Source organism: Acinetobacter shaoyimingii, assembly GCF_011578045.1.
GTDB lineage: Bacteria > Pseudomonadota > Gammaproteobacteria > Pseudomonadales > Moraxellaceae > Acinetobacter > Acinetobacter shaoyimingii.
Genome location: NZ_CP049801.1, coordinates 288,358 through 346,028 on the forward strand (window position 1 = coordinate 288,358; position 57,671 = coordinate 346,028).

The 57,671-nt window shown below is 38.5% G+C and carries 52 protein-coding genes and 3 tRNA genes (2 of these 55 only partly in view); 28 read left to right on the forward strand and 27 right to left on the reverse strand.

Annotated features, from left to right (window positions below):
• From G8E00_RS01325 to G8E00_RS01335, 3 genes are all read right to left on the reverse strand, one after another.
• Positions 1-608 carry the 5' portion of a DMT family transporter gene (locus tag G8E00_RS01325; protein ID WP_166008762.1) on the reverse strand. 280 nt of this gene lie to the left of the window's left edge, so 608 of the gene's 888 nt are visible here — the first part of the coding sequence; the start codon lies at positions 606-608; its stop codon lies off the left edge, out of view.
• Positions 609-689: 81 nt separating this feature from the next.
• Positions 690-1,421: a 1-(5-phosphoribosyl)-5-[(5-phosphoribosylamino)methylideneamino]imidazole-4-carboxamide isomerase gene (gene hisA, locus G8E00_RS01330; RefSeq protein WP_166008761.1), complete on the reverse strand. Its 732-nt coding sequence runs from the start codon at positions 1,419-1,421 to the stop codon at positions 690-692.
• Between the two features lie 67 nt (positions 1,422-1,488).
• The gene (locus tag G8E00_RS01335; RefSeq protein ID WP_166221488.1) at positions 1,489-2,163 is read right to left on the reverse strand and encodes a 3'-5' exonuclease; all 675 of its coding nucleotides are present in this window, start codon (positions 2,161-2,163) and stop codon (positions 1,489-1,491) included.
• A 97-nt stretch (positions 2,164-2,260) separates the two neighbouring features.
• On the opposite strand from G8E00_RS01335, the gene G8E00_RS01340 reads away from it, so the two are divergent.
• A complete protein-coding gene (locus G8E00_RS01340; protein ID WP_166008759.1) occupies positions 2,261-2,653 on the forward strand; it encodes a helix-turn-helix domain-containing protein in 393 nt (130 codons plus the stop codon).
• A gap of 61 nt (positions 2,654-2,714) precedes the next feature.
• Positions 2,715-3,251 carry a hypothetical protein gene (locus tag G8E00_RS01345; protein ID WP_227591382.1) on the forward strand — a complete coding sequence of 179 codons (537 nt, stop codon included), beginning with the start codon at positions 2,715-2,717 and terminating at the stop codon, positions 3,249-3,251.
• Positions 3,252-3,426: 175 nt separating this feature from the next.
• On the opposite strand, the gene G8E00_RS01350 is transcribed toward G8E00_RS01345, so the two are convergent.
• The 3 genes from G8E00_RS01350 to hisB form a co-directional block, all read right to left on the reverse strand.
• On the reverse strand, positions 3,427-3,954 hold the full coding sequence (locus G8E00_RS01350; RefSeq protein WP_166221492.1) for a DUF805 domain-containing protein: 528 nt from the start codon (positions 3,952-3,954) through the stop codon (positions 3,427-3,429).
• A gap of 176 nt (positions 3,955-4,130) precedes the next feature.
• A complete protein-coding gene (gene hisH / locus G8E00_RS01355) occupies positions 4,131-4,748 on the reverse strand; it encodes an imidazole glycerol phosphate synthase subunit HisH (protein WP_166221494.1) in 618 nt (205 codons plus the stop codon).
• Positions 4,748-5,341, reverse strand: a complete 594-nt coding sequence (hisB, locus tag G8E00_RS01360; RefSeq protein WP_166008755.1) for an imidazoleglycerol-phosphate dehydratase HisB — start codon at positions 5,339-5,341, stop codon at positions 4,748-4,750. Before hisB ends, hisH begins: the two co-directional genes overlap by 1 nt.
• Before the next feature lie 94 nt (positions 5,342-5,435).
• On the opposite strand from hisB, the gene G8E00_RS01365 reads away from it, so the two are divergent.
• From G8E00_RS01365 to G8E00_RS01380, 4 genes are all read left to right on the forward strand, one after another.
• Positions 5,436-5,813 carry a GNAT family N-acetyltransferase gene (locus G8E00_RS01365; protein ID WP_166008754.1) on the forward strand — a complete coding sequence of 126 codons (378 nt, stop codon included), beginning with the start codon at positions 5,436-5,438 and terminating at the stop codon, positions 5,811-5,813.
• Positions 5,814-6,011: 198 nt separating this feature from the next.
• A tRNA-Phe gene (locus G8E00_RS01370) sits at positions 6,012-6,087 on the forward strand.
• Positions 6,088-6,222: 135 nt separating this feature from the next.
• Positions 6,223-6,298, forward strand: a tRNA-Phe gene (locus G8E00_RS01375).
• A 163-nt stretch (positions 6,299-6,461) separates the two neighbouring features.
• A complete protein-coding gene (locus G8E00_RS01380; protein ID WP_166221496.1) occupies positions 6,462-7,262 on the forward strand; it encodes a class I SAM-dependent methyltransferase in 801 nt (266 codons plus the stop codon).
• A 58-nt stretch (positions 7,263-7,320) separates the two neighbouring features.
• Here G8E00_RS01380 and G8E00_RS01385 read toward each other — a convergent pair whose 3' ends face one another.
• Positions 7,321-7,740, reverse strand: coding sequence for a GNAT family acetyltransferase (locus G8E00_RS01385; RefSeq protein ID WP_166221498.1), 420 nt, complete (start codon positions 7,738-7,740; stop codon positions 7,321-7,323).
• A gap of 221 nt (positions 7,741-7,961) precedes the next feature.
• Between G8E00_RS01385 and G8E00_RS01390 the strand changes: the two genes are divergently transcribed.
• Entirely contained in the window at positions 7,962-9,620 is a 1,659-nt protein-coding gene (locus G8E00_RS01390; protein WP_166221500.1) for a GMC family oxidoreductase, read from the forward strand.
• A gap of 96 nt (positions 9,621-9,716) precedes the next feature.
• Here the strand turns inward: G8E00_RS01390 and G8E00_RS01395 are convergent, their stop codons facing one another.
• The 3 genes from G8E00_RS01395 to ompR form a co-directional block, all read right to left on the reverse strand.
• Positions 9,717-11,228: an acetyl-CoA hydrolase/transferase family protein gene (locus G8E00_RS01395; RefSeq protein ID WP_166221502.1), complete on the reverse strand. Its 1,512-nt coding sequence runs from the start codon at positions 11,226-11,228 to the stop codon at positions 9,717-9,719.
• A 196-nt stretch (positions 11,229-11,424) separates the two neighbouring features.
• The gene (locus G8E00_RS01400) at positions 11,425-12,885 is read right to left on the reverse strand and encodes an ATP-binding protein (RefSeq protein ID WP_166008749.1); all 1,461 of its coding nucleotides are present in this window, start codon (positions 12,883-12,885) and stop codon (positions 11,425-11,427) included.
• Between the two features lie 268 nt (positions 12,886-13,153).
• On the reverse strand, positions 13,154-13,918 hold the full coding sequence (gene ompR, locus G8E00_RS01405; RefSeq protein WP_166008748.1) for an osmolarity response regulator transcription factor OmpR: 765 nt from the start codon (positions 13,916-13,918) through the stop codon (positions 13,154-13,156).
• 521 nt (positions 13,919-14,439) lie between these two features.
• Between ompR and G8E00_RS01410 the strand changes: the two genes are divergently transcribed.
• Complete coding sequence (locus tag G8E00_RS01410; protein WP_166221504.1) at positions 14,440-16,815, forward strand: Tex family protein; 2,376 nt, start codon at positions 14,440-14,442, stop codon at positions 16,813-16,815.
• A 45-nt stretch (positions 16,816-16,860) separates the two neighbouring features.
• Here G8E00_RS01410 and G8E00_RS01415 read toward each other — a convergent pair whose 3' ends face one another.
• From G8E00_RS01415 to G8E00_RS01430, 4 genes are read right to left on the reverse strand one after another with little or no spacing between them, the layout of a single operon-like run.
• On the reverse strand, positions 16,861-17,916 hold the full coding sequence (locus G8E00_RS01415) for an RES domain-containing protein (protein ID WP_166221506.1): 1,056 nt from the start codon (positions 17,914-17,916) through the stop codon (positions 16,861-16,863).
• A complete protein-coding gene (locus tag G8E00_RS01420; RefSeq protein ID WP_166221508.1) occupies positions 17,913-18,830 on the reverse strand; it encodes a sce7725 family protein in 918 nt (305 codons plus the stop codon). Before G8E00_RS01420 ends, G8E00_RS01415 begins: the two co-directional genes overlap by 4 nt.
• A complete protein-coding gene (locus G8E00_RS01425; RefSeq protein ID WP_227591383.1) occupies positions 18,796-19,680 on the reverse strand; it encodes a sce7726 family protein in 885 nt (294 codons plus the stop codon). The genes G8E00_RS01420 and G8E00_RS01425 overlap by 35 nt, the downstream gene beginning before the upstream one ends.
• Positions 19,681-19,739: 59 nt before the next feature.
• Positions 19,740-20,054, reverse strand: coding sequence for a hypothetical protein (locus G8E00_RS01430; protein ID WP_166008746.1), 315 nt, complete (start codon positions 20,052-20,054; stop codon positions 19,740-19,742).
• Positions 20,055-20,393: 339 nt separating this feature from the next.
• Here G8E00_RS01430 and G8E00_RS01435 point away from each other — a divergent pair, with 339 nt between their 5' ends.
• Positions 20,394-22,577 carry a SulP family inorganic anion transporter gene (locus G8E00_RS01435; protein WP_166221510.1) on the forward strand — a complete coding sequence of 728 codons (2,184 nt, stop codon included), beginning with the start codon at positions 20,394-20,396 and terminating at the stop codon, positions 22,575-22,577.
• A 75-nt stretch (positions 22,578-22,652) separates the two neighbouring features.
• On the opposite strand, the gene G8E00_RS01440 is transcribed toward G8E00_RS01435, so the two are convergent.
• Both G8E00_RS01440 and G8E00_RS01445 read right to left on the reverse strand, forming a co-directional pair.
• Positions 22,653-23,024, reverse strand: coding sequence for a hypothetical protein (locus tag G8E00_RS01440; RefSeq protein ID WP_166221512.1), 372 nt, complete (start codon positions 23,022-23,024; stop codon positions 22,653-22,655).
• Positions 23,025-23,205: 181 nt separating this feature from the next.
• Positions 23,206-23,961, reverse strand: coding sequence for an SDR family oxidoreductase (locus tag G8E00_RS01445; RefSeq protein ID WP_166221514.1), 756 nt, complete (start codon positions 23,959-23,961; stop codon positions 23,206-23,208).
• A 201-nt stretch (positions 23,962-24,162) separates the two neighbouring features.
• Here G8E00_RS01445 and G8E00_RS01450 point away from each other — a divergent pair, with 201 nt between their 5' ends.
• Positions 24,163-25,086 (forward strand): LysR family transcriptional regulator, encoded by a 924-nt coding sequence (locus G8E00_RS01450; protein WP_166008742.1) that lies wholly within the window; start codon positions 24,163-24,165, stop codon positions 25,084-25,086.
• Here G8E00_RS01450 and G8E00_RS01455 read toward each other — a convergent pair whose 3' ends face one another.
• Both G8E00_RS01455 and G8E00_RS01460 read right to left on the reverse strand, forming a co-directional pair.
• On the reverse strand, positions 25,087-25,974 hold the full coding sequence (locus G8E00_RS01455) for an SDR family NAD(P)-dependent oxidoreductase (RefSeq protein ID WP_166008741.1): 888 nt from the start codon (positions 25,972-25,974) through the stop codon (positions 25,087-25,089). It lies immediately after the preceding gene.
• Between the two features lie 272 nt (positions 25,975-26,246).
• Positions 26,247-27,524, reverse strand: coding sequence for an O-acetylhomoserine aminocarboxypropyltransferase/cysteine synthase family protein (locus tag G8E00_RS01460; RefSeq protein ID WP_166008740.1), 1,278 nt, complete (start codon positions 27,522-27,524; stop codon positions 26,247-26,249).
• 287 nt (positions 27,525-27,811) lie between these two features.
• On the opposite strand from G8E00_RS01460, the gene ettA reads away from it, so the two are divergent.
• Positions 27,812-29,473 carry an energy-dependent translational throttle protein EttA gene (gene ettA, locus G8E00_RS01465; protein WP_166008739.1) on the forward strand — a complete coding sequence of 554 codons (1,662 nt, stop codon included), beginning with the start codon at positions 27,812-27,814 and terminating at the stop codon, positions 29,471-29,473.
• Between the two features lie 122 nt (positions 29,474-29,595).
• Here ettA and G8E00_RS01470 read toward each other — a convergent pair whose 3' ends face one another.
• Positions 29,596-29,982 (reverse strand): tetratricopeptide repeat protein, encoded by a 387-nt coding sequence (locus G8E00_RS01470; protein WP_166221517.1) that lies wholly within the window; start codon positions 29,980-29,982, stop codon positions 29,596-29,598.
• Positions 29,983-30,202: 220 nt separating this feature from the next.
• On the opposite strand from G8E00_RS01470, the gene G8E00_RS01475 reads away from it, so the two are divergent.
• Entirely contained in the window at positions 30,203-31,153 is a 951-nt protein-coding gene (locus G8E00_RS01475) for a cation diffusion facilitator family transporter (RefSeq protein ID WP_166221519.1), read from the forward strand.
• 38 nt (positions 31,154-31,191) lie between these two features.
• Here the strand turns inward: G8E00_RS01475 and G8E00_RS01480 are convergent, their stop codons facing one another.
• From G8E00_RS01480 to G8E00_RS01495, 4 genes are all read right to left on the reverse strand, one after another.
• Positions 31,192-31,533, reverse strand: coding sequence for a zinc-ribbon domain-containing protein (locus G8E00_RS01480; protein WP_166008736.1), 342 nt, complete (start codon positions 31,531-31,533; stop codon positions 31,192-31,194).
• A 227-nt stretch (positions 31,534-31,760) separates the two neighbouring features.
• Positions 31,761-31,836, reverse strand: a tRNA-Glu gene (locus tag G8E00_RS01485).
• Positions 31,837-31,929: 93 nt separating this feature from the next.
• Complete coding sequence (gene gltX, locus G8E00_RS01490; RefSeq protein WP_166008735.1) at positions 31,930-33,438, reverse strand: glutamate--tRNA ligase; 1,509 nt, start codon at positions 33,436-33,438, stop codon at positions 31,930-31,932.
• 211 nt (positions 33,439-33,649) lie between these two features.
• The gene (locus G8E00_RS01495; RefSeq protein WP_166008734.1) at positions 33,650-33,970 is read right to left on the reverse strand and encodes a DUF4179 domain-containing protein; all 321 of its coding nucleotides are present in this window, start codon (positions 33,968-33,970) and stop codon (positions 33,650-33,652) included.
• Positions 33,971-34,360: 390 nt separating this feature from the next.
• On the opposite strand from G8E00_RS01495, the gene G8E00_RS01500 reads away from it, so the two are divergent.
• Complete coding sequence (locus tag G8E00_RS01500) at positions 34,361-35,371, forward strand: sulfate ABC transporter substrate-binding protein (protein ID WP_166008733.1); 1,011 nt, start codon at positions 34,361-34,363, stop codon at positions 35,369-35,371.
• A gap of 54 nt (positions 35,372-35,425) precedes the next feature.
• On the opposite strand, the gene G8E00_RS01505 is transcribed toward G8E00_RS01500, so the two are convergent.
• Complete coding sequence (locus G8E00_RS01505) at positions 35,426-37,330, reverse strand: acyltransferase family protein (RefSeq protein WP_166221521.1); 1,905 nt, start codon at positions 37,328-37,330, stop codon at positions 35,426-35,428.
• Between the two features lie 311 nt (positions 37,331-37,641).
• Between G8E00_RS01505 and G8E00_RS01510 the strand changes: the two genes are divergently transcribed.
• On the forward strand, positions 37,642-38,661 hold the full coding sequence (locus G8E00_RS01510) for a sulfate ABC transporter substrate-binding protein (protein WP_166008731.1): 1,020 nt from the start codon (positions 37,642-37,644) through the stop codon (positions 38,659-38,661).
• Between the two features lie 114 nt (positions 38,662-38,775).
• On the opposite strand, the gene G8E00_RS01515 is transcribed toward G8E00_RS01510, so the two are convergent.
• Both G8E00_RS01515 and G8E00_RS01520 read right to left on the reverse strand, forming a co-directional pair.
• Positions 38,776-39,555 carry a hypothetical protein gene (locus G8E00_RS01515; protein ID WP_166221523.1) on the reverse strand — a complete coding sequence of 260 codons (780 nt, stop codon included), beginning with the start codon at positions 39,553-39,555 and terminating at the stop codon, positions 38,776-38,778.
• 216 nt (positions 39,556-39,771) lie between these two features.
• Complete coding sequence (locus tag G8E00_RS01520; RefSeq protein WP_166221525.1) at positions 39,772-40,035, reverse strand: hypothetical protein; 264 nt, start codon at positions 40,033-40,035, stop codon at positions 39,772-39,774.
• Positions 40,036-40,424: 389 nt separating this feature from the next.
• Here G8E00_RS01520 and rsmH point away from each other — a divergent pair, with 389 nt between their 5' ends.
• The 7 genes from rsmH (at position 40,425) to G8E00_RS01555 (ending at position 48,450) form a co-directional block, all read left to right on the forward strand.
• Complete coding sequence (rsmH, locus tag G8E00_RS01525; protein WP_166221527.1) at positions 40,425-41,351, forward strand: 16S rRNA (cytosine(1402)-N(4))-methyltransferase RsmH; 927 nt, start codon at positions 40,425-40,427, stop codon at positions 41,349-41,351.
• A complete protein-coding gene (gene ftsL, locus G8E00_RS01530) occupies positions 41,348-41,683 on the forward strand; it encodes a cell division protein FtsL (protein WP_166008727.1) in 336 nt (111 codons plus the stop codon). The genes rsmH and ftsL overlap by 4 nt, the downstream gene beginning before the upstream one ends.
• A 10-nt stretch (positions 41,684-41,693) precedes the next feature.
• The gene (gene ftsI / locus G8E00_RS01535; protein ID WP_166008726.1) at positions 41,694-43,520 is read left to right on the forward strand and encodes a penicillin-binding protein PBP3; all 1,827 of its coding nucleotides are present in this window, start codon (positions 41,694-41,696) and stop codon (positions 43,518-43,520) included.
• Positions 43,521-43,530: 10 nt separating this feature from the next.
• Positions 43,531-45,027, forward strand: a complete 1,497-nt coding sequence (locus G8E00_RS01540; protein WP_166221529.1) for a UDP-N-acetylmuramoyl-L-alanyl-D-glutamate--2,6-diaminopimelate ligase — start codon at positions 43,531-43,533, stop codon at positions 45,025-45,027.
• A gap of 10 nt (positions 45,028-45,037) precedes the next feature.
• Complete coding sequence (locus G8E00_RS01545; protein ID WP_166221531.1) at positions 45,038-46,447, forward strand: UDP-N-acetylmuramoyl-tripeptide--D-alanyl-D-alanine ligase; 1,410 nt, start codon at positions 45,038-45,040, stop codon at positions 46,445-46,447.
• Entirely contained in the window at positions 46,448-47,566 is a 1,119-nt protein-coding gene (gene mraY / locus G8E00_RS01550; RefSeq protein ID WP_166008723.1) for a phospho-N-acetylmuramoyl-pentapeptide-transferase, read from the forward strand.
• A gap of 71 nt (positions 47,567-47,637) precedes the next feature.
• Positions 47,638-48,450: a putative RNA methyltransferase gene (locus tag G8E00_RS01555; protein WP_166008722.1), complete on the forward strand. Its 813-nt coding sequence runs from the start codon at positions 47,638-47,640 to the stop codon at positions 48,448-48,450.
• Positions 48,451-48,502: 52 nt separating this feature from the next.
• Here G8E00_RS01555 and ponA read toward each other — a convergent pair whose 3' ends face one another.
• Positions 48,503-51,037: a penicillin-binding protein PBP1a gene (ponA, locus tag G8E00_RS01560; protein WP_166008721.1), complete on the reverse strand. Its 2,535-nt coding sequence runs from the start codon at positions 51,035-51,037 to the stop codon at positions 48,503-48,505.
• Positions 51,038-51,196: 159 nt separating this feature from the next.
• On the opposite strand from ponA, the gene G8E00_RS01565 reads away from it, so the two are divergent.
• The 7 genes from G8E00_RS01565 to aroB form a co-directional block, all read left to right on the forward strand.
• Positions 51,197-52,255, forward strand: a complete 1,059-nt coding sequence (locus tag G8E00_RS01565) for a pilus assembly protein PilM (protein ID WP_166008720.1) — start codon at positions 51,197-51,199, stop codon at positions 52,253-52,255.
• Positions 52,255-52,893 (forward strand): PilN domain-containing protein, encoded by a 639-nt coding sequence (locus G8E00_RS01570; protein ID WP_166221533.1) that lies wholly within the window; start codon positions 52,255-52,257, stop codon positions 52,891-52,893. Before G8E00_RS01565 ends, G8E00_RS01570 begins: the two co-directional genes overlap by 1 nt.
• Positions 52,890-53,618: a type IV pilus inner membrane component PilO gene (gene pilO, locus G8E00_RS01575; protein ID WP_166221535.1), complete on the forward strand. Its 729-nt coding sequence runs from the start codon at positions 52,890-52,892 to the stop codon at positions 53,616-53,618. Before G8E00_RS01570 ends, pilO begins: the two co-directional genes overlap by 4 nt.
• On the forward strand, positions 53,618-54,145 hold the full coding sequence (locus tag G8E00_RS01580; protein ID WP_166221537.1) for a pilus assembly protein PilP: 528 nt from the start codon (positions 53,618-53,620) through the stop codon (positions 54,143-54,145). Before pilO ends, G8E00_RS01580 begins: the two co-directional genes overlap by 1 nt.
• A gap of 20 nt (positions 54,146-54,165) precedes the next feature.
• Positions 54,166-56,331: a type IV pilus secretin PilQ gene (pilQ, locus tag G8E00_RS01585; RefSeq protein WP_166221539.1), complete on the forward strand. Its 2,166-nt coding sequence runs from the start codon at positions 54,166-54,168 to the stop codon at positions 56,329-56,331.
• A gap of 36 nt (positions 56,332-56,367) precedes the next feature.
• Positions 56,368-56,910, forward strand: coding sequence for a shikimate kinase AroK (gene aroK / locus G8E00_RS01590; protein ID WP_166221541.1), 543 nt, complete (start codon positions 56,368-56,370; stop codon positions 56,908-56,910).
• 74 nt (positions 56,911-56,984) lie between these two features.
• Positions 56,985-57,671: the 5' portion of a 3-dehydroquinate synthase gene (aroB, locus tag G8E00_RS01595; RefSeq protein WP_166221543.1), read on the forward strand. 396 nt of this gene lie beyond the right edge of the window; 687 of the gene's 1,083 nt are visible here — the first part of the coding sequence; it begins with the start codon at positions 56,985-56,987; its stop codon lies off the right edge, out of view.

Sequence of the window (57,671 nt, forward strand, 5' to 3'; positions counted from 1 at the left end):
ATGAATGGCGCAATGATGAAACAAAGTAAAGATGCAAAAATGAGTTGGAGCACTGTGACACGTCGAACATTCACCCGTCCAGCAAAGTAGCTAATCAGGATAATTTCCAAAGCAATGGTGATTGAACCGAGTATCGTAATGATCTGCCCAAACTCTAAATGTATGGCTCCAAAACCATTACCTGTTAGAAAGACAAGACCGACAAATGCAAGTAATGCACCTAACCATGTCATGACATGTGGTTTTTTTCGAAAAAGTAAAAATAATAAAATGGGGACCAATGGGACATAAAGGGCGGTTAAAAAAGCGGATTCACTGCTGGTAATGGTTTTTAAACCTATAGTTTGTGTTCCATAGCCCAGTGCGATGACGGTGCCAATACAGAACCCTGCCCAAACTTCTTTTAAGTTAAATTTTTTCAGATATTTCCATGAAATTAAACTGACCGCTATAGCCGCTGCTGCAAATCGAAAAGCGACGAATAAAATAGGGCTTGAGAAATTTAGACCATATTGAACTGTTAAAAAACTACCACCCCAAATGATGGTAATGAGGATAAGTGCGAATTGGGGTAATTTTGAGGTAGAACTATCTGGTGTTGTATTCATTTGGTGTGGAAGATCATCAATCTATTGAAGAAAACAAAAAAAGAGGTCCGAAGACCTCTTTAGGCTTTTAAATCATTACGATTAAAACGCTTGATCATCCCAAAGTGCTTGAGCTTCACGAAGGTTTAATGTGCCTTCATAGATGGCACGACCAGTAATTGCACCTAAAATACCTGGTTGACCTTTTAAGTTGCGCACGTCATCAAGGTTGGTCACACCACCTGAAGCAATCACAGGAAGACCTGAATAAGTCGCTAAATTCACGGTTTGTTCAATGTTTACACCTTGCATCATGCCATCACGTGCAATATCGGTATAAACGATGCTTGAAACACCAGCATCTGCAAAACGTTTTGCCAAATCTGTTGCTTTGACATCAGTGACATTTGCCCAGCCATCTGTTGCAACCATGCCATTCATTGCATCAATACCCACAATGATATGACCAGCAAATTTACGACAAGCTTCTTCAACAAACTCAGGCTCTTTGACTGCTTTAGTGCCAATAATGACAAAGGAAACACCAGCATCTAGATAATGTTCGATGGTTTCCAATGAGCGAATACCACCGCCAATTTGAATTGGAAGTTCAGGTTGTGCTTTTGCAATGGCTTCAACCACAGGCTTATGAATTGGCGTACCTGCGAAAGCGCCATTGAGATCGACCAAATGTAAGCGACGCGCGCCTTCATTTACCCAATGCTGTGCTGTTGCGACTGGGTCGTCAGAAAATACGGTATCGTCTTCCATACGGCCTTGTTTTAAACGAACACATTTGCCATCTTTCAGGTCAATTGCAGGGATGATCAGCATGCTTTCGCTCCTTGCCTAATCTCATTGAATTTGTTGTATGCAATCTTAGCAAAATATTGGCAAATAACTAAGCACCATATTGGGATTTTACAGGATTTGCTGAGATTCCCAGTTCCAAGGCAAGGGTTGAAATATTTTTGGGTATCAATCCTAAGCCCAGTAATTCTTGAAAGATTAATACAGGTGCATATGCATCAGCAGCTGCATAATGGATTTGTTCAGGACTCAATTTCTTCTTCGACCAATTTGACGTGCTTATTTTTTTGTTTTTATGAAAGTCGACTTTAAACAGTAAAGCCATCGCATTGCGGACGCCAATTTGATGCTCAACGCCAAATGATTTAAATGCCTTGGCTAGATCAACAACGCCACTGAGTTCTAGTCCTTTTTTACGAAATAAATGGGCATCATTTTTAAGTCCAAAGCCTACTTTGAGTTGTTTTGGATTGGCTAAAATTGGCGCTAAAAATTGTAGTATTTCAGGGCTGACTTGAAATAAGTAGGCTTTATCAAGGGTCGCAAGTTGTATTAAGTGCGGACCTGTCGAAATTTCACCTTTAGTAAATGTGGGTTTCGATTCTGTGTCGAAGCCAAATAACACGGCATGTTTAAATTCGTCGGTCAAATTTTGACATTGTTCTATGCTTTTAATCAGGATAATGTTTTCAGGCGGTAAACTTTGAAATGTTGGATATCTCACATGATTTTCTATCGTGGGTTGTCTAGATTTTGAAGGATCCACAAGTCAGCTTTCATACAAAAATAAGAGTTAATGTTATATCAATAAATGATGAGATGATGGTAGTTTTAATTCAATGCGCAAATTTTGGGAGAAATGAATGAGTCAAGATGATGATTTACTCAGTGAAGGGGCAAAAAGGATCAAGCAAATTCTAAAGGATAAAAATATCAAACCAACAGATATTGTAAATGCGCTTGGTGTATCCAAAGATACCGTTTCTAAATGGGTGCAAGGTTCTGCGACGCCTAATGCACAGAGTTTGGTCGACTTGGCACGTCTTTTAGGTGTCACTGAAAGATGGATAGCTGAAAGTAAAGATCCTAAAAAAACAGAGCCTGTGAAGTCTGAAAAAGAAGATGTTTCTCTGAAAGATGCTAGTCCAGATCAACTCATTGCTGAACTAAAGGCTCGTTACGCGGCATTGAATTTAAAAGCTGAAATCAAAGTGACTGTTGAGCCTATAGAGGGTGGGTTTGTGCTTAAAGAATAATTAATCATCAGGATTTAAAATGCCAATTATCATACGTGCTGTAGAGTTTGTTATTTATTCATTGACCTATTTAGCTTACACGGCTGCATTTTTATGCTTTATTACCTCAAGTCTGGGGCAACTTATATATGCCTATGTCAAACGAGAATTTCCAGGCTTAAGCCCGCAAGAGAGTGAGAAGTTGGTATCTGATATAGAGCTGAGTCAAGTCAGTTTTGATAAGGTTAAAATCGTTCTAGATTTTTTGGAAAGCGCAGTGCCTAGTAATATCTGGATGATCTTTTTTTTATTGTTTGCATTTTTAATATTTTTTTTCTTGACCATAATTTTTAAAAATAAAAAATTGGGGCGCTATGATCCCAGAGTTTTTATCATTATGGCATTTGGCTCGATTGCATCGGGTGTCAGCTCTCTGGTTTTATTGATTAATTCATTACTGATTGTGGCGTATCTCTACATAAAGTGGTGCACTGTAATTGATCTGCCGATATTGGATTATATGCTGATATCGATGATTTTCGCATATACACTTCTGGCTTATGGTGTACTCAATATCGAAAAGCAATTGTCTTATGATTTTACGAAAAATTTAAAATAAAGTGGGATTGTCGACATTTCACGGATGGTTGCGACAACAAACGATACAAGGCATGTCTTGCGCATTTGAGTGATTCTAAAAAAGCGAAACCTCATATGTTACTCATCATAAATGAATAAAAAAGCCCATCATTAAGATGAGCTTTAGAAGCACATATTCAAACGATGCAATTAGGTTATTCTTTAATCGTTGTCGATTGAGAGTTTAGAATATAACTTTGATAAGACGGGATAAGCATGGCAGCAATAACACCGAACACAACAAGAAGAATATAAATCCACCCCAAGACTTTTTCCCAACCACGTGTTACACGGCGAGGTCCAAATTGATTTGCAGCGGCATCACCTTTAGCAAATAAAAGATAGAGTGCAAAAAATAAATTGACCAAGGGTACGAGAATAAGTAAAGACAACCAACCTGAGTGGTTGCGGTCGTGTAAGCGGCGTATGATGAATACAAAATTGAAATAAATAATTAATAAGTAGACTGCAACAAAAATGATCACCGCAGGAATAGGATAGCTAGAAACATCTTCGAGTCTGAAATTGTCAGCTTGAAAACTGTCACTAAAGAAGCTCATGAGTGAGCCTAAAATGATGGCACCAATAATGCTACTTAAAAACATCCATGCCAAATAAGACAGGCGACCAAAGCGTCCTGAAGGACTGAATGCATTGTCTTGGGATAAATTAGATTGATTCATTGTTATATAGACCTCATTAAGGGCTGAGTTTATGGTTTTGAATTATTTATTTGGGCGATACTATCAATTTAATGAAATTTAATATAGCGCTATAGCGTTGTTATTCGTTCCCATTTGTCGCAATAAAAAACCCACCGAAGTGGGTTTTGATTTATATAAGGTTGAAATATATAAATTTAAATATCCCATTCCACGAAGTTTTTCAGCAGCTGTAAACCAGCCGTATGACTTTTTTCTGGATGGAATTGGGTCGCAAATAAGTTTTCTTTATGAATTGCGGTGCAGAAATCAAGTCCATAATTACAGGTTGCAGCAACGAGATCATCTTGTTTCGGCTCTACATAGAAACTATGTACAAAGTAGAAACGTGCATCTTGTTCAATGTCTTTCCACATCGGATGACTTGAATCTGCTTGATGAACCTGATTCCAACCCATGTGTGGAACTTTTAAACCTTCTACATCTGGGAAGCGTTTCACCACACCGTCAAAAATACCCAGTGCATCTGCACCGCCATTTTCTTCAGAATGTTGCATGAGTGCTTGCATACCGACACAAATTGCAAGTACAGGTTTGTTGAAGACTGCACGACGCACGACTTCATCAATACCAGCTTCATGCATTCCTTGCATACAATCACGCATTGCGCCTACGCCAGGGAATACAATTTTATCTGCTTGAGCAATGAGTTTGGGGGCATTGGTCACATCAACAGTAGCTCCGACATGCTCTAAAGCTTTGGCTGCTGAGTGTAGATTTCCCATGCCATAGTCAAGAAGGGCAATACGTGTCATTACAAACTACCTTTAGTTGAAGCAATGGTTCCCGCTGCACGTGGGTCAAGTTCACATGCCATACGTAGTGCACGTGCGAATGCTTTAAATGTACACTCAATTTGGTGGTGGCTATTTTTGCCTTTGAGATTATCAATGTGTAATGTCATCAACGCATGATTGACAAAACCTTGGAAAAACTCAGAGAACAAATCGACGTCAAAAGTCCCAATACGCGCACGGGTAAATGGAATATCCATAAATAAACCTGGACGACCAGAAATATCGACCACGACACGTGACAATGCTTCGTCTAATGGTGCATAAAAATGACCGTAGCGTCGAATTCCTTTCTTGTCACCCAAGGCTTGTGCAAAAGCTTGTCCAAGCGTGATACCGCAGTCTTCTACAGTGTGGTGATCATCGATCTCTAAATCGCCATCACAATGAATATCGATATCAAATAAGCCATGACGCTTGATTTGATCAATCATATGATCTAAAAATGGAACACCAGTATTGAGGGTGCCTTGCCCCGTACCATCAAGATTCACACGAACTCGAATTTTGGTTTCGTTGGTGTTTCTTACCACTTCACTGATACGTTGCGTCATAGACACGTTCCTCAAAAACGTTAAAAATGATGAATGTAAATATTTCGCTGTGACGAAAGTGACAGCATATTAGATTGCTCAGGAGGGTTAATCAATGCCTATTACCGTACATGCTATAACTTCCTTGGAAAATGATGAAGTTCGCGAACAGCTTGAGCGTTTGTATGACACCAGTCCAGAATTTGGCGATGGCGAAGATGCCATGACACAACTTGAGCAGAATCTTCACCAGTATACAATACTTTACACCGCAGAATTTAATACAAAAATAATAGGTGCGATCTGGTGTACGGGTCAAGGTGATCGCAAGACCTTAGAATATGTGGTGGTGCATCCTGCTAACCGAGGGCGTGGCGTTGCAGAGCGTTTGGTGGAGGAAGTTTGTCGTATGGAGGAAGCGCACGGTGTTAAAGAATTTGAACCTGGCTGTGGTGCGATTCACCGTTGTTTAACGGCTATTGAAAAAATTTAAGCACATTCAGACGCATTTCACCTGTTTTGAATGTATTTAAAGTAAGTGCTGAGTGGTGATATTGAGTGTGTATCAAGTTCAATGTTGCTTAAATACACATCAAAAAAACTAGATTTGCTGTAAAAGTAGGCACTTGCTAGTTTTTAATGAAAAAGGCTCTTGACGCGCTTGTGTTGAAATTGTTTAATACGCGACATCGGCGTGATAGCTCAGTAGGTAGAGCAACGGATTGAAAATCCGTGTGTCCCCAGTTCGATCCTGGGTCTCGCCACCATATTCAAAATCTGATTTAAGATTTCAATCTCTGATCCCATCAGAGATTTTTTTTGCTTGAAATTTACCCAAACAAATAAAAAAGTCATGATTTTTATTGACTATTGAACACAGTTACGGCTTAATACACCGCATCGGCGTGATAGCTCAGTAGGTAGAGCAACGGATTGAAAATCCGTGTGTCCCCAGTTCGATCCTGGGTCTCGCCACCATATTTAAAAAACCCCAAACTTTAAGTTTGGGGTTTTTTTATGCCAAATGATCTAATAAGTCTTTGAAAAGCATGGTCATGCATATTTTGTCCTACACGATCTTTTCTGAAAATACTGAAAACAGTGTAAAGTGAAGTCATATAACAACTATAAGAATAGAGCAATGAAGGACTTATTCTCAGAGCAGAGCCATATTTATCAACAGGCAAGACCGAGTTATCCGCATGCTGTGATTGCAGAAATACTCAAACATGTACCACACAAACAATTTGCGTGGGATTGTGGAGCAGGTTTAGGTCAATTTACGCAATTATTATCTCCTTATTTTGAACAGATCGTTGCCACAGATTTAAGTGCCCAACAGCTAAAACAAGCCCATTATTTGGAAAATGTCAGTTATCAAATTCAACATGCTGAAAAAACGTCATTCCATGATCAAACTTTTGACCTCGTTACTGTAGCGCAAGCCATTCATTGGTTTGATTTCGATGCTTTTTATGCAGAGGTTCAACGTACGCTCAAACCAGATGGGGTATTGGCTGTGATTGGTTATGGTCTTATTCAGATTCAAGATGTCGCAGTGAATCGTTTATTGCAGTCGCTTTATTATGAAACCTTAAAGGGTTATTGGGATGCAGAAAGAAAATATATAGATGAGGGGTATGCGACTATTCCATTTCCATTTGATGAACTGCATGTACCTCGATTAAAAATGCATTATCAGTGGAGCGTAGATCAGTTTTTGAATTACTTATCGACGTGGTCTGCTTTAAAAAAGTATAAAAAGGAAAATCAACAAGATCCTTTAAAAAAATTGGCTGAGTTTTTTCAAGAGCATGGCTATAAGCATGCTTTGTTGAATGTTGAGTTCCCAATATTTTTAAGAATTGGACGCTTGAAATCAAGTCAGATGAAAAAGAATGCTAAACGTCCATCAATCATGCGATATTCTTTTAAATCATAGTTTTATGAATGTATTTCAATAATATGTTCAATTTTGGATGTCGCGCTTGTGAGGAATTTTAATCACGAATCAGTCGTTTGCCTAAACAAATGACATCAACTTCTTCATAGCCAAGCTGCTCATAGAAGTTTTGGACGTCAATATTTTCTTTACGTATGAGTAGTTGTAATTTTGGACATCCCAATGCAATCAAGCGCTTTTCCAAGTGTTGAATCAAGGCTGTTGCAACACCATTGCGTTGATAATGTGGATGAACGGCTAAATAATTTACCCAGCCCCGATGTCCATCATAGCCCCCCATTAATGTGGCAATCAGTTGTTCATCTTTGACGGCAACTAAAAATAAACCATCTTTTTGCGCAGCTTTTCTAAAGATATCAATTTCAGGACTATTCCAAGGACGTGTTAAATCACACAGCTCCCACAGCGCAATTATTTCTTCTAAATCTGAATCTACATAAGGGCGAATGATAAACATAAGGATTCAATAGATGTTTAGTCGATAATTTCAGAGTAAACTATTTTTGATGTTTTTTTAATCTAAAAATGATGAATAATGAAAATTATTTAACTGTAATGGACTTGCGATATGTGACTCAATTGTTTAGAAAATTGATGAAACTGAATAATTAATTTATCTCGAAAATGTGGATAATGACAAAGATGAAACAATAAAATTTATAAAAAGGATAAAGCGCTATGGAAAAAGGCGAATTTGATTATATTGTCATTGGCGGTGGTTCCGCAGGTTGTGTGCTTGCTAGTCGACTTTCAGAAGATCCTCAAGTATCCGTTTGTTTGCTTGAAGCAGGTGGCGGTGGTGATGGGGTGTTGGTCAATGTCCCATGTGCTGCTGTGGTGAGTATTCCGACCAAAATTAATAACTGGGCTTTTGAAACCGTCCCTCAAAATGGCTTAAATGGTCGAAAGGGCTATCAACCCCGTGGAAAATGTTTAGGTGGATCATCTGCGATTAATGCCATGGTGTATATTCGAGGCAATCGTCAAGACTACGATCATTGGGCTTCGTTAGGCAACACAGGATGGTCATATCAAGACGTACTGCCTTATTTTATCAAGTCTGAAAATAACGAACGTATTCACAATGAATATCATGGTAATGATGGTCCATTGTCAGTCATCGATTTACACAGTGATAACCCGCTGCAACAGCGTTATCTGGATGCTGCAAAGGAACAAGGCTATCGTATTTTGGATGACTTCAATAGCGAAGAGCAGGAAGGTCTAGGCGTTTACCAAGTCACACATACGAATGGTGAGCGTTGTAGTGTTGCACGAGGTTATTTATTTCCACACTTGAATCGTTCAAATTTAACCGTCATTACCCATGCATTGACGCAACGTATTTTGATTGAAAACAATAAGGCTGTTGGCGTCGAATACCGTACAGGTAATCAGGTGATACAGCTCCATGCAAAACGAGAGGTGCTACTCAGCGCAGGCGCTATTCAATCCCCACAAATTTTGATGCTCTCAGGCATTGGCGATCAAGCGGAATTGGCAGCACACGGTATTGAAGTAAAAAAACATTTGCCTGGTGTGGGTAAAAACTTTCATGATCATCCTGATTTTATCTTTGCTTATAAGGTCAAAGAGATTGCGGGGACTTTTGGGGTATCTCTGGGAGGATCAGTTGACTTCTTTAAACAATGGCGCCGTTATCAAAAAGAACGCCGTGGTTTGCTCACCACCAATTTTGCTGAATGCGGAGGATTTTTAAAAAGCTCTCCAGAACAGACATTACCCAATTTACAGCTACATTTTGTCGTGGCTCTGGTCGATGATCATGCCCGTAAAATGCATATGGGGCACGGGATTTCCTGTCATGTCTGTTTGCTCAATCCAAAGAGTCGTGGCACGATCAAAATTACAGGATCGAAAATTGATGATCCACTCCTAATTGACCCTAATTTTTATGGTGATGATTGGGATATTGAAGAAATGGTTAAAGGCTTTAAGCTGACACAGCAACTCATGCAGTCTCAATCTTTTAAAGAGATTGTCTCAGAAGATATTTTTACAGCCAAAGTCCAGTCAGATAATGAAATTCGCGAAATTTTGAGGGCTCGCTCAGATACGGTTTATCACCCTGTAGGGAGTTGTAAGATGGGTATAGATAGCATGGCTGTAGTCGATCCAGAACTCCGTGTTGATGGCATTCAGGGCTTACGTGTGGTGGATGCTTCCATCATGCCAACCGTGGTCAATGGCAATACCAACGCACCCGTGGTCATGATTGCAGAGAAGGCGGTCGATATGATCAGGCAAAGTTATCGTCAAAGTGTTTTATCTTCAACATTAGATGCGACTCAAAGCGAACCCGCTTTGCTGAGCTAAGCTTGGTGTTGGTGATTGTATAAAAGCCCTTTAATTCAGATATCGAAAATAAAAAAACGCCCAGAAGGGCGTTTTTTAGATGCTTAACTGAAAGAATTAAGCTGATTTTTTGTCAGCAACAAGCATGTGACCTTGTTCTTCAAAGTTTGCATGCCAAGCAAGTGCTTCACGAAGAAGATGAGGTGTTTGACCACCTTTTTCACATGCGCGGTCGAAGTAATCGTTTAATGCATCACGGTACATTGGGTGTGCACAGTTATCAATGATTGCGCGAGCACGTTCACGAGGTGCTAAACCACGTAAGTCAGCAAGACCTTGTTCAGTCACAAGAACATCGACGTCATGACCTGTGTGATCTACGTGAGACGCCATTGGGACTACAGACGAAATGTCACCGCCTTTTGCAATTGATTTTGTTACAAAAATTGCAATGTGTGCATTACGTGCGAAGTCACCTGAACCGCCAATACCGTTCATCATTTTTGAACCGCATACATGCGTTGAGTTCACGTTACCGTAAATATCAAACTCAAGTGCAGTGTTGATGCCGATAATACCTAAACGACGAACCAATTCAGGGTGGTTGGAAATTTCTTGCGGACGAAGTACAAGTTTGTCTTTGTAGTGTTCAAGATTATTAAATACTTTTTCGCCATATTTAGCAGATAAAGTAATTGAAGAACCTGAAGCGAACTTCATTTTACCTGCATCGATCAATTCGAAAGTACAGTCTTGAAGTACTTCTGAGTACATGATCAAGTCTTCAAAATTTGATTCTTTAAGACCTGTCAAAACTGCATTGGCGATTGAACCAATACCTGCTTGAAGTGGGCCTAAGTTTGAAGGTAAACGACCATTTTCAACTTCTTTTTCAAAGAAAGCGATCAAGTGGTTTGCAATACCTTGAGTTTCATCATCAGGTGCAGTCACAGTTGATGGAGAGTCATGCATTTCGCTGTTAAATACGATGCCGACAATTTTCGCAGGGTCGATATTAATCGCAGGCGTACCAATACGCTCTTCAACATGCGTCAATGGAATAGCTTGACGAGTAGGGCGATATGTTGGGATATAAATATCGTGTAAGCCTTCAAAAGCAGGGCTTAAGCTGGTGTTGATTTCAACAATCACTTTTTCAGCAAAAATCGCAAAGCTTGCAGAGTTACCTACTGAAGTTGTTGGAATAATGCCGCCATCTTCAGTGATAGCAACCGCTTCGATCACAGCAATATCAGGTTTTTTCAATTGCTGGTTACGCATTTGTTCAACTGTTTCTGACAAATGCTGATCGATGAACATCACTTCGCCTTTGTTGATGGCTTTACGTAATGTGCTGTCGACTTGGAAAGGCAAACGGCGTGCTAGAACGCCAGCTTCAGTTAACTGTTTGTCTAAGTCGTTACCGAGAGACGCACCAGTGATTAAAGTGATTTTGAGTGGGTTTGCATGCGCTTGTTTAACCAATGCTAAAGGTACAGCTTTTGCTTCACCGGCACGAGTAAATCCACTCATACCTACCGTCATACCATCTTGGATAAAAGTAGCAGCTTGTTCTGCGCTCATGACTTTGTCATGAAGGGAAGCTAATCGAATACGATCTAAAGACATGGTTTAAGCTCAATTCTTGTTCAAAACTTAGACGGATTGTACCGCCCCAGATCAAGATTGTGCATCTCTGTTAGTCTAAGGTCTAATTTTTTCAATAAATACCATTATAATAAAATTTTATGCTTTATAAGGCATTGTTTTTAAAATATTTTAAAAAATCAAATAAAAATTATAATGGTTTATTTTTCAATGAAATTTAGAATCTCTCACTAAAACTCTGTTTAATTTTTTGAATCGGATTGTTGGAGACCGATTCTGTTTCTAAGTGATTCGGTAGAGGTAGAAGAATAATGGCTTCTAATCCACCTGATTCTTGATTGCGAATGACCAGTTGACCTTGGTGAATATCGACAATCCTCTTCACAATAGCAAGTCCTAAACCACTGCCTTGAACCGTTCGTGCTGAATTACCTCGAACAAAGGGTTGCATCAGTTCATCAATTTGATCTTCAGGAATACCTTCACCATGATCAATTACACTGATTTTGATGAAATTGCCTTCAACATAGGCTGAAATTTCAATAGGTTCAGCACCATAGCGCTTAGCATTATTAATTAAATTGCCAATCAAGCGTTTTAAGGACAATGAGCGTGCTGGAAGAATTGGAACATCTTGAGGAACAAAACGAATATCTAAAGGTTTAAACTGAATGACCAGTTCTTGTAGCAAGATATTGATATTGGTGTCTTTAAGTTCTTCATCAGAACCATCACGCATATAAGAAATGAACTGATCTAAAATTGCATCCATATCTTCGACATCATAAATCAGACCTTCTTTAAGAAAGTCTTCATCGGGCATCATCTCTGCACTAAGTCGAATACGGGTGAGTGGCGTGCGTAAATCGTGTGAAATCCCCGCCAACATGATTTGACGATCACGTTCAGTTTGTTCAAGTGTGTAAATCATATGATTAAACGCTTGGTTCACTTGCCGAATTTCTTGTGGACCATGATTGGTCTCTAAATACGGGGCTTTGCCAGTTTTACTATAGCTATTGGCTGCATTTTGTAATCGGCTTAAGGGACGGTTCAGCTGTCGAACGAGCGTCAAGATAATGATTGCAGCAATCAAAGGAACGCCAAGTAACCATCCTAAAATCAGTTCAGGGCTATAATTGGCATAGGTTTTTAAAGGCTCTTGAACCCAATGACCCTTCATTTCTGGGGTTTGAATCCAAATACGTGGGCTGGGTTTGAACTGGAAATACACCGTTACGTTATCGACATTGAGCTCTTTGGCGAGCGCAGACTCAATACGATTGGTAAAAAACTCTGCAATGACTTTTTCACGTGGGTTTGGATATTGAGCAGGATCAGTCACATATTCGATACCGACGCGTTGTTTGAGCCATTGGTCAGTATCGAGTTCAGTTTCATCATGAAAAATGCGTAATTGCGGATTATTGATAATTTCTAATTCAACCGCCAAATAACGAGCGTGCTGTTGAATTTCAGGCAAATACAAGGTTTTCCAAAAAAACCAAAGAGACATAAATAAGCTAAAGAAGACAATGAAAATCACCAACACAGTGGTGCGCATTGCAGCCGAACGTGGTTTGACTTTGTCTAAAAAACGTTCCCAAGGCGTACGTTTCTTTTCAGAATACGCTTCAAACTCATTGAATGTTTGTGGATCTATGGGATCGAGTTTCACACCTGCTTCCTGCCAAAATTTATATCAAGATAGGGCAATGACTCATCAATGCATTGAATATGATGCATGTGCTTTGAAACACGAAAATTATTTTGATCGATTCATTTGCCCAACATATTGCCTAGATACTGCTAAATCCTCATCTTTCAGTGATTCACTGAATAGTTCGCTGATTTAAATCGGTTACGTTCCTTTCATGGCGTTCCAGTAAATAAGATCAAACCATTCATTGAAGCAGCGAATATCAGTGGTATCGTATCAATCGAGTTTATTCAGCGCCATCTGGAACAAAGACATAACCGACGCCCCATACCGTTTGAATATAACGTGCGCGGGCAGGGTTTTCTTCAATCAAGCGGCGTAAACGTGACACTTGAACATCAATCGAGCGCTCCATTGCACCCCATTCACGACCACGCGCTAAGTTCATCAATTTATCGCGTGTTAAAGGTTCACGAGGATGTTGAACTAATGCTTTGAGTACCGCAAACTCACCTGTGGTCAATGTGACCACTTGACCTTCACGGGTCAATGTACGTGTTGATAAATCCAGTGACCAAGGACCAAATGAAACGACTTCTACATTTTGACTTGGTGCACCAGGCACTTCACGAACTTGGCGACGTAACACAGCACGAATACGCGCTAACAATTCATTTGGATTGAACGGTTTTGGTAAGTAGTCATCAGCACCAGCCTCTAGCCCTGCAATACGGTCAGAGTCACTACCACGAGCAGTGAGCATAATGATTGGGGTATCGATGTTAGATTGGCGTAGGCGACGGCAAATACTTAAGCCATCTTCTACAGGAAGCATGAAATCGAGCACGATGAGTGAAAAGAGTTCACGTTGTAGTAACCGATCCATTTGCGTTGCATCATGAGCGGTTTTAACAACGAATCCTTTGTCTTCTAAGAAACGCTGTAAAAGGGTACGTAAACGTACATCATCATCGACAACTAAAATTCGTTCGACACGATCAGTTTCATTGTGTACGACGTCTGTATTTTCAGCAGGTACAACCAAACTCATGATGCACTCCCTTAAGTTGTATTTATAAATATTTGTAGATCACAGTATAATGCTTAAGTTCTTGTTATGACTATGTATCAATTTGCTCAAAATTACAATTCTATCTGTATTTTGAAACCAAAACACAACATCCCTAAAAAATCGATACTTTTCTAGAATATCTGAGCAAATTACTCGCCTTTGATGAAGGTAGAAAAACCAGTTTAATGAATTGTTTTTTTTAAATTTAAAAGATTATTGTTAAGTTTTTCTAAATCAAAAATTTAGCTGATGTTTTTAATTGAAATTTACTTTAAATTTTCATCTGAACTTGATGATTTTTTTTAATTCAATCGACATAAAATTTAAAGGGCTTACATTCCTGATTTTTATAACATGGCACAGATTTCATACCAAAAAAAGCAAAAAATGAAACTTTTATCAAAATTTCCATTGCAAATATTCAAAACAACTGTGGATTTTATGGTCTTGGTCTTTATAATCACTAACTTTTAGTCCTTATCCTTGTGGAATTAAACACGATGACTGACTTAGTTCAGCAGTTGGCAAAAGAAATTGCCGTACGTCCAAACCAAGTAGAAGCTGCCATTAAGCTGATTGATGAAGGTTCTAGTGTTCCATTTATCGCACGTTACCGTAAAGAAGTAACTCAAGGCTTAGACGATACTCAATTGCGTCAACTCGATACGCGCCTAACGTATTTACGTGATTTATTTGATCGCCGCGAAAAGGTGATTGAATCACTCAAAGAACAAAATAAACTCAATGATGATTTACTTGCTCGTGTTAATGCAGCAGAAACTAAAAATGCATTAGAAGAAATATACGCACCGTACCGTCCTAAACGTACAAGCAAATCATTTAAAGCAAAAGAAGCAGGACTTGGTCCAATTGCTGACAAAATTTTGAATGAACAGGTTGAGCCTGCAGAAGCTTTGGCTGGGTTTAGTCATGAAGACTATCCAGATGTCGATAGCCAATTGGATGCAATTCAGCACATCATTATTGATGATTGGGCGCAAAATATTGCACTCACCACTGAGCTTAAATCGATTTTTGCGAAAACAGCAGTATTAAAAAGCTTGGTTGCGAGTGAAGAGAAAAAAGAAGTCGGTAAAAAATTCCGTGATTACTTCGATTTTTCTGAAAATCTCAATAAAGTTCCATCACATCGTTTATTGGCCATGCTTCGTGGTCGTCAAGAAAACGTACTTGGCTTAAAAGTAGATGGTCAAGATGATCAACCACTTGTGCGCGTTGAAACAGAATACAATTTAGAAACGGTTCAACCTCAAGCACGCCAAGATTTCTTAAAGCAAACTGCGAAATTGTTCTGGTTAGGCAAAGTTCGTCCAAGTATCGAACATTCTTTGTTGACAGAAAAACGCCTTGCTGCAGAAGCTGAGGCAATGGATGTATTTGCTGAAAATCTACGTCATTTATTGTTGTCAGCACCTGCGGGCGCGCGTACAACCTTAGGTGTTGACCCTGGTATTCGTACAGGGGTGAAATTGGCTGTTGTGAATGCATCTGGTGATGTATTGGCACATAGCACGATTTATCCATTTGCACCAAAAGAAGATAAAGAAGGTTCTATTGCAGAACTAGCACGTCTTTGCCGTGAGTTTAATGTTGACCTGATTGCCATTGGTAACGGTACTGCAAGCCGTGAAACAGAAGCAGTTGTTGCTGAGATGATGGCAGCAAATGCGGATCTCAAACTGACACGTGTTTCTGTATCAGAAGCGGGTGCATCGGTTTATTCTGCTTCAGAATTGGCTTCACAAGAATTACCAGATTTAGATGTTTCGATTCGTGGTGCAGTGTCTATTGCACGTCGTTTACAAGATCCGCTTGCTGAGCTGGTTAAAATTGACCCTAAATCGATTGGTGTTGGTCAGTATCAACATGATGTCAACCAAACAGGTTTAGCAAAAACACTTGAAGCGGTTGTTGAAGACTGTGTGAACTCTGTAGGTGTTGATGTGAATACTGCATCTTCAGCGATTTTGGGTTATATCGCAGGTTTAAATAAATCGATTGCACAGCAAATCGTAGAATACCGTAAAGAAAATGGTTCTTTTGAAAATCGCCAAGCATTGAAAAATGTACCTCGTTTAGGCGAGCGTACCTTTGAACAAGCAGCAGGTTTCTTACGTATTCAAAATGGTTCTGAGCCACTTGATGCATCAGCAGTTCATCCTGAATCGTATGCATTGGTGAGCAAAATTGTTGAAGCAAAAGCGACTACAGTAAAAGACATCATTTGCAATACTGAAATCATCCGTCAGGTAAATGCTGAAGAGTTTGTTGATGACAAGTTTGGATTGCCAACCATTAAAGATGTTTTAGCTGAACTTGAGAAACCAGGTCGTGATCCACGTCCAGAATTCCGTACAGCAAAATTCCGTGAAGACATTACTGAAGTGAAACAACTGACTGAAGGTTTAACTTTGGAAGGTGTGATCACCAATGTGACGAATTTCGGTGCATTTGTGGATATTGGTGTTCATCAAGATGGTTTAATCCATATTTCTGAATTGGCCAATGAATTTATTTCAGATCCGCACAAGATTGTGAAACCTGGTCAGATTGTTCAAGTGCGTGTTTTACAAGTGGATGTTGAACGTAATCGTGTGAATTTGTCGATGCGTCCAGAAGGTTCTGAAGCCCCAGCTAAAGCACCTCGCCAACCACGTCGTGAAGCAGCCAATGGTGAGCAACGTGCTGAGCGTAAGCCTCAAGCGAAGCGTCCTCAACATGCACGTCCGCAATCAGATCGTCCACAAGGTGATCGTCCGCAGCGTCAAAAACCACAAAATGCTAAGCCTCAAGAAGCGAAAATTGGTGGTTTAGGTGCATTGTTATTACAAGCAGGGATTAAAGGTTCGAAGTAATCTTTGAGCTTCAAATAAAAAACCGCCCAATGAGGCGGTTTTTTATTAGTTAGGTTCATGCTGAAAAGAAATATCTCGGATTTTTATGAAAGATACAGGTGTTGAGGTGTCACAATAACAATGTGCATCATCAAATAGGACAATATTAAAACCCTCACCATACGAGCTATTAAAAATAATTCCATCTTTATTACCATGTGTCTTAAAAAACTCAGTTATAAATTGAGTAGGAATATATTCTTTTTGAGAGTTATTCGGGAGTACTGGTAACGCGAGTTCATTTGCAAAGGTTTCAAGTAGGCTAACAAGTTTTAGAATATCGGTATAGTCTGTAGATGATAGAGATAAGAAAGATATATTTTCTCTAGGTGTTCTTAAATCAATTACATTCAAAGCTTTGTTAACACAGAATTTTGCGATGGAAATAGTATCCCCGTTATTTGGTCTGATTTCTTTAATACATATACTTTCGGTTTGTGCTAAGTAAAGATAAGAAATACCGTATGGATTAGCTCTACCCAATGTTGCTAGAGAGGGTGAAGGGGGCTTACCCATTTGGCTATGAGGTAGCACTGTAGAGCTTATTCTACCTCGGTAAAATTCTTCTAATGGATGGAGAGGGAGATTAAGCTGTTCAATAAGTTGTTGAAATGTTGTGTATAGTTCGCCATTTCTTAAAAATGCTTGTTGATAGATAGGGGTTTGAGGAAAAAATCTATTCTTATGTAGAATTTCATTTTTGAACTCAATCCATTGTTCATGCATTTCACTTGTGTTTACTGATTTATATTTTTTTTCAAAGAGTTCTCTAAAGTCAGAAAGTAAATCAGACTTAATGCGACTTATATTTGTTTCTTTTGCAAAAACTCTAAAGTCATTATCTAGGATATCAATGAACATTTCCCCATCATCATCTTCATCTAACATATCGGAAAGTCCTTCTAAAGTTGAAGATAACTCAGCGATTAGAGCTTCGAGTTTTATAGTAGCAACTCTATTTGCATTGCAATAATGACAACGACCAATGTATTGATACCCAGTAATTATTTTTTTTATAGTGTCATCATGAAAACACTCAACACAGCATTGGGAATTACTCATCTGTTGACCTCGAAAGGTACTGATAAGAAATTATTTATAGTTTCAATATGATGTTTTATTGAAATTTTTTTAATTTGTCCTAAGCCTGGAAAATGCTCAATTTTATGTAAATATTTAAAGTTATTTAAAGCATTAGTATTTGTAAAAGGAATTTTTCCTTCGTTAACTTCATCTATTAGTAAACTTAAAGCTTCAATAAATTTAGCGCCTGGATTAGTTGGCGTACCATCATCAGTTGATGAATAATGTCTAATAAATAGTTCATCAAATCTATTCTTATCTATATAAGAGCAATGTATTGTAACAACATAAGCTGGACCACCATTTTCATTAAAATCATCTCCTGTAATGGTGTAGTCACTAAAACCTATTACATTGTTTTCTTGAGTGAAATAACTATGAATGGATGAAAATTGAGATTCTTTAGGGTAATCAGCATTTTTTTTCTGCTTTCTAAAAAAGTCTTCATATATAACTTTATTATTAATTAATTTTTTTACATTGGGATTAACATCATTTTGGATGAAATTAATCATAGACTTAGTTGAAAAATCAATAATTTTATTATCAATCCCTTTTTGTATGAAAAGACCAAAGCTACCAATACCTAAGAAATCCTCATAGTTTTTGGTTTCTTGATTAATGGAATATAAAACTTGATAACTAATAGATTCAAATTTATTCAATGCTATAAATAATTCTTCTGAGCAATGTGAGTATTCACCTATTGATGGATTGATAATAATATAGGGCTCTATACTGTTTTTGTTAAGATGCTCAATTGTTTTAATTAGTTGTTTTATATCTTTTTTTACAGGTTCTATGACAGGTGTGAAATACTTTAAATTTAATTCTGAAAGTTCTCTTAATGCTAGAAGTTCATTTAACTTCCCTCTCAATATTGGGTAATACATTTCGTTCCCTCGATGAAAAAATTTTTATGAGATTTTGTAGATCATTTTGTCTAAATTTAAAGCTAATTAATGCATTAGTCAAAGAATATGGTAAAGAATTAATAGCAAATGAATGATTTTTTCTAGCTGATTTTAATGTGCTTAGTAAAGCTTTTTTTACTAATTTTGGATCTTGTTGTTTTATAATTTTTTCGCACAAGTCATAAAGTCTAGTATTCGGAACTTCGATTTTCAGTCCATAAAATTTTTCAGCAATTGATTTATATTCTTCTTTTCTCAATGATTTCATGATTAAGGAAATATCCAATTCTTCTGTTATAACAGGTTGCCGTATTGTTCTTAATGTATTTTGATCCGTTAATACAATTACACCAACTTGCGGAGGTGCTAAATGTAAAATATTTTCTAACATTGAAAATGAACAAACAACATTAACCTTATCAAATACTTTTAAGAAAGAAGATAATTGGTTATCTAATCTTAAAAGACTATCGTATTCAGTTTTGATTTCATAACAGGTGGAGTGGCCATTTAAAAGAACAAGATCAGCTATATTAGAGCCGACACGGAATTCGGAAAGAAGATTTGAAGTACTAAAAGAGTGTCTACCAAGAAAAATTTTTCTAGCAATAATATTTTTATAAATATATTCGTTACGATAATTTTTACTTAGTATGTGGTAAGCATTATTGTAAAGTTCATCAAATGATTTAACTTCAAAATAATTAGCAATTTCGAAAAGTTTGATCTTTTCTAAGGTTAAAAGATCATTGCAAGCAATAGCATTTAAACAATTGCTTGTAAAAAGCTTTGCAACTTCTCTCTCAGAAATCATAGTGTTTTTAATCATGGATTAATAGGCACATTGTATAAAAAACCTCCCATTTAGGGAAGTTTTTTTACAGCTACTCATCCATTAATCATGGGCACAATCCAACTGGTGATAATCAATAAAATGCCAAAATGCCCAATTTTGCGAGTGATTTTGACTACAGGCGGGACATCTTGAGTTAACACAGAAGGGTCTTGAACACTCTGTTTCTGTAATCTCTTGTTATGCCAAAGAAAGACTGTTAAATCGATGCAAATGAGGAGCGTGCCCACATCGGCGACAAGATCCATGATTTTGGTTTGATCTAGAGAAATACCGAGAAAAATTTGATAGCTGAGATAAATTGCAAATGCAATGCTGGCGAATTGCAGAATGTTAAAAAAAGTACGCATAGATTTGTTACAACAAAAATGAATTGAATTTATAGCATGCTTAAAAAAAAATCGTCAATTCATGTGAAAGTTGATCATAAATAATCATTTTATTTACAAAGTTTTATCTTCATATTTTTTAATCTTAATCTAATTTTTATCAGCATGAACACTACGATAATTATTTATGTTTCTCATTATTTTATGTAATTGTTAGACAATGCAATTGATGATCATTTTCTCATAAAGTAGAGTAAAACAACCTATAAGTGTGATTTAAATCGCATAAAATGAATGATTTTTCTTTATTTGATAGTTGAAAAATCACGTAACTTTCATCAATGGATGAGCAAAATAATAATGTCTGAAAATGTTTTGGAAAAAAGATTTTACCCGAATGACCTTCTCTCTGGTTTAGTCGTATTCTTAGTCGCACTTCCATTATGTTTGGGTATCGCCAGTGCATCTGGTGCACCACTTATTGCAGGTGTGATCGCAGGTGTGATTGGCGGGATCGTGGTGGGCTATCTCAGCGGATCGCATATTAGTGTATCTGGTCCTGCTGCTGGACTTGCCGCAATTGTATTATCGCTGTTGAGTCAGCTGGGTGGAAATTATCAAGCCTTTCTCTTCTGTTTGGTTTTAGCGGGTTTATTACAAGTTGCATTTGGTATTTTTAGATTAGGTTCATTTGCCAACTTTATTCCCACCAACGTTATTTTAGGTTTGCTGGCTGCTATTGGTATTATCCTTATTCTCAATCAGATTCCTCATTTAATTGGGATTAAAATCGATTTATTAAAACTGCACTGGCGTGGTGGGTTTGAGACGTTGGCGCCACATTTTGATTATGGTGCAGGGCTGATTGGTTTATTGAGTATTTTGCTGATTTTGGTTTGGGATAAAACCCCACTGAAAAAGACCCAATTACCTTCAGCGTTAATTGCGGTCATCTTCGCTGGAGTGTTGAATTATATTTTTATTCAAACCAATTCAAATCTTGTTGTGCGTAATGAACATCTGATTGATCTGCCCAATGTCTTTTCAGACTCAGAAACCATTTTTAGTTTCCCTGACTTTTCTTATTGGAATCATGCAGTCATTTATACAGGTGCAATTACCTTAGCAGTCGTAGCTTCAATTGAGACGTTACTGAATTTGGAAGCGGCCGATAAAATGGATCCGCAAAAAAGAGCATCACCACCGAACCGTGAATTGTTTGCACAAGGTATAGGCAATACTTTTTCAGGTTTAATCGGCGGCATGCCAATTACATCGGTCATTGTACGTAGTTCTGTGAATGCAACAAGCGGATCAAAAACTAAATTTTCAGCTGTGTTTCATGGTGTGCTATTGGCAGTGGCATTGGTGTTTTTAACACCCTTAATGAATATTGTGCCTTTATCTGCACTGGCTGCCATTCTGATTCTTACTGGTTTTAAACTCGCAAGCCCTATGCTATTTAAGCGTCTATACGGTGAAGGCTGGAAGCAATTCTTACCATTTATTATTACGGTGATTGCAATTATTGCGACTGATCTACTGATTGGTATTATGGTGGGGCTGGTGATCAGCTTGATCATCATTTTACGTAATAATTTGCGCCGCGGTGTGCGAGTGATTCATGAAACACATTTGCATGGCAAATTAACCCGCATTGAGTTGGCACCAAATATTTCTTTTTTAAACCGAGCGGCTTTAGTGTCTGCTTTGGAAAAATTAAAACGCGGTGAGCAAGCGGTAATTGATGCTTCAAACACCTATTACATTGATCCAGACGTATATTCGGTGATTAAGGATTTTAAAGAAGGTTCAGCAGTCACTAAAAAAATTGATTTGAAACTGATTGGATTTAAAGCGCATTATCCTGAAATTGTTGAAGATGAATTGGATATCAATGTCAGTACGCAGGAAGTACAGCGCCATTTAACGCCTGAGCAAGTGTTACAGCTGCTTAAAGAAGGCAATTATCGCTTTGTAAATCATGAGCGTTTGCATCATAACATTGCTCGTCAGATTCAAGTCACGTCGCAATCGGGGCAACACCCATTTGCTGCAGTATTGGGATGTATGGATTCTCGTGCACCGACAGAGCGTATTTTTGATGTCGGTATTGGAGATTTATTTAGTCTTCGGATTGCAGGAAATATCGCAGGTGAGAAAGTTTTAGGTTCTTTGGAATTTGCTTGTAAAAGTAAGGGATCTAAATTGATTGTGGTGCTAGGGCATACAGACTGTGGTGCAGTCACGGCAGCTTGCCAACTGTATGAGCAAAAGAAAGATATTACTCAACTCACTGAGACACCCCATGTGCAGTATTTCTTGAAACCCATTATGGATGCAGCAGATACAGTGACCAAAGAACAACCGGGTTGTCATTTAACCAGTAGCTTTGTACATGCGGTGACCGTACTCAATGTTCAAAATAATATTCGTTATATTTTGCAAAATAGTGATGTTTTAAGAGCAATGGTTGAGAAAAATGAAATTAACATTGTCGGTGCGATTTATGATGTGCATACGGGCAAAGTCGATTTTATGTAAGATATTCATTTGATTAAAAAAGACCTTCCGATGAGAAGGTCTTTTTTATCGCGATTATTTTTTAATGGTTTGATGTTATTGAATTAAACATTCTACAAGAAAGCTAAAAATGACCATCACAGTTCCAATTTTGGTTATGAGAAAACCATGGCGTTTCTGTGTTTTGACATTGTCATACTGTTTTTCTTCGATATTGTTTAGTTGGTTATCTTGCTTAAAATCTTGCTGTTTAAGATTGTGAGATTTAAGTGTGCCAGAATTTAGTGTTTCAGGTTGAAGCGTGCTTAGATTCAGATTCAAAGCAATATCAAACGATATCATGATTAGGCCGATCAAGATTATGCTTGAAAATGAAAAAACAGGACTTTGACCTAGTGGGAAAAAACCAATAAGCCCCAAGATTACAATGATCAATAAAAAAGCTTTAGCCAGCCACAAACTTTTCATTATCCCAGCTCGTTTCGAATTTTGTTCTATTTTGGAATATATTTCTTAAGTGAATATTAAATTATCATTAATTGTTGATTTTTGAAAACATTTATTTTTTTAGGATGGTATAAATTGAAAGTGTAGAGATGCTCAATGGTGAGCATCTCTACATTGTGTGAATGGAAATGGATAGTGTTGCTTAACGTGTGGTGTAACCACCATTGGCAAAAATCGTTTGACCAGTAATCCACCAACCATCTGTTACTAAAAAGCGAACTAAAGGTTCAATGTCTTCGATTTTGGTTAAGCCACCTAGCGCAGAAGCAGATTTGTGATAAGCCACAGCTTCAGGCGCTTCTTGTCCATAGAAAAATGGGGTATCCATTGGACCTGGAGCAACGGCTGTCACAGAAATTCCACGCTCCCCAAACTCTTTAGATGCTGCGCGGGTATAGTGTTCAACGGGTGCTTTTAAGCCTTCATAGGTGGAATATAGACCTGTATAAGCCGCCAGTAAACTGGTCACAATGGTACAAATTTTACCGTCGTTATTTAAATGTTTACCTGCAGATTGGATAAAGAAATAAGCAATTTTGGAATTAATATCACTCATCGAATCAAATTCAGTTTCAGTGGTTTCCAAAAACGGTTTTTTGAGAACACGACCTACTGTATTGATTGCAATATCGACACCCCCAAATGTTTCTTTGGCTTTAAGGAATAGCGCTTCAATTTTTGAAATATCTGATAAATCGGCTTGAATGGTAATTGCTTTGGAACCTAAGGCTTGTACAGCGCTAAGCGTTTCTTCAGCATCTGCTCGTGCGCTTTCACTGTTAAAATGAATCACTAAATTGGCACCTTGTTCGGCAAATTTTCTAGAAATTAAGCCACCTAAATTTTTTGCACCGCCAGTGATGAGTACAGTTTTACCTTTCAAATCATGTTTTGACATTGTTTTATTCCCTATCTTCATTTTTGTAAGTTAAATCTTAATGGACTTTTAAATCCCCCAATAGCTGATAGACTTGTACAGATTGTTCAGTAAAGTTGAACAATGTGATGAAGAGTATTTTTGATGTTTTAAATATAAGTTATTGAATTATTTATAAAGTAATTGTCGTGCTCATAAAAAAAGAATAAGTGAGTGATTAAAATGGATAAAGTTGAGTATTTAAAAACATTTTGCCTTGTCGCAGAAATGAAATCCTTTGCTCAGGTCGCAAAATATTTAGGATTGCCACGTTCAACAGTGACATACGCCATTCAAAGTTTAGAAAAAGAATATGAAGTTTTACTGTTTTATCGGACAACACGAAAGGTCAGTTTGACCCATGAAGGAGAGTTGTTTTACCAAGAAGCACAACAGTTAATTCAAAAACTCAAAGAGTTGCATCGGTTCAAGTATCAAGTGCGAGAACAGAAAGGCAAAATAACGGTTGGATTGCCAAAACGCATGGCGACACAAATTCTAATTCCCAGATTGGCTGAGTTTTATCAAAACCATCCTGAAGTCAAAGTACATATTAAATGTTGTGATGAGTATTCGAATTTGATTGATCAACAGTTGGATTGTGTGATCCGAGTGGGGGTGGTGAAAGATGAATATCTGATTGCAAAATCATTGGGAACATGCCGATTGTGTAGCGTGGTAGCGCCCAGCTACATTCAATTTTTTGGAAAACCAACACGCTTTGAAGATTTAGATCAGCATTATGCTGTTGAGTATTTGATTGAAAAAAATCAAAAGGATAAGAGTGAATTGCTGTTTTTGGGGCAACGCTTAAAATTACCGCATTTGGTTTTGGTTGAAGACACAGAAAGTTATATTCAAGCAGGATTGGCAGGATTAGGAATTATTCAAATTCCTGAATTTGATGCACGTTTTTATCTAAAACAAGGAACATTGATTGAGATATTTAAAGAAAATGAATCGATCCAATTACCGATTCATTTTCTCAGTCCAGATCGTAAATTTCGTCCAGAATATTTGCAAGATTTCATGCGCTGGTTCGCAGAGATTTTACAGAGCACGATGGATGCTTCATCGCAAAATCAAGCCCAGCCTAAGTCAAATTGATTACCAATGTTCACCAGGGAAAAGACGTGCGTAGGCACGTTGCACAAGATTTAACTTTTCTTGCTTGCCAACAGAAGCGGTTGAACTTGGGAATAAGTTATAACCAATCGACATCAGAATATTATTAATATCAGGGGCGATCGCATAGGTGATAGATGCGAGACGGCCTAAATGCGTTGCCACTTTCTTAGGACGTTTAACAATGGCATAAGCAATGAGGTCTGCAGCTTGTTCAGGCGATAGGGTTGGAACGTAATTATAAATTTTAGTCGGTGCAATCATTGGGGTTCTGACCAATGGCATATAGACAGATGTAATCGCAATTTTATGTGCGTGAACTTCTGCAGAAAGACAACGACTAAAGGCATCTAAAGCAGCTTTTGATGCAACATAAGCAGAAAAACGTGTCGCATTTGCCAGTACACCTATCGAACTAATATTAATAATATGGCCATCTTTACGTTTGATCATATGTGGCAAAATATTTAAGATCAGACGAACTGCGCCAAAATAATTCAGTTGAATGGTACGTTCGAAATCATGAAAACGATCTGTTGATTCATGTACGGCACGTCGTATCGATCGTCCAGCGTTGTTAATTAAAATGTCGATGTGATCCACTGCAAAGAGTATTTGTTGTGAGACTTCATCAATGGCATTCATATCATTTAAATCACATGGGAAAACACTGGCTTTGCCACCTTTGGCTTCGATTTCTGCTTTGGCTTCGATCAGTGCTTCTTCAGTACGTGCGACCAGTAAAACATGCGCTCCTGCATCTGCAAGTTTATGTGCAGTCGTCAGACCGATACCACTCGACGCACCTGTGATGAGAACAACTTTATCTTTGACTTTATTGATTAACTTACGATCTAATTTATTATTCATTCTGGTTTTCCCTATTCGCCAAGAATTCATTTTTAAGTCAAGTTCGTTTAGGATGATTTTTGCCTAAAAGATATACAGACTGTTTAGCCGAATAATAACTTAAAACAAGGAAATTGCTATAATTAAGTATATGAATTTACAAATTATTTTAGAGTAATTACTCTATTTATCATATTTTTATTTGTGTAGAGATTTTTATCACATTCTTTTGTAAAAGAAAAGTAAAAGCATACAAAGCTGCTTCAGATTAAAACAGCTTTGTAACTTAAAACTTAGACTTGAGCTAAGGCCTGTTCAAGGTCTGCAATCAAATCATCAGCATGTTCAATACCAATCGATAAGCGCACCATATCTATACTGACACCTGCCGCTTTTAACTCTTCTTCATTGAGTTGACGATGGGTGGTGGTTGCAGGGTGACATGCGAGACTTTTTGCATCACCAATATTGACTAGACGAGTGAACAATTGCAGGGCATCAATAAAGCGAGTTCCGCCAGCGAGCCCATCTTGAACGCCAAATGATAAAATTGCCGAAGGTTTCCCTTTAACGTATTTTTGCGCCAAAGCATATTGAGGATGATCTTTTAAACCTGCGTAATTCACCCATTTTACTTTAGGATGTGATTTGAGATATTCAGCCACTTTTAATGCATTTTCAGTATGGCGTTCCATACGCAGACTTAAGGTTTCCAATCCTTGTAAAATTAAAAATACATTTTGTGGACTAATCGCAGCACCTGTATTTCGAAGTGGGACGACACGCGCACGTGCGATGTATGCCGCTTCACCCAAAGCCTCAACATAATTGACCCCGTGATAACTTGGATCAGGAGTATTGAGTGCTTTAAAGCGTTCAGGATATTTGCCCCAAGGAAATTTACCGCTATCAACAATAATCCCACCAATCGAATTACCATGACCACCAATGTATTTGGTCAGTGAATGCACCACAATATCAGCACCAAAATCGAAAGACTTTTGTAGAACAGGGGTGGCAACGGTATTGTCGACAACTACAGGCACGCCATATTCATGCGCAATTTTGGCAATGGCTTCTAAATCAATAATATTGCCAAGTGGGTTACCAATGGATTCCACAAAGACCAATTTGGTTTTTTCATCAATTAAACCACGTAGTGCTTCAGGGTTTTGATAATCGAAAAAGCGCACTTCAATCCCTTGTTTAGGAAGCGTGTGTGCAAATAAGTTATACGTGCCACCATATAACGTTGATACAGATGCAATATTGTCACCCGCTTCTGCGATGGTCTGAATCGCATAGGTAATGGCTGCCATACCCGATGCCAAAGCCAAAGCGCCAATACCGCCTTCAAGTGCTGCGACACGTTGTTCAAGTACCGCAGTGGTTGGGTTCATAATGCGTGTGTAGATATTGCCTTGCACTTTTAAGTCGAATAAATCTGCACCATGTTGAGTATTATCAAAGGCATAAGATGTCGTTTGATAAATGGGGACAGCAACGGCTTTGGTGGTTGCTTCAGGAGCGTAACCCGCATGAATGGCAAGGGTTTCGTCTTTGTAGGTCATTGTTATTGCTTCCTGCTGTTTAAGAATTCGTCAAATATAGCATTTAGAGTATATTCAATATGATCTAAATTGTTGAAATATTTATCTATAAATTGCATAAGGCTGCAATGATATGGCTTTAAATTTTAAATAAATCTATGAATGAGTTTTGCATATTTTTTAAACTTGTAACATTCCATTGAAGAATAGGTTAATGCCTTATTTTTTTAATGTATTCATCGTATAATGCCTGCGGATATTGTTCGCATACTTTTGCGAATGTTGCTTTTTTTATAGAGGAGTCCTACGTGGCCCAATATATTTACACGATGAACCGTGTGTCGAAGATGGTTCCGCCAAAGCGCGAAATCTTAAAAGACATCTCTTTATCATTTTTCCCGGGCGCTAAAATTGGTGTACTCGGTTTAAACGGTGCAGGTAAATCTACCTTGCTTCGTATTATGGCTGGCGTAGATAAAGATTTCTCAGGTGAAGCGCGTGCTCAACCAGGAATTAAAATCGGTTACTTAGAGCAAGAGCCACCTTTAGATGAAACAAAAGACGTTCGTGGTAACGTTGAAGATGGTTTACGTGAACCTCTTGATGCACTTGCACGTTTAGATGAAGTTTTTGCTGAATATGCAGCTGAAGATGCTGACTTCGATGCACTTGCAAAAGAGCAAGAAAAGCTAGAAGCGATTATCCATGCTTGGGATGCACATAATATTGCAAACCAAATGGATCAAGCTGCGGCTGCATTAAACCTTCCGGCGTGGGATGCAGATGTCACTAAGCTTTCAGGTGGTGAACGTCGTCGTGTGGCACTTTGCCGTTTATTGCTTTCTAAGCCTGACATGTTGCTTCTTGATGAACCGACGAACCATTTAGATGCTTCATCTGTATCTTGGTTAGAACGTTTCTTGAAAGATTTCCCAGGCACAATCGTTGCGATTACGCATGACCGTTATTTCTTGGATAACGTGGCTGAGTGGATTCTTGAGCTTGACCGTGGCATGGGTATTCCATACCAAGGTAACTATTCTTCTTGGTTAGAGCAGAAAAATGCCCGCTTAGAACAAGAGAACAAGCAAGAAGAATCTTTTGCTAAAGCATTGAAAAAAGAACTTGAATGGGTTCGTTCAAATGCCAAAGGTCAACAAAAGAAAAACAAAGCGCGTATGGAGCGTTTTGAAGAGCTTAACTCTCGTGAATTCCAACAGCGTAATGAAACATCTGAAATCTACATTCCACCTGGTCCACGTTTAGGGAACAAGGTTGTAGAAGTTGAAGGTATCAGTAAATCGTTTGGTGATCGTACGCTTTACAAAGATTTATCATTCGTTGTACCACCTGCAGCGATTGTGGGTATCGTAGGTGAGAATGGTGCAGGTAAAACGACACTATTCCGTATGATGACGGGTGAGCAACAACCTGATACAGGTACAGTAGTACTGGGTGATTCAGTAAAAGTTGCTTATGTGGGTCAGATTCGTGACACATTAGACAACAACAAAACCGTTTGGGAAGAAGTGTCTGGCGGTCTTGATATCTTACGTATTGGCGAGTATGAAATTGCTTCTCGTGCGTATATCGGTCGCTTTAACTTCAAAGGTCAAGATCAGCAAAAGCGTGTAGGTCAATTGTCAGGTGGTGAGCGTAACCGTTTACAACTTGCGAAAATCCTGCAAATGGGCGCAAACGTGATCTTACTCGATGAACCGTCAAATGACTTGGATATTGAAACCTTACGTGCGCTTGAGGATGCAATTTTAGTCTTCCCAGGTACCGTGATGGTGATCTCGCATGACCGTTGGTTCCTCGACCGTATTGCAACACATATCTTGTCATTTGAAGGTGAAACTCCAGAATTCTTCACAGGTAACTATGCGGAATTTGAAGAATACCGTCGTAAACGTGATGGTGATGACTTAGTTGCGAAGCGTCAGAAATACCGCAAAATTGGTGGTTAACGTTCTACTGAATGCATATTAATAAAAGACCAGCCTAAGGGCTGGTCTTTTTTTAATTAAAGTAAAAAAACTGGCGAAAACCAGTTTTTTTGAGGGGGAAATAAGGTTAGGATGTTTTCTGGTTAAGAAATCACGATTTGGTTTAAAGCACGTTGAAGTTCTTGCTGAGCAGCTGGATGACCTTGATTTGCAGCTTGCGATAACCATTTTTCGGCATGTTGATAGTTACGATCTAAGCCAAGTTGACCATTCAGATAGCTTAAACCCATTTTATATTGGGCATCTTTGTCACCACGTAACGCAGCTCTGAGATAGTTCCACATTGCATTACGGGCATCCTGGTTATTCGTGTAACCATCGGGACGATTAGAATATAAATTATTTGAGATATTTTCTTCAAAAACATGTGCTTGCTGTAGCTCGTAATTGGCTTCAGATGAGCTGCTTTGATGAAAATTGTTCTTTAATTCGTTTTGTTTTCTAACTTTTTTAAGTAGATAAGTTAACATGCTAAAGGTCCCCCTTTAATTGTTATCGACGAAAATGAAAAACCTTATATCTATAACTTATATTGTTTTTTTGTGACTGCAAATCAATTTTTGTAACTGTTTAAGTAAAAACAAAGATATTCATTCCAAAATGATACTGATTGGATTTTTTATCAAAAAATATTTATAAAATTCAAATGTGTATTGTTAAGTATGATTAATAAATAAATGGAAATTAAAGATGAGTGGACATTCAAATCATGACCATAGTCATGTCGTGGTTGGCGAAGGAAATTTTAACAAATTGCGCTGGGCATTGGTGATTACCGCTCTATTTTTGATTGTGGAAATTATTGCTGCACTTTTTACTAAAAGTTTAGCCTTGTTATCCGATGCGGCGCATATGTTTACGGATGTGGCTGCTTTAGCAATTGCATTATTTGCGATCAAAATTGGTAAATTACCTGCAGATGATAAGCGAACTTTTGGTTATCAACGTTTTGAAATATTGGCAGCACTGTTCAATGCAGTCATGTTATTTGTTGTCGCCATATACATTCTTTATGAAGCGTATCAGCGCTTTACCACACCAGCAGAAATCCAAACCTTAGGCATGCTGATTGTTGCTGTGCTTGGGCTAATTGTTAACTTGATTTCAATGCGTATCTTGATGTCTGGGGCAAATGATAGTCTCAATGTTAAAGGTGCGTACTTAGAGGTGCTGAGTGATGCGGTGGGTTCGGTCGGTGTAATTATTGCTGCAATTGTTATTTATTACACAGGTTGGATGTGGGTGGATTCACTGATTGCTGTATTGGTGGGGGTATGGGTATTGCCGAGAACATGGATTCTATTAAAGCAAAGTATCAATATTTTGTTAGAAGGTGTTCCAGAAGAAGTAGATATTGAAAAGTTAAGACAGGATTTATTGAGTTTGAAAGGGGTGGAAAGTATTCATCAACTTAAAGTCTGGGCAATTACCTCTAAAAATATTCATCTGACAGTACATTTGTATGCTCCTGAAGTTGATCATACTTTGCTGTATCAAGAGGCAATGGAAATGTTAAGTCATCAGCATGGAATTTCAGAAATGACATTACAGATTGAGGATGATTATTGTCTGGCTCAATCACATCAGGGACATGTTGCTCATGAACATAAAGAGCGTGATGGGCATTCACATCAGCATTAAGTTGATGTGAATGTATTTTGAATGCCTAATACGAAAAATTAGTTTTCCCACTCGTGGTTACAATCGCGACATTTCCATTTTTTTTGCGATTGCATAAATGCTTGCATAGAAATTTTAAAATCTGGAAGATCACGCCAAAACATGACGCCTGCAATTGCAGCAACAATAAATACAGCAAGCGTGATGAACATTAATGTTTGTCCAGAGCCATTGCCAAAAATGGACATACCAATATTTACGATCAATAAAATCACGAACAATAAGATGGTAGGAACCAAGATGACTAGGCTCTTAGGTACCATCGGGCGGGTAACAGGACCGTTTGCTTGTGTAACCGGTAAGATTTTACGACTTTGACACTTTGGACATTGGTATTGCATTACAACTCCAGATTTTTCATTCATGCGTTATTTTAATCGCAAACTGAGAGAAAGCAAAAATCTGTTTTTTGAATATGGCTGGATAGCATTAATTTAATGATGACTTAACATAAATTAAAAGATTATGTTGAAAGCTTAGATTTATATTAAATTTTAAGACAACAAAAAGCCCAAGTCATGATGCTTGGGCTTTTTGTGTAAGATGTGCATAAACAACATCTAAAATTTGGCGTCCCTACGGGGATTCGAACCCCGGTTACCGCCGTGAAAGGGCGATGTCCTAGGCCTCTAGACGATAGGGACTTATCGAGGCAACACAGTAGGTTATTTACGACCTAGTCTCTGTGTGAGCGCTATATTAGGGGCATAGCACTCACACGTCAACCTTAAATTTACTTATGCTTCATCAACTGCATCATTTTTCGGCAATTTTAAGCTTTCGTTGAGTTTTTCCCATACTTTTGCTTCTTTTTTGCTCGGACCACCGACGATTTCAAGCGCATGGCGTAAACGTGCAAATGTTAAATCAGGACCGATGGTGACCATAGATTGCATCACAGGGGTTGAGGATGTTGAACCTGCAATAGCAATAAAGAACGTTGGCATAAAGTCGCGAAGTTTAATGCCCATTTGGTTTGCAAGATCCATGAGGGTTTGACTCACAGTGTCATTGTTCCACGTAAACATACTTTCCAAACGCCAAATGGCAAATTGAAGGCTTTGACGAACTTGTTCTTCAGTCAGTTTTTTACTTTCAAATTGTTCTTTACTGATACTTGGGAATTGGTTGAAGTAGAAACCAGCCCAATTCACAGCTTCAGACAATAGGTTAATACGCGGTTGAATCGCAGCTGCGATGTCTTCAAGCATTTGGCGGTCAGACTTCCACGCCAATAATGTGTCAAGCAACTGACCTGGTGTTAAGCCCTTAATCCATTGACCGTTTAACCAGTTAAGTTTTTCCACATCAAAGATTGGACCACCCAGTGATACACGTTTAATGTCAAAGTTCTCGATCATCTCAGCTAAAGTGAACTTTTCACTTTCATCAGGCATTGACCAACCCATACGACCCAAATAGTTCAACAAAGCTTCTGGTAGTACGCCAATATCTTTGTAGTAGTTAATCGAAGTTGGGTTTTTACGTTTAGACAGTTTTGATTTGTCTGGGTTACGAAGTAATGGCATGTGACAAAGCACAGGCATTTCCCAACCAAAGTACTGGTAAAGCAACTGATGCTTAGGTGCAGAAGGAATCCATTCTTCACCACGAATCACATGTGTGATTTCCATTAAGTGGTCATCGACGACATTGGCTAAATGGTAAGTGGGTAAACCATCAGTTTTAAGCAGAATTTGCATGTCGACTTGCGCCCATGGAATTTCGACTTCACCACGGAGCATGTCATTAAATTTGCAGATGCCTTCATTCGGTACTTTCATACGAATTACATGCGGTTCACCAGCGGCAAGGCGGCGTTGTACTTCTTCTTGAGTAAGCAGTAAACCACGGCCATCATAACGCGGTGTTTCACCACGTGCTTGTTGTTCAGCACGCATTTGATCTAATTCTTCTGCGGTCGCAAAGCAATAAAATGCATGACCCTTTTCCACAAGGTCCAATGCATATTGCTTATAAATGCCCATACGTTCAGATTGGCGATAGGGTGCATGAGGACCACCAACATCTGGACCTTCTGACCAATTTAAACCTAACCAACGGAGTGAATCTAAAATCATTTTTTCAGATTCAGGTGTTGAGCGAAGTTGGTCAGTATCTTCAATACGTAGAATGAATTCACCGCCATGTTGTTTCGCAAAACACAGGTTAAATAGCGCAATGTAGGCAGTACCTACATGAGGAAAGCCAGTAGGCGAGGGAGCAATACGAGTACGAACTGTCATGACCAAAAAATATTCAGAATGTGTATTAAATCTATTATAACGAAAAAAGATCAGCTTTATGCTTAATTGATGAAATCATCAATAGGTATTTTCAAAGATTATAAATGGAAAAACCAACAAACAACGGCTTCAACTGGGGCTGAAGGTAATTTGTTGGTTTTTAGCTTTAATGTCATAGAGTCACATTAAAGTGTTCTTAATCCTTTGAGTCTTAAGAGTTATGAGGCTGGAATAAAGCTTGTACAAAACGAGAGAAGCGTTGATGTTGCTCCGCTAAAAAGTTTTGAGATGGTGCATTATTGATCGAGGTGATCATTTTGAGTTGATCAACATCGGTGGTTGGTAATCTGTTGTCTTGACGTTCACGTTTTTGTTGTGACAAAGCCTTAACAATGGGTGATTGCTTTTCAGAAATCATCATAGGCTGAACACTTTTAATGCTCTTTTGAATCGCAGCAGCAGAAGTTGTTTGTGTCACTGCACCGAAGGCGATACTTATTGTTAAGAGTAAATAATTATGTGCTTTTTTCATTTCAATCATCCCCAGATGTGTTAGATATTTTTTAGTAGAAATTGATCTTGGATTACAATTTAACCATATTTTGCCACAAAAAGTACAAATACATCATAATTTTTTACAAAAAAACGATAATTATCACAATAAGTGTAAATGTATTACTGTGAAAGTTTAAACTTTGTTAGTTTTAACAAAGAATTATGAAGATAGAGTGAAGAAATCTAAAACATATCTTTTTTTTGAATCATGATCTGAATTTTAAGCATAAAAAAAGTGCAAAATAAAAGCAGGGGAAAATATATCATAAAAAAAGATTTGGACATTTTTTATTCTTATAACTAAGTGATTGTTAATTCAGATAGAAAAAAATATATTAGCTCAAATCATGAAAATAATGAGTTATAAATGAACAAGTTTATTCAAAAAACATTATTCAGTGCAATCGCTGTTGGGGCGCTCGTATCCAGCTTTAATGTTATTGCTGCAAAGGACTTCTTAAATGTTTCTTATGATCCAACACGCGAGTTCTATCAAGAATATAACAAAAGTTTTGGTACTTATTGGAAAAAGAAAACCGGACAAGATGTGAGTTTTAAACAGTCACATGGCGGATCTGGTAAGCAAGCACGTTCAGTTGTTGATGGTTTGCAAGCAGATGTCGTGACTTTAGCCTTAGCGAATGACATTGATGAAATTGTCGCTGCTGGTCAGATTGATAAAAACTGGCAAACAGAGTTTAAAAACAACTCTGCACCATACACGTCAACAATTGTCTTTTTAGTTCGTAAGGGGAATCCAAAAAATATTAAAGACTGGAATGATTTGGTGAAACCTGGTGTAGAAATTATTACGCCAAATCCAAAAACGGGTGGAGCACCACGTTGGATTTATCTTGCTGCTTGGGGTTATGCGCTTAAACAGCCTGGCGGTAATGATGCTAAAGCACGTGAATTGGTTAAACAGCTTTATCGAAATGTGAAAGTATTGGATTCTGGTGCTCGTGGTTCATTAACAACGTTTGCAGAACGTGGCATTGGTGATGTTTTATTGTCTTGGGAAAATGAAGCATTACTTGCGATATCTGGTCCTGATAAAGATAAATATCAAATCGTTTATCCTTCTATTTCGATCTTGGCTGAGCCTTCTGTCGCAATTGTAGATAAAGTCGTTGATAAAAATGGGAATCGTAATTTAGCGAAAGGCTATTTAAATTATTTGTATTCACCTATTGGTCAGGATTTAGCAGCTAAATACAATTTCCGTCCACGTGATGCCAAAGCTGCTGCAAAATATGCACATAAATTTCCAAAAATTAAACTCTTTACCATTAATGATGTATTTGGTGGTTGGGCAAAAGCGCAAAAAACACATTTTGTAAATGGTGCAATCTACGATCAATTTACTGCTGAAAAATAATGAAAAAGAGCACCGATCAGGTGCTCTTTTTATTGTTGATAAGACATTTAAAAATTAAAAAATATCTTTAAATAGAGGTGTCAGCAATTTATTGCCATATTCATTCAAATGATCACCATCTCGATAAATGGCACGACCCTGATATTGCGTAATACAATGATCAGACGTACAGAGAACAGCTGTTGAGTGAATAATTTCTGCGCCACATTTTTGCGCGACATTTTGCTGAATTTGAGCCAGTTTTTCTGATCGAGCGAGATATTGCTTGAATGGCAAAGTTCGATGTTCCGTTTTTCCAGATCTAAAAATTGATTGGTTCATAGTCTGTGGAACATTGAAGCCAACTTCTGGAATTGAATCGACAATATACACCTTGGAATGGCGTGTTAAATCGCAAATGGTTTTTTCATAGTTTTTTGCAAATGCTGCATATATTTCGGCTTTGTTGGTACTGTGATCACTAAAATTGATCGTAAGTACATTCTTTGTTTTTACACGAGCAGGATCATTTTCACCTTCCAATCTTTGCAAATAACGATTGATGAGAATGATAGGTGTACCTTGATGCTGTGCTAAGTATTGTTGTTTCTTCTGATTAATTAATTCACATTGGTTGTCGTTAAATTCTGCATTAAGAATATATGGACAGCCTGAATTGGAAAGGGTAATTGTACCTTGCTTTTCTAAGTCTAAAGCATTCGAAATCCCTGTTGTTACAGCGTTGGCATGACTATCGCCTACAACAATGGCACGAATATTTGAAGCATTGCCAATCATACACTCGGAAAGATCATCATCAGATTTAGAGACGCAGTCATAAGGATTTTCATTTTCAGCATCGGCAAGAACTTGTCGTATTTCTGGAGGGTAATGAAACTCCATGCCATTGGTGGCTTTAACGACATAGCTGAATCCCAATAGAAAAATGGCGAGGTAGATAGGTTTAACTTTATAAATATTTTTCCAGTGGTTATAGGTCGGAAGTTTTATTCTTTCAATAGTTTGATAACTCAGATAACCGATTAAGATAGAAAGAGGAATTCCGTATAACCACCAATGTTCTATAGAGAAATACAGACCAAAAACCACCAAAGGCCAATGCCAGACATAAATAGAATATGACCATTTTCCAAGTGATCTAAATAAAAAATTATTGATTAAAATATTGTTCTGAACATTGGCTAAAACAATTAAATAGGCTCCAAATACTGGAAGCAGTGCCATATAGCCTGGCCAAGGGGTTTCTTCTGAAATGAAAATATATGAGCAGATGATTAAGCCTAATCCAAGCATTTGGGCGTAGATTCGAGATTTTGAATTCAATTGAACTGGAAACAGAAATGCCAAACCACCAAATAACATTTCCCAAGCGCGACTGCTTAATAAAAAGTAAGCTTTATTTTGATCTTGGTGGGTAGCGTAAAGACAATAACAAAAGCTTAAAAGGAAGAGCCCAAGAAAAAATTTCCGAATACCGCAAAACGTCAAATATTTTTTAATCAATACGATTAAAATTGGGAAAAAGATATAAAACTGCCATTCCACAGACAATGACCAAGTATGTAATAGCCATTTGGTTTTTTCATTGCTATCGAAATAGCCTCCGTCTTTTGCAAAGAGGATATTGGAGCTAAAGATTGAGCTTTGTTCAACTTGTTTAGCCAAATGACGATAATCATCGGGTGCTAAATAAAACCAGCCGAAAATGAACAAAGCACTCACCATTGCAGTTAAGACTGGAATAATACGGTTTGCACGTGCAGTGTAGAATTTAAAAAGATGAAAAGAATTCTTTTCGATTCCAGTGAAAATGATGGAAGTCATCAAAAAACCAGAAATTACAAAAAATACATCTACACCAGCAAAACCACCAGGTAACCAGTGGGGGTTAAAGTGAAAGATAACCACAGCCAAGACTGCAATGGCTCTTAATCCATTTATATCGTTTCGGAAAAGCATAGGGTTGAGATGTCGACTGACTTGAAATGCGATATATTTTATTGTTTTGAAAATAAAAAAATCATTTTTTATATGAATATTGTAATAAATTTAGAGATAATCTGTTTTCTTGATTGTTCTATATACGATAGGTCAAGTGTTATCTTTTCAGAATACCTAATGAAGGTGAATCATTTTTATTCAAATAGAATTAAAGTAAAAATACTAAAAAATTAAATAAATTACTTATCAGGAAATAACAAGACTAATTGCGGTTTATGAGTGAATTTCATATATTGATTACAATTTATGATGAATAAAATAGAGCTGATATGAAATTTCAGATGAAATCCATGATGGCTTCTGCTGTCTTGGCAGTGAGTTTTTTTACAGGAACGACAGCAGTTCAAGCTGCAGATCGTGAATTTTTAAATGTCTCTTACGATGCAACTCGTGAATTTTACGATGATTTTAACAAATCATTTGGAACATATTGGTCGAGCCGTACTGGTCAGAAAATTCATTTTAAACAATCGCACGGTGGTTCTGGTAAGCAGGCACGTTCGGTGGTTGATGGTTTAAAAGGTGATGTGGTCACACTGGCATTGGCGAATGATATTGAGGAAATTGTACGTTCAGGTCAAATTCGATCTGGATGGCAAAAAGAGTTTCCTCACAACTCAGCGCCATATACCTCAACTGTTGTATTTATGGTGCGAAAAGGCAATCCAAAACACATCAAAGATTGGTCAGATTTGGTCAAACCAGGTGTAGAAATTATTACCCCAAATCCAAAAACAGGTGGATTGCCACGTTGGGTTTACCTTTCAGCATGGGGTTATGCATTGAAACAACCAGGGGGTAGTGATGCTAAAGCCAAAGAATTTGTGGGCAAAATGTACCATAATGTCAAAGTGATGGATTCTGCTGCGCGAGCATCTATGACAACGTTTGCTGAACGCAATATTGGTGATGTTTTACTGACTTGGGAAAATGAAGCGCTCATTACTCAAAAAACCTTGGGCAAAAATAAGTTTGATATTGTTTATCCATCAATGTCTATTTTGACTGAACCTTCAGTTGCTATTGTCGATAAGACAGTTGAGAAAAATGGCAATAAATGGTTAGCGCAAGGTTATATCAATTATTTGTATTCTCCTTTAGGTCAGGATATGGCGGCGAAGCATTTTTATCGTCCTCGTAATGCCAAAGTTTTAGCCAAATATAAACAACAATTCCCAGCAATTAAGACATTTACCATTGATGATGTATTTGGTGGTTGGGCAAAAGCACAGCAAACCCATTTCGTGAATGGTGCAACGTTTGATCAGATTTATAACAATCGTAAATAAACTTGCATAGTAATTTTCAAAACAAAAGCCGATTCCAATGAATCGGCTTTTTTATCTTCAAGTGCAATATGTATGAAATTAAAAAAATAATTAATAACGATTAAAAACATTAGGTTATGAGCAAAATGGTTTCCATGGATTTGCAGCTAACTGAGTCATCAATGTATCCCGCGTTTTTTGTAAAGTTGTCTCTAGTGAAGCTTTATCTGCAGGTAGTCTTTCAGCAATACTCAGCGTTATAAGAGGTTTACATTGAGCAAATATTTTCTGAACATTAACTTCATATGTAGATGCCATTAAGTTTTTTGACTTCAAATCTGTCGGTAAATAAGTTACTGAAAGGTAAATTGCATCATGCTGAGAACTCAATTGAGGGTTTTGATTAAAACCAGCTTTTTGCAGTTGATTCATTTGTAAATTCGCGTATTGCTGAGCGCTAAGTTTTGAGTTTTTTAAAGCATGAATCGTCAATAATTTCGACCAGTTATTTACAGTTTCATTATGTGTTGTATATTCATAAGTCGCTTTTATTGTGTCAGAATTTTGAAAAATGAGCTGATAGTTTGAGTCTGAAAAAGTGAAATTTTTCGGTGCTTCAAATTTGGCTGTGGACTGAGTTGGAACAGGTTTTGTATTTGTACTATTTTGACAATGGCGTGCTTCATTTTTGACTTCAATATTCTGATCAAGATTGATGACTTTTATCGACGCATTAGGGTGTATCTGACACAACACGTTTTTTGCAGTATAGATGCCAGATCCTTGTGAAATCATACGAGGACCTTGAAGTTGAGTACCATTTTCATCGAATGCCTGAACTTCGTAATTCCCTGAAAGGGTTATACAACCTGTTAAACTGAATAAGCTTAGCGCAATGATCTTAATTTTTTTCATGCTGATTCCTTAAATTTTCTTCTTTAGTTGTTTTTATTTGTGATGAATAAAAGCTAAATGATACGAACATCATCTGCATTTAAATTTAATGCTTTTCAAATCAATATACGTAAACCATTTAAAAATTCAAATACAAAAAATAATGAATATTTTCAACTCAATATTCATTATTTAATTTATGTGAAATGATGTCATTAAAACGGACTGATAATTTCATTAATCCAAATGATCAAAACATTGACGATAGTCTTTTCGAGCAACTGCTTGTTGCTGTTCCGATAAAGCAAGAAATTGTTGAATCAACTCACGTGCATATGCATCATAAAATTTAGGTTTTTTGTAGGCATAGCTTGGGGTGCTGTTGCCATACATAAATTCAACTTGTTCGAAAATTTGATCTTCTTGTTTTAATTTTGGATTGTCTCTCATCACATTACACACGGTGGCTTTGTGCGACGCTTTTTCCTCTTGGTTTGGCATCTTCATCCAGACGGTGATGAGTAATATGCTAAAAATTATGACGGCAATGAGCAAAAAAGACAGTTTTTTCATATTGAAAGGAGGTGCAGCCGCTCAACATTTTTTGTGATGTTAAACATGGTGTGCATAGAGCAGAGGATCGGAGGTCTATGATAGCAAATAATAACTGGCGTAGACGCTACGTGATGGTTTAAATGCATCAGCTTTTACAATTTTTTAAAGCGTATTTTGAAAAATTGCAGTGGATTAGGGGCGAAATGATTCAGAATTAAAAAATAAAACGGTTTTTTCTATGAAAAGTAATATTTCAGTACAAAAAGTCGTTTGGAGCTTTGTTAAAACAAGGTAATAATGTGCAGTTAAATTTTCTTTGTTTTGAACCAATTCATATGTCACATATTTCTGTATTACTTCACGAAACTGTAGATGCCTTAGTGGCTGATCGCAATACAGGAATTTATGTTGATGGCACGTTTGGTCGTGGTGGACATACACGTTTGTTGCTTTCAAAATTAGATGAAAATGCGCGAGTTTATGCCTTTGATAAAGATCCACAAGCATTGGCTGTGGCGGCTGAATTAGAACAAGAAGATCCACGTTTTAAGATCATTCATGCAAGCTTTGCAGATTTAAAATCTGAACTGAATCAGATTGGTGTTGAAGAAGTTGATGGGATTATGGCAGATTTAGGTGTGTCATCTCCACAGCTTGATCAGGCTGAACGTGGTTTTAGCTTTATGAAAGATGGTCCACTTGATATGCGTATGGACAATTCACAAGGTCTAACCGCAGCAGAATGGTTGTTGGAAGTCGATGAAACGCATTTGGCGAATGTAATTTTTCAATATGGTGAAGAGCGTTATAGTCGTCGTATTGCCAAAGCCATTAAAGCAGCAGGGTTGATTGAAACGACTGCACAATTGGCTGAAATTGTTAAAGTAGCCCATCCAAAATGGGAAAAGAATAAACATGCCGCAACCCGTACTTTCCAAGCGATTCGTATTGAAATAAATAAAGAATTAGATGATGTTCATGCTTTTTTACCACAAGCTTTAGATTTGCTAAAATCGGGTGGACGTTTAGCAGTGATCAGTTTCCATTCTTTGGAAGATCGTATTATTAAACAATTTATTCAAAAAGAATCAACATTAGCAGAAGATACAGGTTGGGGCATGCCTCAAAAAGTAAAAGATACGAGAACCTTGAAAAAAATCGATCGTATCCGTGCAAGTGAAGCAGAAGTAAAAGAAAACCCACGGTCACGCAGTGCTTGGTTGCGTGTTGCAGAACGCTTAGACAAAAAAGGCGCAGAATGAAGCAAGACATTACAGAAGATAAAGTTACCCCTAAGCTTGCTAGAAAAAAAACCATAACGTATATGGTCTTAACGGCTTTTATTCTAATTAGCGCTTTTATGGTGGTCTATCAAGTGTATTTGTATCGCCATGATTTCCGTGAATATAATGCCCACATGCGTGAGCGTGAAGACATTAATGCGGAATGGGGGCGTTTGCTCATTGAGCAACAAACATTTGGTGCGACTGCACAAATCGGAACACGTGCAGTGACGCAACTAAGAATGTATTCACCACCGACAGCTCAGACGGTGGTCATTTCTTTACCTACTGAATCAAAGCAAAAGAAATAAGGCGTGCTGAATGTCCAATAAGCGAATAACAAAACCCACTCGGAAAAAACAGCATTCCATTACGGAAAAACCTACACTTGCTGTCGATATGTGGCGCTTTTACCTCATGTGGGGCTTTGTATTACTGTGTTTTGTTGGCTTAGTCACGCGTGCTTTTTTTGTACAAGTGGTGAATCGTGATTTCTTGCAAAATAAAGCCAATGCAAAAATTTTAAGAACTGAAAAACTTAAAGCAATGCGCGGTGTGATTAGCGACCGTAATGGTGTGCCTTTGGCTATTAGTACGCCCATTATGAAAGTGGTGATTGATCCTCAGAATTATTATGAGACCAAAGCGACCTACGAGAAAATTACTGAAGAGTTAAAGAAAACGCCGAATAGTTATAAGCTTAAAAATCAGTTACCGAAAGAAAATCTAAATTTAGATGAGTTGGCAGATGCGGTCGGTATTGATCGTGCCAAATTGAAAAAAGATGTAGAAGCACGTGCGCGTTCACGTTATTTGGTTTTGAAAAAAGAAGTACCACCGCCTCAAGCTGAAATAATCGTTAAACGTGATTTTGCTGGGGTCTATGCTGAAAAGTCCTACAAACGTTATTATCCGCAGCCTCAGCCAAATGCGCAGATTATTGGTTTAACCAATAGTGAAGGGGTTGGGATTGAAGGTTTAGAAATGCAATTAAATGCTCGTTTATCTGGTGTGGATGGCGAGCAGAAAATTGCACGTGATAAACATGGTAACCGTGTTAAAACTCCAGAAGTGATTAAAGAAGTCGAAGCGGGTGAAAATATTACCCTTAGTATCGACTCACGTTTACAGTACATCATGTATCGTGAATTAACCGCGGTCGGTGTGGCCAACAATGCACGATCTGCAACAGCGATTGCAATCGATGTCAAAACGGGTGAAATTTTAGCGATGACCAGTTGGCCGTCGTACAACCCAAATGACAAAAATGGAACGAAAAACAAAGACGCAATGCGTAACCGTGGTGCGATTGATATGTTTGAACCTGGTTCGACCATGAAACCATTGACCATTGCGATGGCATTGGAAACAGGAAAATTTGCACCAAATACGGTGGTCAATACTTCTCCAGGATCTATGCGTGTGGGTAACCATACCATCCGTGATACGCATAATTATGGTTCATTGACATTAGGTGGAATCATTCAAAAGTCATCGAACGTCGGTGTCTCAAAAATTGCACTTTCACTGCCATATTCTACCTTGCCAACTTTTTTAAAACGCATAGGTTTTGGTGAGCGTTCAGCGGTGAAATTCCCAGGTGAAAGTGCCGGTTTGATTTTGCCACCAAGCAAATGGAATGTATCAGAAGTGGCGACCATGTCGTATGGTTATGGTTTAAATGCCACTGTATTACAAATGGTTGATGCTTATGGAATGCTTGCAAACAAAGGCTTAAAAATGCCTCTAAGTCTCTATAAGCTCGATACCTTACCAAAAGGTCAGCAGATTATTGATCCAAAAATTGCAGATCAAGTGATGTTGATGATGGAGTCTGCAACGCAGCCAGGTGGTACGGCTACACGTGCAAATATCCCTGGCTATCGTGTCGCAGGTAAAACGGGTACAGCACATAAACTACGTCCAGACCGTAAAGGTTATTCTACGACAGAATATCGTGCATTATTTTCAGGTGTAGCGCCTGTGAGTGATCCGCGTTTAGCCATGTTTGTGGTTGTTGAGAACCCGAAAGGCGCTTATTACGGCGGTACGGTGTCTGCACCAGTTTTCGCACGTGTGATGCAAGAATCACTTCGTTTGCTCAATGTTCCTTTAGATAAACCTTTAGAAACTCAAAAAATCCAGTAATAGGTGTTGAATGTCCATTACATTTCAAGAACTGTATCCCGTTGAAAATATTGCTGGATGGATGAAACAACCATTCAATGGTTTTGTTCTGGATAGCCGTAAAGTCCAACAAGGGCAAATTTTTATTGCCCTAGATAGTTTTTCACAACCTGAAAAGACGATACAGTTCGCACGTATTGCCCTTGAAAAAGGGGCGATTGCAGTGGTGAGCGAATCTCAATTAGAGATTGAAAACAGTATTCAAGTGGCGACTGTTCGTCACTTAATGGGTACATGGCAGAAGCAATATTTAAAAGCGACTACCCAAGTTGAATTACCCCAAATTTTGGCAGTTACTGGAACCAATGGTAAAACCACGATTTCTCGTCTAGTAGCAGAATTGCTGATGTTACAAGGTCAAGCTTGTGCCGTGATGGGAACAACAGGGAATGGTATTTTACCGAATCTGGAAGCGTCTTCTCATACCACTTTAGATGCGCTACATCTGCAAAATGCTTTACATGAATATGCGGTTCAAGGCGCAAAATTTGCCTCAATTGAAGCCAGTTCACATGGTCTGGAACAAGGTCGTCTTGCGGGCTGCGATATTGAAATCGCAGCTTATAGTAATTTAAGTCGTGATCATTTGGATTATCACGGTACGCTTGAAGCATATGCTGAAGCGAAATCACGTCTATTCAAATTTGAATCTTTAAAAGTCGCAATCATCAATATTGATGATGCCCATGCCCATGTGATGATTGATGCGGCGAAGTGCAATCCTGCACAACCTCAAATTTTAACCTATTCAACCACGCAAAAAGCAGATTACCAAGTTCAAGATATTCAATACAGTTTAAGTGGCGTGCATTTCAGACTGATCACTAAAAACGGTGATTTTACCGTGCACAGCCCATTGCTTGGACATTTCAATATTGAAAATCTGGTTGCGAGCTTAATTATGGCTGAGCAAGCAGGCTTTGATTTGGAGCAACTCATTGACATTGCTCCACAGCTAAAAGGTGCACCTGGACGCATGCAGGTGATTCGCGATGGCGAGCGTTTATTCGTTGTGGATTATGCGCATACCCCTGATGCATTGATTCAAGTCTTAACGACCTTAAAACGCCACGTGTCTCAAGACTTATGGGCGGTATTTGGTTGTGGTGGAGATCGTGATCGGGGTAAACGACCTTTGATGACGCAAGCGGCGTTAGATTATTCTGATATTGTCTTGTTAACTTCGGATAATCCGCGTACTGAAAATCCTGAACAAATTTTTGCAGATATGAAAGCAGGCATTCATTTTGACGGTAAAAATGTTCATGAAATTCATGATCGCCGTGAAGCCATTAAATTTGCAGTACAACAAGCCAAGTCTGGTGATATTGTCGTCATTGCAGGTAAAGGACATGAAAACTATCAGGAGATCGATGGGGTTCGCCATTGGTTTGATGATGTGGTTGAAGTGCAAGCAGCAATTGATGCTCAACATCATGATTTAGATTCAGCTTATCCTGCACAATAAGGACATTCATATGCATACATCAACGACCAGTACTGTGCCTTTAGAACCGTGGACAGTCGAACAATTACAACAAGCGACTCAAGGTCAATGGCATAATAATCGAGTTCCAAAAGGTCAAATTAAACGAATTTTGACTGATTCACGACATGCTGAACAAGGTGATGTCTTTCTTGCGTTGAAGGGTGAGCGTTTCAATGCGCATGATTTTATCAAGCAAGTTGCGGAACAAGGGTGTGAAATTGCAATCGTCAGCCATCCTGTCGATGCTGATATTGCACAGTTGGTGGTTGAAGACACACGTCTTGCATTGGGGCATTTAGGGGCTTATCGCCGCCAACAAAATACCCAATTGAAAGTGATTGCCTTGACTGGAAGTAGTGGTAAAACCACCACCAAGGAAATGTTAGGCAGTATTCTCAATCGACTTGCGCCGACCCTTATCACCCGTGGTAACTTAAATAATGATTTAGGTGTGCCCATGATGTTGCTCGAACTTCGTTCAGAACATCAATATGCTGTGATGGAATTGGGTGCGAGTCATCAGGGTGAAATTGCCTATACTTCGAGTCTTGTTCAACCCCATGTCGCAGGAATTATTAATATTGGTACTGCACATTTGGGTGAATTTGGTGGCAGAGATGGAATTTGTCGCGCCAAATCTGAAATATATGCAAATATTCTCAAATCTGGAACATCGATAGTTCCTGCTGCGGATGATTATGCAGAAACGATTCGTCAAGCAGTTGTGACTGATCAGCAACTCAGTTTTGGTGAAAGTGGTGAAGTCTTTGCTACTGAAATTGAGTTACATCCACAATCTTCTTCGTTTGTATTGAACACACCGCAAGGACATAGCCATGTTCATTTGCCATTTGCAGGTGAACATAATGTTCAGAATGCAATGGCTGCAACGGCATTTGCACTGGCCATTGGGGTTTCATTACAAGATATTGTCGCTGGACTGGAACAAGCCGAAGGGGCAAAAGGTCGTTTGAACTTTATCAAACACAAAGATTTTTTATTTATTGATGATACTTATAATGCGAATCCATCATCGATGCGAGCTGCAGGGGAAGTGCTTGCTCAGCAGGAAGGTATTCGTGTTATGGTGATTGGTGATATTGGTGAATTGGGTGCAAGTGCTGCTCAAGAACACTACAAATTGGGACGAGATTTGGTTTCAATTAAAGGACTCAATTTTGTTGTTGCTGTTGGTGAGTTTTCACCCGCGGCTCAAGAAGGTGCAAGAAGCACGCAATATGGTAAAAAACTACAAGCATTCCTGACTCAGGAACAAGCACTTCCATTTTTAATAAGTTTAGTCGAAACACACCATCCACAGTCTATGAGTTTCCTCTTTAAGGGTTCTCGTTATACTCATATGGAAACGTTGATGGCGGAATTGATGGAGAAACTCTAAATGCTGTTATGGTTATTTGAACAACTGTCGGGTTACCACAGTTCGTTCCAAGTTGTTCGTTATTTAACATTAAGAGCTCTGCTCAGCGTTTTGACAGCAATGACGATTGGTTTGGTGCTTGGACCGATCATGATCCGTAAACTGCAGGCTTTGAAATACGGCCAAGCAGTCAGTTCTTTCGCGCCAGAAAACCATGCAAAAAAGATGGGGACACCAACAATGGGTGGGCTCTTAATCTTATTGTCTATTGGTATTTCAACCTTACTTTGGGCAGATTTATCTAATCCATATGTATGGATTGTTCTGGCTGTCATGGTGATTTTCGGTGCTGTAGGATGGGCGGATGACTGGATTAAAATTCGCTATAAAGACAATGCAGGATTACCAGCACGTAAGAAATTCTTCTGGACATCGGTAGGTTCATTGGGTGCAGGTATTGCACTGTATGTAATTGCCCAGCAACAGGCAAACCCTATTCATACAGCCAATATGTTGGATTTGCTTATTCCATTCCTGAAAAACTTTAGTATTCCGCTTTCCATTATTCCATTTGGTATTGGCTTTATTGCATTTACTTATCTGGTGATTAATGGTGCGTCAAACGCTGTAAATCTTACAGATGGTTTAGATGGTTTGGCGATTATGCCAATCGTACTTGTTGCAGCTGGTCTAGGCGTTTTTGCTTACTTGGCTGGTGATGCACGTTTTGCGACTTATCTGCATGTGCCTTATGTGAAATATGCATCTGAATTGGTTGTGATCTGTGCCGCGATGATTGGTGCAGGTTTGGCATTCCTTTGGTATAACGCTCACCCTGCTCAAGTCTTTATGGGTGATGTTGGTGCGCTATCTTTAGGTGCAATGCTTGGAACGATTGCGGTGATGGTTCGTCAAGAAATCGTGTTTGCTATTATGGCAGGTGTGTTCTTGGTTGAAGCTGTATCTGTATTCTTGCAAATTGGTTCTCTGCGTATGCGTAATAAGCGTGTGTTTTTAATGGCACCATTGCACCATCACTATGAGAAAAAAGGCTGGAGAGAAACTCAGGTGGTGATTCGTTTCTGGATTATCACAATTATGCTGGTAGTTTTAGGTCTAATGACTTTAAAATTACGTTAAGCAGATCTTTTTTGAAAAAGTCGGCATGCGCCGGCTTTTTTTATGCTGTGTAATTTGTTTTGGAGAAAATGATGAATTTGCTCATGTGTCCAGTGTGTCGTGAGAGTTTAAAGCTAACAGAAAGAACGTGGAGATGTGGCAATCATCATAGTTATGACGTGGCTAAACAAGGCTATGTCAATTTACATGTCGTACAACATAAGCATAGTAAAAACCCTGGAGATACGCCTGAGTCGGTTCAAGCCCGTCGCGCCTTTTTGAGTGGTGGTTTCTATGCGCCGTTACAGCAAGCCGTGGTGTCCAAAATTCGTCAATTGCGTATTGAAAATCTATTAGATATAGGTTGTGGTGAAGGCTATTATACCAATGCGATGCAAGCTGAAGTACTGCAATGTGTTGGGGTAGATATCGCCAAAAACGCGATTCAGGTAGCCGCAAAATTAAATAAGGACGTGACTTGGGTGGTTGGTACGGGTGCAACTTTGCCTGTAATGGATCATTCAATTGACTTGTGTACCAGCCTATTTAGTCCGATTCCTGAACAGGAAATTCTCCGTGTATTAAAATCTGAAGGTTATTTGTTGGTTGCTACGCCAGCTACGGAGCATTTACTTGCGATGCGTGAAGCATTATTTGAAGAAGTGAATCCACACGATTCACATAAATTTGTAGATCAGTTGGCTGGAAACTTTGACTTGGTCGATGCACAAGTGATCGATGCTCCTATGTGTTTGGAACAGCAAGATTTAAAAAATCTAATTGCAATGACGCCTTATGCGTATAAAGCGAAGCCAGAACGTCGTTTGGCCTTGGAGCAAGAACAACAGTTTGAACTCAATGCGCAGTTTCAAATTTATGTCTTTAAAAAGAAAGAATCTACGTAAACATGAGCAATGCTATAGCCAATAAAAAAGCCCTCAAATGAGGGCTTTTTTATTATTGAACTCGATTGATGAGATCTTCAATGGCATCTTGCTGTTTAGTTTCTTTCTTCGGACTTAGACTTGGTGGAGGTGCATCTGAAGGTTGCAAGGGTTGTTCCTCACCTGGTAAATCATCAAAGTCATTCGATACATCTGGCTTTGGTGTTACAGGTGACGCACGATAAATTGGGCGAGCCAAAGGTGGTTTACCATCATCATCGGTTTCTTCATGTTCAATGGTATTTTTGGTACGATGATCACGTGAAATAGGGGCTTTGGCATTTTTGTCTAAAGTGACCCAAGCTGGCGGTGTCCCTTCAAGCGACTTCTGCATGAAGTTACTCCATATCGGAAGGGCTGCAATACCGCCATACTCACGACGACCGAGTGTAGAAGGTTGGTCAAAGCCAACCCAAGTAATCGCCACCAACTTACCATTAAAGCCTGCAAACCAAGCATCTTTAGCGTCGTTGGTTGTACCTGTTTTACCACCAATATCTGGACGACCAATTTTTAATGCTGCACGACCCGTACCGTGTTGGATCACGTCTTTTAGAATATTGGCCATGTCAAATGCTGAGCTTGATTTTAATATGCGCTGAGCTTGACGATATTTACTTTTTTCTTCAGCGGTTAATGGTTCTAAATCTTGTTCGTTATCAGATTGGTTAGTGACTTCAATCACTTCATCATCAGGGGTAACGGTTTCATTTTTTTCTGGTTGTTTATTCTCACGAATACACTTAATACATGCATATTCAGGATTTGCTTGATAAATCACTTTACCGTAAGCATCTTCAATACGACTGATAAAATGCGGTTGTACACGGAAACCACCATTGGCAATCGCAGAGTAGCCTGTTGCCATTTGTACGGGTAAGACTTGAGGTGTTCCTAAAGCAATGGTGTAGTTACGAGGAATTTGGTCTTCTTGTAAACCAAAATCCATAAACAACTGACGAGTACGTTCAATGCCAACCGTTTGTAATAAGCGGACTGAAACGGTGTTACGTGATAAATAAAGTGCACGACGCAAAGGAATCATGCCTAAGTAGCGACCATCGGAGTTTTTAGGTGACCATTTTCCAATGGTGATGGGATTATCATTGACCATTGAATAAGGTGTCATGCCACGTTCAAGTGCCAATGCATACACAAAAGGTTTAATGGTTGAACCAGGTTGACGCCAGCCTTGAAGGGCGCGGTTAAACTTAGATTGATAGAAATTATAACCACCGACGACAGCGATGATTGAACCATCATTTGGATTTAAAGCAATGAGTTGACCTTGTACTTTTGGAATTTGTACCAGTGCCCAAGAGGTTTTGTTTTCATTTGGTCTTAAGCGAACGATATCTTTTACTTTGACAATTTGCGATGCTTTGCTTGGTGCACCACCTACACTGTCAGCACTTCGGTAGGGGCGAGCCCATGACATTCCAGACCAAGGTACAGTCACAGTTTCGCCATTTTGCATCAATGCTTCAAACGAATTGGTATTGACCTGAGTCACTTCGGCTGGGTAGGTGTTTGCATAAGCAATAAAATTCTTTAAAGGTTGATCATGTGCTTCTGCTCCGCGCCAACCATGACGACGGTCATAATCTTCCAATCCTCTTCGAACAGCATCCTCGGCATATGCTTGACGTTTGCTGTCGATGGTGGTGTAAACCTTATAGCCAGAGTCTACTGCAAGCTCACCAAATTTATTGACCAGTTCTGAACGAACCATTTCACCGACATAGGGAAACTTATTGCTTACGCCGCGATTGGGCATATTTAAAACCACAGGTTCAGCAACGGCCTCGTTATATTGTTTTTGATTGATATAACCAAGTTGCAGCATTCGCCCTAAAATCCAGTTGCGTCGTTCTAAAGCACGTTCAGGATTGGCAACAGGGTTATATTTTGAAGGCGCTTTAGGAAGACCTGCGAGCATTGCCATTTGAGCAATACTGAGCTGATCTAAGCTTTTGTCATAATAAATTTTAGCTGCCGCAGCAATTCCATAGGCATTTTTACCTAAGAAAATTTTATTGACATATAACGTGAGAATGTCTTCTTTTGACAGATTTTGCTCAATCTTACGTGCTAGAAAAATTTCAGTGAGTTTGCGCTTAAGTGTACGATCAGAACTTAAATAATAGTTTTTAGCCACTTGCATGGTGATCGTGGAGCCACCTGTTTGTACATCTGAACCAGTGACCGATTCTGTTAACGCTCGCCCTAAACCCTTAAAACTAATACCACTATGCTCGAAAAAAGATGAATCTTCTGCAGCTAGAAAGGCATGAATAAACTGTTCTGGAATCTGTTCATATTCTACAGGTACAGAAAGCTTACCTCCATACTCTGCAATCAGCTGATTATCTGCCGTATACACTTGTAGTGGCTTAAGTAGAGGAGCCTTCTTGAGCGAGCTCATTTCAGGTAAAGACGGAGCGATATATAGGTACATTCCGTAAAAACCCATAGGAATTGCCATTAAAGCAATGATAATTAGCAAAAAAAATGGGTGAATGTTTCCACAACAAGATAGCTTTTTCATAACAAGTAAGTTTTAATAGTGCTAAGGCAAACTAATTAATGGTCAGTATAGCTTCACATTTGATGGATTGTTAGTTAAGTTATTATATCCATCAAGAAATTAATGGCATTTTCATAGTTTGTAAATTGTTGGGGAAAGAAAAATAATAGGAATTTCATCGTGCTTAGACTATATCGTAAGCCAAATAAGGGGTTAATAGGAGTAGACATTAGTTCGACTTCTGTAAAGATATTAGAGTTATCTGTTAAAAACGGTCGCTATTGGGTGGAGAGCTATGGTTTAAGTCCACTCGTTGATGGAAGTGTAGTCGAAAAAAATATATTAAATACTGAGGCAGTTGCTGAAGCTTTAGAACGAGCAATCAATATAGCTAACCCACAATCGTTGAATGCGGCATTTGCTATTCCGACGTCCATGGTTATTCATAAAATAATAGAAATGGACAAAGATATGAATGACGATGAGCGTGAGGTGCAGATCCGTATGGAGGCGGAGCAGTATATTCCCTTTCCATTAGATGAAGTCAGCTTAGACTTTGAGGTCTTGCCAGATAAGTTGTCAGATGCAGATCGTGTCAATGTGCTTTTGGTCGCGACAAGAACAGAAAATATTGACTCTAGGGTAGAAGTGATTGGCGTCAGTGGCTTAACGCCAAAAGTGGCCGATGTAGAAAGTTATGCTTTAGAGCGTAGTTTCGAAGTGTTTGGAGATACTTTACCTATTGGTGTCAATCTGGTGGGTATTTTAGACATTGGCCATACCATGACAACCTTGTCAGTCATGCAAAATGGTAAAATTATTTATACCCGTGAGCAGGTGTTTGGTGGGAAACAGCTGACGCAAGATATTCAAAATCGATATGGATTATCGTTTGATGAAGCAGGAAGAGCGAAAAAAGATCAAACATTGCCCGATGATTATGATTCAGAAGTGCTATTACCTTTCCTAGAAGCTGTGGTTCAACAGGCTGCAAGATCATTACAATTCTTTTTCTCATCTTCGCAGTTTAGTGAGTTAGATCATATTTTGTTGGCAGGGGGTAATGCAAATATCCCTGGTTTATCCAAACTCATGCAACAAAAGCTAGGTTATCGGGTCACGATTGCAAATCCATTTGTGCAAATGGGTTTTTCACCTCAAATTGACTTAAAAAAATTAGAAAATGATGCGCCGTCACTGTTGGTAGCATGTGGCTTAGCAATGAGGAGTTTTGATTAATGGCAAAAATTAACTTACTCCCTTGGCGTGAAGAGCGACGAGAAGAGCGAAAAAAACAATTTATCCTTTTTTGTGTGCTGAGTGCGGTATTGGCTGCAGTAATGGTGTTAGCAACATGGTTCTTTTTAAATCAAAAACTGAATGACCATGAACAAGCAAATCAGTTGGTAAGTAGTACAAACCAAACTTTAGATGAACAACTTAAAACCTTGGATGGACTTGAAGAACAACGTCAAGCAGTCATTGATCGAATGAAATTAATTCAAGGTCTAGAAGGTCAACGTCCAGTGACTGTACGTTTGATTGATGAGCTTGTACGCGTTATGCCTGCAAATGCATATGTGACTAAATTTACACGACTAGGTGATAAATTTACCATTGAGGGTCGTGCAGAAAGTCCAAATACAGTTGCAGAGTTACTTCGTAATTTAGAAGCTTCAGAATGGTATAGAAATGCATTCATGAACTCATTCCTTGCAGTTGAGGAAAAGAAAGAGGCTCCCCAATCTTCTATAGTCCCAAGAATTGAAGAATCCTATGGCACTTTTTTTGTTACAGTCGATATTGGTGAAATTGCAATGCAAGACACTGATTCGGCGAATGATAAAAACAAAAAAAATAAAGGAGGTCCTAAATGAGTCAGGATGATTTAGACAATCTAGACTTGGACAAACAAGCAGCCAAAAATAAACAAATGACGGTTGAGCGCTTTGTTCAACAATTTAATACACTAGATCCTAATAATATGGGTAGTTGGCCTTTATCAGTCAAAATTACCTTCTGGATTATTATTTTTGTTGTTGTGTGCCTACTCGGATATTTTTTGGCTATTAAACCAAAACTAGATTCAATTGATCAGGCAAAAGCCCAGCAACAAAGCCTATTAGAAGACTTTAAAAAGAAGGATTCTGATCTTCGTAATCTTAAGCTTTATCAAGCTCAACTCAATCAAATGGAAGAGAATTTTAATCAGCAACTGCAACAATTACCGAAAGAAACAGAAATTCCAAGTTTAGTTGAAGATATTAACTTAACTGGCGTGAATTCAGGATTGAAATTCAAAAATATCAAGCTAGAATCGGAAGTTGCTCAGGAGTTTTTTATAGAACAACCTATTTCGATTGAAGCTACTGGTGATTATCACTCTTTTGGTAATTTTGTTAGTGGTATAGCTGCACTAGCTCGAATTGTGACTTTACATGATTTTAATATTAGTGCTGAGCTACAAAAGGACAAAAAATCTGATATTCCAAAAATTGATTATTTAATTCAAGCAAAGACATATCGTTATGTTGCTGGTAATGCTCAGCCAAAAGATAGTAAGCAACCACCTGCGAAAAAGAAATCGGGGGGTGAAAAATAATGAAAAAATTAAAATATATGATCGGGGCTGTAGTGGGTATCAGTCTAGTTGGGTGTAGTTCACAAATCGATGTGGTGAACCAGGAAATGGCAAGAATTAGGAGTGAACCTACTCAAAAAATTAAACCAGCGCCAGAATTTCCACCAGTACCAACTTTTGCATATTCTGCTCAGCAATTAAGGAATCCTTTCTACCCAAGTTCATTGGCCAATGAGCTAAAAGTGTTGTCTGGGAAAAAAGTTTATCCAAATCTTTCTCGAGAACCGCAACCGCTCGAGGGATACGCTCTAGAAACTTTATACTTTAAAGGCAGTATGAAGGGCAAAAGTGGGGCGATCATTGGGCTCATTCAAACGCCAGATCGTGAGATTGAGCGTGTTCAAGTGGGGAGTTATCTAGGGCTGAATCAGGGTAGAATTATAAATATAAATCCGACACGAATTGATCTATTGGAAATTGTTCCTGATGGCAGTGATGGCTATATCGAAAGACCACGCAGTTTGGTTTTACTCGGCCCTATAGATTGAAATATACATAAGGAATAAAAATGAAGAACAGTTTTAATTTTTTTTGGGGTGGGGATAGACCGATGATAAATAACACTCTTCGTCAGTTTTCAATGGCAACGGTTGCTATTGCTGTAATGCAGACGGCAGTTGCTCAAGTCACGATGACGGACGTTTTGCCCATGCAAGTTGCTGGCCAGGGCACTGAAATCCGCGTCATGTTCGATGGTATTCCACCTCAGCCAAAAGCTTATCAGTTGTCAAATCCAAGTAAACTCATTCTTGACTTTGAGCAAGCCAAACAAAAAGTTGCCAAAAAATCCATTCCAGTAGCAACGGATGAAGCGACATCTGTGGACGTATCATCAGATGATCAACGTTCAAGATTGACCGTAAATTTAAAAAAATCAGGCAATTATACGACCCGTATAGAGGGCAATACGTTTATTTTAAAAGTTAATAATGATGCTAAAACTATCGTGCCTGTTACAAATCCTATTCAGGCGCCAATTAAGCAGCAACAAGGGCTTGCAGATATTGGATTTCAGCGCGGTAGTAATGGTGAAGGCCAAGTTGTCTTACGATTGTTAAATATCAATACGCCAGTCGATGTACAGCAACAGGGGAGTAAGGTTGTTGTTCGCTTCTTAGGAAATAAGATACCTGCGCATTTGATTCGTCGACTCAATGTGAATGATTTCGCAACACCAGTTTCGACTGTTGACGCTTATAATGAAGGTTCCAATGGTATTGTAACAATCCAATCAACGGGGAATTATGAATACATGGCATTTCAGGCTGAAGATAAACTCACTTTAAGTTTAAAACGACCTGAAGAAACTCAAAATACGCGAAATATATCTGCACCGAATCGCTATACAGGCAATAAAATCTCTTTAGATTTCCAAGATATTGAAGTGCGTCGTGTTTTACAGCTGCTCGCAGATTTTACGGGCATCAATATGGTTACACCTGATTCAGTACAAGGCAATATTACCTTGCGTTTGAAAGATGTGCCTTGGGATCAAGCACTCGATATTATCTTAAAGACCAAAAATTTGGATAAACGTCGTAATGGAAATGTCATTTGGATCGCGCCAGTTTCAGAACTTGCTAAAGCAGAAGATGAAGAAGCAAAAGCACTTGCACAAAGTATTAAACTTGCGCCGATTCAGACTGAATATATTAAACTCAGTTATGCGAAAGCTGAAGATATTTTCAAAATCATTCAAGATTCAAGAGATCAAAAAGCCTCAACTTCGAATCGTACCACGGGTGGAGAATCACTGGCTTTAGAGGGGCTGCTTAGTGCACGAGGGAGTATGGTTGCCGATCCTCGAACCAACACCTTGATTATCAATGACACAGCACAAAATATTGATAAAATTCGAAAAATGACTGACTTGTTGGATGTATCTATTAAACAGGTCATGATTGAAGCACGTATTGTTCGTGCAACGACAGATTTCACCAAAGAAATGGGTGTGAAATGGGGTGTTACAGGTATTACAGCGAATAACAAGTTGGTTATTGGCGGAAGTGAAGATACGGTATGGGATATAAGAGATCCTGATGATGAGGGAAGAGTAACTATTACTCGGCCAAATAACTTGAACGTTGATTTAGGTATTACAGATGCGGCAGGTAAAATCGCTTTTGGTTTAATCAATATGTCAAACTTTATGCTTGATTTAGAGTTGTCGGCATTACAATCTGATGGCTATGGTGAGGTAATTTCTACACCAAAAGTTTTAACTGCAGACAAACAAAATGCGAAAGTTGCGTCTGGTACACAAATTCCTTATCAGTCTTCTGAAGGTACTGGAGCAGGTGCTGTAGCTAAAACAGAATTTGTTGATGCAACTTTAAGTTTAGATGTCACTCCAAGTATCACTCCAGACAATAAGATTCTGATGCAGTTGAATATTACTAGTGATTCCCCTGGACAAGCGACGCCAACGGGTCAAATTACCATTAATAAAAATGAAATCGTCACGAATGTATTGGTTGATAATGGTGAAACTGTTGTATTGGGGGGGATTTTTGAGCAAGAAACTCGAAATACAGTAACCAAAGTGCCATTCTTAGGAGACTTACCATATATCGGTCATCTGTTCCGTAAAGATGCAAAATCTGATGCGAAACGTGAGTTATTAATCTTCGTGACACCGAGAATTGTTAATGACAGTCAAACTAGAAATCATTAATATACTTTCAATGAAAGCAATTCAATAGGTGACTCCTTGCAAAGCAATGAGTTTGAATCCCTACCAAATATTTATTTGGTGGGGCCAATGGGAGCTGGGAAAACAACAGTAGGTCGACATCTTGCAGATTTGCTCAATCGAGAGTTTCTTGATAGCGATCATGAAATAGAAAGAAAGACAGGTGCGACCATCCCATGGATTTTTGAAAAAGAGGGTGAGCAAGGATTCCGTACTCGTGAATCACTTGTTATTAATGAATTAACAAATAAAAAAAATTTAGTCCTTGCAACTGGTGGCGGTGCTGTGACACAAACAGTGAATCGTGAATACCTTAAGCATCGTGGCATTGTCATTTATTTGTACACACCTGTAGAAATTCAATTACAACGCACTTATCGTGATAAGAATAGACCGCTATTACAAGTTGAAAATCCTGAACAAAAGTTAAAGGATTTACTCGCAATTCGTGATCCTTTATATCGTGATGTGGCACACTATATTATTGAAACCAATCAGGGTGCTGCACGAGATTTGGCACAAAAAATTTTGCAGGTTATAGTGTCTCAAGTATTGAACTAAATGAGATTGATGTCAGCACATTGCTGACATCAATCATTCCAATATTACCGCTTTGAAAATTTGACTCTTAAATCATGCAAACTTTACACGTAGAACTAGGCGATCGCCGTTATCCGATTTTTATTGGAAGCCACTTAAATCCAAAAACACTTCTTGAACCCTATATTCATGGTCGTCAAGTGATGGTTGTGACCAACACGACAGTCAAACCACTATATCTAGATCATTATGTTCAAGCCTTAGAAACCTTGGGTAAAACAGTGAAAACTTGTGTTTTACCTGATGGTGAAAAATATAAAAATATTGAACATTTAAACCTGATTTTTGATGCGCTTTTGCAAGCAGGCTTTAACCGAGATTGTACAGTTCTAGCGCTAGGTGGTGGTGTGATTGGGGATATGGCAGGGTTTGCGTCTGCTTGCTTCCAGCGTGGTGTGTATTTTATTCAAGTGCCAACGACATTACTTTCTCAAGTCGATTCAAGTGTGGGCGGTAAAACAGGAATTAATCATCCACTGGGTAAAAATATGATTGGGGCATTCCAGCAACCACAAGTCGTGTTGGCGGATATGGCTCAACTGAAGTCATTACCTCCACGTGAGTTATCAGCTGGATTGTCTGAAGTCATCAAATATGCATTGTTAGGTGATGTTGATTTCTTGGTATGGTTAGAGATGCATATGGAGCGACTGGTTGCTGGAGATGCTGAGTTATTGGCAGAAGCGGTATATCGTTCTTGCGCACATAAAGCGCGTATTGTT

What these genes read in the sequence shown, in the direction of transcription:
- hisA (WP_166008761.1), bottom strand. Translation starts at nt 1,421, where the DNA reads ATGCTGATCATCCCTGCAATTGACCTGAAAGATGGCAAATGTGTTCGT.
- G8E00_RS01340 (WP_166008759.1), top strand. Translation starts at nt 2,261, where the DNA reads ATGAGTCAAGATGATGATTTACTCAGTGAAGGGGCAAAAAGGATCAAG.
- G8E00_RS01350 (WP_166221492.1), bottom strand. Translation starts at nt 3,954, where the DNA reads ATGAATCAATCTAATTTATCCCAAGACAATGCATTCAGTCCTTCAGGA.
- hisH (WP_166221494.1), bottom strand. Translation starts at nt 4,748, where the DNA reads ATGACACGTATTGCCCTTCTTGACTATGGCATGGGAAATCTACACTCA.
- hisB (WP_166008755.1), bottom strand. Translation starts at nt 5,341, where the DNA reads ATGACGCAACGTATCAGTGAAGTGGTAAGAAACACCAACGAAACCAAA.
- G8E00_RS01365 (WP_166008754.1), top strand. Translation starts at nt 5,436, where the DNA reads ATGCCTATTACCGTACATGCTATAACTTCCTTGGAAAATGATGAAGTT.
- G8E00_RS01380 (WP_166221496.1), top strand. Translation starts at nt 6,462, where the DNA reads ATGAAGGACTTATTCTCAGAGCAGAGCCATATTTATCAACAGGCAAGA.
- G8E00_RS01385 (WP_166221498.1), bottom strand. Translation starts at nt 7,740, where the DNA reads ATGTTTATCATTCGCCCTTATGTAGATTCAGATTTAGAAGAAATAATT.
- G8E00_RS01390 (WP_166221500.1), top strand. Translation starts at nt 7,962, where the DNA reads ATGGAAAAAGGCGAATTTGATTATATTGTCATTGGCGGTGGTTCCGCA.
- G8E00_RS01395 (WP_166221502.1), bottom strand. Translation starts at nt 11,228, where the DNA reads ATGTCTTTAGATCGTATTCGATTAGCTTCCCTTCATGACAAAGTCATG.
- ompR (WP_166008748.1), bottom strand. Translation starts at nt 13,918, where the DNA reads ATGAGTTTGGTTGTACCTGCTGAAAATACAGACGTCGTACACAATGAA.
- G8E00_RS01410 (WP_166221504.1), top strand. Translation starts at nt 14,440, where the DNA reads ATGACTGACTTAGTTCAGCAGTTGGCAAAAGAAATTGCCGTACGTCCA.
- G8E00_RS01415 (WP_166221506.1), bottom strand. Translation starts at nt 17,916, where the DNA reads ATGAGTAATTCCCAATGCTGTGTTGAGTGTTTTCATGATGACACTATA.
- G8E00_RS01420 (WP_166221508.1), bottom strand. Translation starts at nt 18,830, where the DNA reads ATGTATTACCCAATATTGAGAGGGAAGTTAAATGAACTTCTAGCATTA.
- G8E00_RS01425 (WP_227591383.1), bottom strand. Translation starts at nt 19,680, where the DNA reads ATGATTAAAAACACTATGATTTCTGAGAGAGAAGTTGCAAAGCTTTTT.
- G8E00_RS01430 (WP_166008746.1), bottom strand. Translation starts at nt 20,054, where the DNA reads ATGCGTACTTTTTTTAACATTCTGCAATTCGCCAGCATTGCATTTGCA.
- G8E00_RS01435 (WP_166221510.1), top strand. Translation starts at nt 20,394, where the DNA reads ATGTCTGAAAATGTTTTGGAAAAAAGATTTTACCCGAATGACCTTCTC.
- G8E00_RS01440 (WP_166221512.1), bottom strand. Translation starts at nt 23,024, where the DNA reads ATGAAAAGTTTGTGGCTGGCTAAAGCTTTTTTATTGATCATTGTAATC.
- G8E00_RS01445 (WP_166221514.1), bottom strand. Translation starts at nt 23,961, where the DNA reads ATGTCAAAACATGATTTGAAAGGTAAAACTGTACTCATCACTGGCGGT.
- G8E00_RS01450 (WP_166008742.1), top strand. Translation starts at nt 24,163, where the DNA reads ATGGATAAAGTTGAGTATTTAAAAACATTTTGCCTTGTCGCAGAAATG.
- G8E00_RS01455 (WP_166008741.1), bottom strand. Translation starts at nt 25,974, where the DNA reads ATGAATAATAAATTAGATCGTAAGTTAATCAATAAAGTCAAAGATAAA.
- G8E00_RS01460 (WP_166008740.1), bottom strand. Translation starts at nt 27,524, where the DNA reads ATGACCTACAAAGACGAAACCCTTGCCATTCATGCGGGTTACGCTCCT.
- G8E00_RS01470 (WP_166221517.1), bottom strand. Translation starts at nt 29,982, where the DNA reads ATGTTAACTTATCTACTTAAAAAAGTTAGAAAACAAAACGAATTAAAG.
- G8E00_RS01475 (WP_166221519.1), top strand. Translation starts at nt 30,203, where the DNA reads ATGAGTGGACATTCAAATCATGACCATAGTCATGTCGTGGTTGGCGAA.
- G8E00_RS01480 (WP_166008736.1), bottom strand. Translation starts at nt 31,533, where the DNA reads ATGCAATACCAATGTCCAAAGTGTCAAAGTCGTAAAATCTTACCGGTT.
- gltX (WP_166008735.1), bottom strand. Translation starts at nt 33,438, where the DNA reads ATGACAGTTCGTACTCGTATTGCTCCCTCGCCTACTGGCTTTCCTCAT.
- G8E00_RS01495 (WP_166008734.1), bottom strand. Translation starts at nt 33,970, where the DNA reads ATGAAAAAAGCACATAATTATTTACTCTTAACAATAAGTATCGCCTTC.
- G8E00_RS01500 (WP_166008733.1), top strand. Translation starts at nt 34,361, where the DNA reads ATGAACAAGTTTATTCAAAAAACATTATTCAGTGCAATCGCTGTTGGG.
- G8E00_RS01505 (WP_166221521.1), bottom strand. Translation starts at nt 37,330, where the DNA reads ATGCTTTTCCGAAACGATATAAATGGATTAAGAGCCATTGCAGTCTTG.
- G8E00_RS01510 (WP_166008731.1), top strand. Translation starts at nt 37,642, where the DNA reads ATGAAATTTCAGATGAAATCCATGATGGCTTCTGCTGTCTTGGCAGTG.
- G8E00_RS01515 (WP_166221523.1), bottom strand. Translation starts at nt 39,555, where the DNA reads ATGAAAAAAATTAAGATCATTGCGCTAAGCTTATTCAGTTTAACAGGT.
- G8E00_RS01520 (WP_166221525.1), bottom strand. Translation starts at nt 40,035, where the DNA reads ATGCCAAACCAAGAGGAAAAAGCGTCGCACAAAGCCACCGTGTGTAAT.
- rsmH (WP_166221527.1), top strand. Translation starts at nt 40,425, where the DNA reads ATGTCACATATTTCTGTATTACTTCACGAAACTGTAGATGCCTTAGTG.
- ftsL (WP_166008727.1), top strand. Translation starts at nt 41,348, where the DNA reads ATGAAGCAAGACATTACAGAAGATAAAGTTACCCCTAAGCTTGCTAGA.
- ftsI (WP_166008726.1), top strand. Translation starts at nt 41,694, where the DNA reads ATGTCCAATAAGCGAATAACAAAACCCACTCGGAAAAAACAGCATTCC.
- G8E00_RS01540 (WP_166221529.1), top strand. Translation starts at nt 43,531, where the DNA reads ATGTCCATTACATTTCAAGAACTGTATCCCGTTGAAAATATTGCTGGA.
- G8E00_RS01545 (WP_166221531.1), top strand. Translation starts at nt 45,038, where the DNA reads ATGCATACATCAACGACCAGTACTGTGCCTTTAGAACCGTGGACAGTC.
- mraY (WP_166008723.1), top strand. Translation starts at nt 46,448, where the DNA reads ATGCTGTTATGGTTATTTGAACAACTGTCGGGTTACCACAGTTCGTTC.
- G8E00_RS01555 (WP_166008722.1), top strand. Translation starts at nt 47,638, where the DNA reads ATGAATTTGCTCATGTGTCCAGTGTGTCGTGAGAGTTTAAAGCTAACA.
- ponA (WP_166008721.1), bottom strand. Translation starts at nt 51,037, where the DNA reads ATGAAAAAGCTATCTTGTTGTGGAAACATTCACCCATTTTTTTTGCTA.
- G8E00_RS01570 (WP_166221533.1), top strand. Translation starts at nt 52,255, where the DNA reads ATGGCAAAAATTAACTTACTCCCTTGGCGTGAAGAGCGACGAGAAGAG.
- pilO (WP_166221535.1), top strand. Translation starts at nt 52,890, where the DNA reads ATGAGTCAGGATGATTTAGACAATCTAGACTTGGACAAACAAGCAGCC.
- G8E00_RS01580 (WP_166221537.1), top strand. Translation starts at nt 53,618, where the DNA reads ATGAAAAAATTAAAATATATGATCGGGGCTGTAGTGGGTATCAGTCTA.
- pilQ (WP_166221539.1), top strand. Translation starts at nt 54,166, where the DNA reads ATGAAGAACAGTTTTAATTTTTTTTGGGGTGGGGATAGACCGATGATA.